Raw genomic sequence first — 57,671 nt, forward strand, 5'->3', positions numbered from 1 at the left:
TAGAAAAGCCCGTTACTAAAGTGACGGGCTTTTTGCTAAAACATTAATATTTAGCGAATTTTATCTCAGTTTAATTTCCTAACTAATAATGTTTTTTTGTCTGGTGACAATAGCGACGTAGTACCACCTGATCCCATTCCGAACTCAGAAGTGAAATGCGTTAGCGCCGATGGTAGTGTGGGAGTTCCCATGTGAGAGTAGGACATTACCAGACACCCTTTTTAAAGTATAAAAAGCCCTTGTCTTTCGACAAGGGCTTTTTTCGTTTACAGTATCCATTTTAAGATTAAGTGCTTATAAGTATGTCGTGGGAAAGTAAAATTTGTTGGGAGCTTGCTCAACAGCGTGCGAGTGTTATTCGATCTATTAGAGAGTTTTTTTATTCTCGTAATATCGTAGAAGTTGAAACGCCATTGTTGAGCCATGGTACAGTTACGGATGTTTATTTAGATAGTTTTTCCTGTCAGTACGACTTTGCTTCTAGATCTTCATCTAAAGATTTGTTTTTACAAACTTCGCCCGAATTCGCTATGAAAAGGTTACTCGCTTCTGGTTATCAATCTATTTATCAGATTTGCAAGGCTTTTAGACACGAAAGTCATGGTCGCTTTCATAACCCTGAATTTTCTATCTTAGAATGGTATCGAATCGATTTTGATCATTTTCAACTTGTGGATGAATTAGCTGATTTACTCAGCCTTACATTAAAGTGTGGTGAAGCGGAAAGGATGACCTACCAACAGGTATTTTTAAAATATTTAAAAGTTGACCCGCTAACCTGTACCAATGCATTACTGAAAGAGACTTTAAGTGATCATAAAGTGTTAGGAGATTGGATCGATACAGAGCAAGATAAAGACGTGTTATTACAAGTGTTGTTCTCAGAATGCATTGAAAACCAGTTAGGGAGCGATGTACCGTGCTTTATATATAATTATCCTGCCAGCCAATCTGCTTTAGCTAAACTATCTACAGATGATCCTAGAGTAGCAGAACGATTTGAATGTTATTATAAAGGCGTTGAGTTAGCGAATGGTTTTAATGAGTTAACCGATCCTCGTGAACAAATCAGTCGTTTCGAGACTGATAACGCAAAACGACATTCTCTCGGAAAAAAAGATAAACCTTTAGATCGTTTATTCCTTGCTGCTTTAGAACATGGTTTACCTGCCTGTGCAGGAGTAGCAGTTGGTATAGATAGATTATTGATGTTAGCACTTGATAAACCAGATATCGCATCGACAATGACATTTAATATCACCAATGCATAATTGTTTTGTGATACTGTATCAAATGTGATAATATATCAAAATTAGATTGATAGTAACTGAGCGGAATAGCGTGTTAGATAGAATTGGCATCACAGCAACATCTTTATGTGCCTTGCACTGTATACTGCTGCCTGTAATTTTACCGGCATTGCCTTTACTCGGTATTGGATTTCTAGCCGATCATACTTGGGAGCATATCTTTTTAATCGTGACTGCCATTCTAGGTTCAATTGCTATGTTTTCTGGCTTTAAGCGTTATCATAAAAAATTATACCCGTTTTATTTGTTAATGCTTGGTGTCGTAGTGTATTGGCAAAAACACGATTTTTCAGAAGCGGTACAACCATTGTTTATAATGATAGGAGCAACACTTATAGTTGCTGCTCATATTATTAATATTAAATTATGTAATAGTTGTAAACAATGTAATGAACATGAATGTAGCAAATAGTTAATTTTTGCTACATATTCAAATCTTTAAGTTTTCGAGTCAGAGTATTTCTTCCCCAACCTAACTTTTTAGCTGCTTCTTGTTTATGCCCTTTCGTATTGGCTAACGCGCATTTAATGAGTATCTCTTCAAAAATGGGTAACGCATGATCGATGATCCCTTGATTTCCAGCATTTAATTGCTCATTTGCCCATTGTTGTAATAAACCTTGCCAATTATTTTGGCTATCAGTGATTGTTGGAGTAGTTTCAGAAAGTTCACTAGGTAAATCATTAATATGTATTTCTTTGCCACTTGCCATAACCGTTAAGAAACGACAAATGTTTTCAAGTTGTCTAACATTACCCGGCCATTCACAATTTAATAAATACTCTAAAGTTGATTTTTCTAATGTTTTTGGCTCAACACTCAATTCTTGAGCAGCTTGTACTAAAAAGTGATTCGCAAGTTGAGCAATATCTTCTTTTCTTTCTCTCAAGCTAGGGATATGTATTCTAATAACATTGAGTCTGTGAAATAAGTCTTCACGAAAATCACCATTATTAACTCTATCCTCTAGGTTTTGGTGTGTTGCGGCAAGAATTCTCACATCAACTTTTATCGGTGAATGACCACCAACACGGTAAAATTGACCATCAGCTAAAACTCTTAAGAGTCTGGTTTGTATATCCAGCGGCATATCGCCTATTTCATCTAAAAATAAAGTGCCATTATGTGCTTGTTCAAAACGCCCGTGCCTTACGGTGTTTGCACCAGTAAATGCACCTTTTTCGTGTCCAAAGAGTTCAGACTCAATCAAATCCTTTGGTATAGCTGCCATATTTAAAGGAATAAAAGACTCTTTTGCTCGTGGACTATGTAAATGCAAAGCATGAGCAACGAGTTCTTTACCCGTACCGGATTCGCCATTGATTAACACACTAATGCTTGAACGAGATAGTCGGCCAATAGCTCTAAAGACTTCTTGCATGGCAGGGGCTTCGCCAATAATACCGACAGGTACCGAAGTAGTTTCTTGCGTTCGGGTTTTAGCTTTTAATTCTTGTGCATGGGTTAAGGCACGACGAGTTAGTGCTAGCGCTTCATCAATATCAAATGGTTTAGGTAAGTACTCAAATGCACCACCTTGGTATGCATTTACTGCGCTATCAAGATCAGAATGCGCGGTCATGATAATTACAGGTATATTAGGAAAACGATGATTAATATCGCTTAATAGCTCCATGCCATCGATATTGGGCATTCTTATATCAGAAATAATTATCTCTGGTTGCCCGTGATCTAGTGCGGTTAGAAGGTTTTCAGCACTATCAAATGATGCCGCACTAATACTTGCGTTTGACAATGCTTTTTCTAGCACCCAACGGATTGAGCTGTCATCGTCTACAATCCATACTTGTTCTGTGATCATGATTTTGTCGCTTCCGTAATTGGTAATATGATTATAAATTCAGTATGGCCTGGTTGGCTGATACAAGATAATTTGCCACTATGTTGATTAATTAATGTTTGCGAAATAGATAAGCCTAAACCTGTACCATTCGCACGACCCGACACCATAGGGTAAAACAAAGTATTTTGAATTTTTTCTGGAATACCTGGTCCGTTATCAATAATACTCAGCTGCATAGCAAGTTTTATTCGCTTACCGTTGATGGTTTTATTGCTGGTAGCCCGAGTTTTTAATGTGATTTTGCCATCTGGACCTAGTACTTGCAGCGCATTATTAACGATATTCAAGATTGCTTGTTGAAGTTTGTCAGGGTCAAAAGTAATGTCAGGGATAGAAGGGTCATAATCTTTGATTATAGTGACATTTTCAGGCTTATTAAAACTCGTTAATTGCGCAACTTTTTCAAGTACCACATGAATATTTTGATCAGAAACATTTGGCAATTGATTAGGACCTAATAATCGATCTACTAGATTTGTTAATCGGTCAGCTTGCTCAATGATCATTTGTGTATATTCTTGTTGCTCTGTTGCTAATTCTTTATTTAATAATTGAGCAGCACCGCGCAATCCACCTAATGGGTTTTTTATTTCATGCGCTAACCCTCTTATGAGATCTCTTGCTGATTCCCATTGGAGTTGTTGAAAAGCTTCTACACTAATTTGTTTTTGCTGATCGATTTGCTTGAATTCGAGAAGAATGTGTGGTGATTTATCAAAATCGACGGAAGATGCCGTGATTTCGACTGTAATTTTGCGCCGGTCAAAAAACTCCAAAATAACATCGCTATCACTAAACTCTTGTCCTGAGGTGAGTAATTGATTTAAGCGATTATCGTTAATCGGATTATTAAAGAATATAGACTTAAGCTGTTGATCCGCTAATTTATTAAAACTTTTAATTAAAAGCGCTTCAGCTGCGGGGTTAACATACTGAATACGTAATTCTTTATTTAGCACAATGACTGCCGTTACCATTTGATTAGGCAGGTTTTGCTGATAATAAAGCTTACTATGCTGATTATTACTTTCTGAATTAACCATAAATTCTCAACGCACTGTTTTGGTGCGATTTTAATTAAGTGTAGTCCGTTAAAGTGCTCAATGCACCTTTTTAATGCTTAATTAGCTCGAATTACTGAGGCTCTATGCATATAAAAGGTTACTGGTTCAGAAGATGCAATTACCTTGCCTTTATCGTTAATTAAATCCATTTTTAATTGATGTTCTCCACGTTCAACATTTCGTAAGACAAACATTGAGTGGGTTTGAGGTTTTTCGTAGGGCTGGTTATCAAGTTTCAATTGTATTTTTAACCCTTGTTTAAAAATAGGTTTAATACGACCAGACACATATACAGAACCAGTGTTATCTCTGATTGTTGCATTATTTGCTGGTTGAGATATTTCTACTTGATATTTTTCTTCGATGGTTTTGGGATTGATATCTAAAATTGAAGTGTCGATGGAGGAAGACATATTATTCGATTCTTTAACGTCTACTTCTTCTGCGCCAGGTTTGGGGCTATCAGAATACACTAAAACACCGTCGGCATTGCGCCAAACATAAATTTTAGTCGAAGTAGCTGATATTGGTAACGAAATCACAATTGTTAAAATCATGACAACGAATAATTTCAAATTAGTCAAATAAATCCCTTACTTAATCGATATACCCTTAATCTATCAAATTATATAATTTTCGCCACAAAAAAAGCTCACCAGAGTGAGCTTTTTAATCTTAATGACTTTTAAATGTAGATTAAACGCTATAATACATTGAAAATTCAACAGGGTGAGTTGATGTATTTAATAACTCACAATCTGCTCGTTTAAGCTCAATATATGCATCAATCATATCATCATCCATTACCCCACCAGCAGTTAAAAACTCGCGGTCTGCTTCTAATGCATCAAGAGCATCAGTTAATGAAGTAGCAACTTGTGGAATTGATAATGCTTCCTCAGCTGGAAGGTCATATAAATCTTTATCCATTGCATCACCAGGGTGAATTTTGTTTTTGATACCGTCAAGACCAGCCATTAACAAAGCAGAGAATGCTAAGTAAGGGTTTGCAGCTGGATCTGGGAAGCGTACTTCAATACGAGCAGCTTTTGGAGATGGTACTACTGGAATACGAATCGATGCAGAACGGTTAGCTGCTGAGTAAGCAAGCATAATTGGCGCTTCAAAGTGAGGCACTAAACGTTTGTATGAGTTAGTTGCTGGGTTAGTAAATGCATTTAATGCTTTAGCGTGTTTAATAATACCGCCAATGTAATAAAGCGCCATTTCAGATAATCCGCCGTACTTATCACCAGAGAATAAGTTTACACCGTCTTTTGCTAAAGATTGATGAACATGCATACCAGAACCGTTATCACCAACTAGTGGCTTCGGCATGAAAGTCGCTGTTTTACCATAGGCGTGTGCAACGTTATGAACAACATACTTGTAAATTTGAACTTCATCAGCTTTTAATACCATCGTATTAAAACGACATGCGATCTCATTTTGACCACAAGTGGCAACTTCATGGTGATGTGCTTCAACAACTAAGCCCATTTCTTCCATGACAGTACACATTGCAGAACGAATATCTTGTGAAGAATCTACTGGAGAAACAGGGAAGTAACCACCTTTAAGACCAGGACGATGGCCCATATTGCCTTCTTCATATTCAGTACCAGAATTCCAAACCGCTTCTTTATCATCAACTTTGAAGAAAGAACCACTGATATCTGTATGGAAACGGACGTCATCAAATAAGAAAAATTCAGGCTCTGGACCAATTAAAACTGTATCTGCAATGCCTGTTGAGCGTAAATATTCTTCTGCACGTTTCGCAACAGAACGAGGATCACGGCTATAACCTTGCATAGTATCTGGTTCGACGACATCACAACGAACATTTAATGTTACAGCATCTGTGAATGGGTCTAAAACTGCTGAAGCTGGATCAGGCATTAAAACCATGTCAGATTTGTTGATACCTTTCCAGCCTTGAATTGAAGAGCCGTCAAACATTTTACCATCTTCGAAGAAATCTTCATCTACTTGGTGATGAGGAATCGAAACGTGTTGTTCTTTACCTTTCGAATCAGTAAAACGTAAATCAACGAATTTTACATCGTTTTCTTTGATTAAATCTAATACTGCTTGTGACATTGAGTGTCTCCAGTGAAGTTATCGTAAATAATTAAATGCAAGGCATTATGTTTATGTTTCGTTATAAGCGATTATCATGCCAAGCATTAAATGACTAAAAAACAACTGGTTAGCTATTTTAAGGTTAATGGTAAGCACCATATTGGTGCGGTCAATGTTCTTTATTGGTGCATGAAAGTATTGTGGATCATATTGGGGTATTCTAGTTCATAGATTAAATAGGGGGCTAATATTTTAGTTGTCGCTATAGCGGCAATAATCCTGTATAATCCGCGCCCAATTATAGCCCTATGAGCAAAAGCCCGTGTTAGAGAAATTACGTAATGTAGCGATTATCGCCCACGTTGACCATGGTAAAACGACCTTGGTTGATAAACTATTAGATCAGTCAGGCACACTTGACGCAAGAAATGGTCTTGAAGAACGTGTCATGGATTCAAACGATATCGAAAAAGAACGTGGTATCACTATCCTTGCTAAAAATACTGCCATCAACTGGAACGATTATCGTGTAAATATCGTTGATACTCCTGGTCATGCTGATTTTGGTGGTGAAGTTGAGCGTGTGATGTCAATGGTTGACTCAGTGCTACTTATTGTTGATGCGCAAGAAGGCCCAATGCCGCAAACACGCTTTGTCACGAAAAAAGCTTTTGCACAAGGGTTAAAGCCAATTGTCGTTATTAACAAAATTGATAAGCCTGGTGCTCGTCCTGAATGGGTAATGGACCAAGTTTTTGATTTGTTCGATAATTTAGGTGCTAGCGATGATCAATTAGATTTCCAAGTGGTATATGCTTCAGCAATTAATGGCTGGGCTTCAATGGAAGAAGGTGAAGTTGGCACCGATATGACGCCACTTTTCCAAACGATTGTTGATCAAGTTCCACCACCAAATGCAGATCAAGATGGTGCGTTTCAAATGCAAATATCACAACTTGATTACAGTTCATATCTAGGTGTTATTGGTGTTGGACGTATTACTCGTGGCTCTGTAAAACCAAACCAACAAGTTACTGTTGAAGGCGCAAATGGTAAACTTCATAACGGTAAAGTGGGTAAAGTATTTGGTTATTTAGGCCTTGAACGTCATGAAACAGATATCGCACATGCTGGTGATATCATAGCGATTACGGGATTAGGTGAACTCAAGATTTCTGACACAATTTGTTGTCCAAATGAAGTTGATGCATTACCACCATTGTCTGTTGATGAACCAACAATCAACATGACATTCCAAGTAAATACTTCACCGTTTTCAGGTCAAGAAGGGAAGTATGTCACGTCGCGTAATATTAAAGATCGTTTAGATAAAGAGCTTGTACATAACGTAGCATTACGTGTTGAACAGTTAGACGATCCTGACAAATTTAAAGTTTCAGGCCGTGGTGAACTTCACTTAGGTATTTTAATAGAAAATATGCGTCGTGAAGGCTACGAATTAGCTGTTTCTCGTCCTGAAGTAATCATGCGTGAAGTTGATGGTCAAATAGAAGAACCTTATGAAACTGTTACTATTGATGTAGAAGAAGAGCATCAAGGTACCATCATGGAAAAAATGGGTGTTCGTAAAGCTGAACTAACAGATATGGCGCCTGATGGTAAAGGCCGTATCCGTATGGACTTTATCATGCCGAGTCGCGGTTTAATCGGTTTCCAAACTGAGTTTATGACTATTACTTCTGGTTCTGGCTTGATCTACCATACTTTCTTAAAATATGGTCCACATAAAGGCGGAGATATTGGTCAACGTTTAAATGGTGTAATGATTGCTAATGCCACAGGTAAGGCGTTAACTAACGCATTATTTAACTTACAATCTCGCGGTCGTATGTTAATTGGACATGGTTTAGATATTTATGAAGGTCAAATTATCGGTATTCATTCACGCGATAATGACTTAACAGTAAATGCGCTTAAAGGTAAACAATTAACAAACGTACGTTCATCAGGTACGGATGAAGCACAAACTTTAACGCCACCAATCATTATGTCGTTAGAACAAGCGTTAGAATTTATCGATAATGATGAGTTAGTAGAAGTTACACCAGATAGTATTCGTATACGTAAAAAATTCTTAAAAGAGTCTGATCGTAAACGTGAAGGTCGCGCAGCAAAATAAACTCGACTAATTTTATCTAATAAAATACCGCATTGTTCACTGAATAATGCGGTATTTTTGTATCGGTTAACCTATTGTTAACTTTGTAGGATAAACGTCATAACTTACATCTCATTTTGTAAGACATATCTTAAACTGCCATCAGAATTCGTACTGTTCTTCCTGTATAGTGACAAATAAAAATACTTTAACTTATTGTTAATCATCATATTTAAAACTACATATACAAACTGGTAACATTTGTTTTTCATTTTGATACATTCATAGTGACTAGCGCATTATCAAACGTTTGCTACAATTTATTATGAAGTAGCAAAACGCTGGTATGTTAATGACAGTAATGGAGTATTCGCGAAAGCGGGATAATATATGATGGAACAAAGCAAATTAAATAGATTAAATTCTTTGTTTGAAAAAATGGTTGCTGAAAGTGCAAATATCATTGAGAAACGAGAATTAAAAAGTTTGTATAACGAGTTCATCAATGATGGTCGCGAGCAACCTCGTTCGAGCACTTCATATCAGCAACCCCGTAAAGTCGCAATTAATTCATAACCATAATTATAAAAATTTAAGTATTTTTGCCAAAGGAATGAACGGTGTCACCCGAACAATTAATCACCTTACAAAAATTAAGCCGGCTCTTTGAAGAGGGTGCTGCCGGCCCAGACCAAATAAAACAACTTTCAGATCTTCTTGCTAAAGTTAATCAACATATTGATCCCATTAATGAGATTAATTTAGATCCTTTTAAGATTAAAAACCCTTACCAGTAAGCGATACTAAGATTTTAATGCGGTAATAAAAGCTTGTGAATCCTTAATCGATTGATTCATTTGCATAATTAAACGATCAATATCTTGTTTAATTACTTTATATTCACCTTTTAACGCGCCAATTGCTTTGGCATTAAGGTTATGTTTTAAATAAAGCATGTTGTCTTTTAGTGAAGCTAAAATGGGTGACATTCTATCTTCTGCTCTATGCATAGCTTTTATCACAGTTAAATAACGTTTTTCAGTTGTATTAAGTTGTCGTTCACTTTGTCTTTTTAGTGATTGATTGCTGTATTGCTCTATTTCATCACGCCATTCATCGAATAATGCTTCAGCAACATCTTCAATCGCATCAATGCGTGCTGAAACCTCTTCTGCTGCTTCTTGACTTGATTCAAAACTTTCTTTACTTAATTCATATTGAGTTTGTAATTCACCACCATCAAAAGCGATTAATTTAGAGAGTTGCTCCAAGGCGCTAATAAACTCTTCTTTCGCTTCCTCTTGAGAAGTAGTTGCTTCTTCAACTCTGTCAATTAAGATATCTCTTTTATGGGTACCTACTTTCTCCATTGCTGAGTAATAAGCTGATTGACAACCATTAAGCAAAAGCAAAGCAAATATTAGAATAATTGTTTTATAAAACATATTGGCTAATCCGAGGATTTATAACGAGCAGCATCAATGATGCACCATAAATAGACGATAGGAACTAAAATCCAACCAACTAATAACCAAACCAGTACCCACGAAATTGCCATCGCGATAAAGAAGAATATCGCCGCTAAAATTCTACCTTGAACGAGTTGGCCTAAGCCGGGAATAAAAAAACTACAAATAGCTGCTAATACGTTTCCACCTGAACCTTGACCTGACATAAAACACCTCTTTTTCTTAATAAAACATTATAGAATAAATCTTGTTAATCATAATATACTGTAAATACAGGAATATTAACTACTAATGATTATGGAATTTATTAACAAATTGTTAAATTCAGCTTTTTGGACAAAAACTGCTAAGTTTTTTTGGTTTTTTTTGCGCCGTATGAATGCCGAACAAGTCCATGTGACGGCGGGGTATTTATCATATGTAACCTTGATGTCATTGGTTCCCCTGATGGTTGTTATGTTGTCAGTTATGACGGCATTCCCTATTTTTTCAGATATTAAAGATATGATCGAAGGTTTTGTCTATCATAACTTTTTACCTGCTACAGGGGATGTAGTTAGAGAATATATTACGGGTTTTGTCGCAAATGCTTCTAAAATGTCAGCCATTGCAATTACTTTTTTATTTCTTTTTGCACTCATGTTGATTTCTGCAATTGATAAAAGTCTTAACAAATTATGGCGCATTGATAAAAAGCGTAAGATCGTAACTTCATTTTCAATGTACTGGATGGTATTAACATTAGGCCCTGTTCTTGTCGGTAGTAGTATAGCTGCCACTTCTTATATTGTTTCATTGATGTCGTTAGGTGATTACGATGTTTTAGGTGTTGCTAATGTTTTATTACGGCTTTTACCGATTATCGCCTCTATTTTTGCGTTTTTTATTTTATATATTGTCGTTCCTAATAAAGATGTGAGTTTTAAATTTGCTCTTTCAGGTGCCATTTTGGCGGGCGTTTTGTTTGAAATTGCGAAAAAAGGTTTTGCTTTTTATGTCACGCAGCTTCCTTCATATCAAGCAATATATGGGGCATTAGCGGGGATCCCTATTTTGTTTTTATGGGTATATTTGTCTTGGTTGGTTGTTCTGTTTGGCGCCTTGTTTACCGTATGTCTTGAAGATTTTTCACAGCAAAAGGACTAAATAATGTCTCGTGCTTTATACCCTAAAATAAAACATTATCATCACGAATGGCTTAAGGTAGATGATATTCATCAAATTTATCTAGAGCAATCAGGAAACCCTAATGGTATACCTGTTTTGTATTTGCATGGTGGTCCTGGCGGTGGTTCAAGTAATAATCATCGTCGATATTTTGATCCTGAAAAATACCGCATTATTATTTTTGATCAACGTGGTTGTGGACAGTCAAAGCCTTCACCGTCAATTGAAAACAATCACACAGACTTTTTGATTGAAGATATTGAAAAGATACGACAACACTTGTCTATTGATAAATGGTTGATTTCTGGTGGGTCATGGGGAACTACCTTAGCACTCATCTATGGTATTCGATATCCCCAAGTTGTGCTTGGTTTTATCTTAAGAGGCATTTTTTTAGGGACGAAAAAAGAATATGACTGGTTGTATCAGGTGGATGGCGCTGAACGTTTTTTTCCTGAATATTACCAAGATTTTATCAAACCTCTTGAAGGTAACTTTCAAGATAATTTACTTGAAGGTTATCAGCAAATATTTTCATCTGATAATGAAGTCGCTAAAATTGCTGCGTGTAAAGCATGGTATTTATGGGAATTAAGGCTTTCAACCATTGAACATCACCATATAGGCATGGCGCAAATAGAAGATAGTCATCAAGCTTTATGTATGGCACAGCTTTCTCATCATTACTTTTATCATCACTGCTTTATTGAAGAAAATTATATTCTTAATAATATTGCTATCATCAGTGATATACCTGCGATTATTATCCATGGAAGATATGACATGGTTTGCCCACTGAATACCGCGGCAAATTTAACCAAGCATTGGGTAAATGCCAGTTTACAAATTTTACCTCAAGCAGGGCATAGCGGCTTTGAGAGTCAAACAATCGATGCACTTTGTAAGGCAACCGATGTCATGGCGAACTTTTTACAAGAGACTAAAAGATGATTGCCTTACTCCAACGTGTCACAGAAGCTAGCGTCGAAGTTAATCAGCAAATAATCGGTGAAATAAATCATGGACTGTTAGTGTTATTAGCGATTGAGCCAGATGATAATGAAAAAAAAGCGGCAAGACTGGCTGAACGCGTTGCTGGTTATCGAGTGTTTGAAGATGAAAACGGTAAAATGAACCTAAATGTGAAGCAGGTGCAAGGAGACATTTTAGTGGTCTCGCAATTTACATTAGCTGCAGATACCACGAAAGGAATGAGACCTAGCTTTACTTCTGCTGCAGAGCCAAAATTTAGTGACAATTTGTATCAATATTTTTGTCAGCAATTAAGAAAGCAAGGCTTTAAAGTACCAACTGGTCGATTTGGTGCCGATATGAAAGTTCGATTGTTAAATGATGGACCAGTCACCTTTACTTTATCTATTTAATTCTTTATCTATTTACCATGCCGTGTTGCCAAAACCTAGCCAAACGAGTTAAGGCATAATGAGGGAGAACTGAGTTGATATCACTTAGTACGGCATCAATCGGCGTTAAGTGAATAATAATATTTTTGTAATAAGGAATATGAAAATAGCGCATCATACGGCTGCCTTTCAGCGAAGATAGATGTAATAACGCGATATTGAGATCATGTTCATTTAAATCAGGCAAGTTAATGGTTAACCAAGTATTTTTATCGATTTTATTTAAAACACGCTTTATTTGTTTAAGAAAGTATTGAGGGTTTTCATCTGTTTGATAAATATCATAAATAAGCCAATCACAGCGTTGCTGTTTCTTTTGCTTAGCTAACCACAGTTCAAAGGAAGAATGAGCTATGGGTTGTTGTATGTTTTGTGGATTAAAGAAGTTTTCAAAGCACTCAATCACTTGTGCATTATATTCGATGCTTAATATCTCACTGTTAGGTAAAATATTCGTTAAATAACGAACAAGGTTGCCACCACCTAAACCTAATTCAATAATTTTATTGGGTACGTGAAACAATAGAGGTAACATCATAAAATATTGATGTGGAATAGTCAGTTTACTAGGCACTCGCTTTAACATGATGCTTTGCACAACATCATCAAATAAAATCCAGCGATAATGTTCATTTTCAGCAACCGCTAAATTTTCGTTGCCTTGATGTAAATAAAGTAATTTACTTTGTTGTAATTGAGCGGCTAATTTCATTAAATATCAAATAATTATTAGAATGACAATACTATTACTATAAGCATAGACAATGATCACTTGCAGAGCACCTAAAACAAAAAAAGAGTTTGAACAATATTATTATTTACGTTGGTTGATATTACGTTCGCCATGGGGCAAAGAACGAGGTAGCGAATTAGATAACCTTGAAGATCAAGCAATTCATCGCGCTATATTCGATCGAAAAGGTAATGCAATAGCCGTTGGCCGATTACACTTTACCAAAGAAAACCAAGCTCAAATACGCTATATGGCGGTTGCAGATACAGCACAAGGGAGCGGAATGGGGAAATGCTTGCTTGACTCTTTAGAAGCAGAAGCGCAAAAACGTGGTGCGACATTGATTGAGCTAAATGCTCGAGAAGTTGCCTTAGCGTTTTATCAAAAATCAGGTTATCAAAATATGGGAAAAGCACATTTATTGTATGGTGATATTCAGCATTATGCTATGACGAAAAAGTTGAGTGTTTTATCAACTCATCGTAGCAAACAAGCGAAAAATTTAATGGACGTTTGGCATAAAACTATTCCTTTAAGTAAAGCAATGAATATCAGTATTGGCTATTACGATGGTTTAGAATTGGTCACTCATTGCGATCCTATGTTTAATAAAAACCTTCATAACACAATGTTTGCTGGCAGTATTTATACTCTTGCCACATTAACGGGGTGGGGTTGGGTGTATTTACTTTTACAAAACAGCCATTGCCATGGAGATATTGTTTTAGCCGAGGGAAATATTAAATATTTAGCGCCTATTAATGGTGTGTCATGTGCTAAAACAGAACAATTGCTCGTAGATGGGAGCACAGAGCACTTAGTCGAAAACGGTAAGGCGAAAATGACCATTTCAGTAAATGTTTATAGTGGTGATACAGTAGCAGCAAAATTTATTGGCAAGTATGTTGTGATCAACAAGGAAAAAAATCAATGTTAAGAATGCTATTGTGTGCGGGGTTATTTATTGTCGCCAGTTCAGTTGTCGCGCAGTCGTCGATTGAAAAAACAATAATCAATCAAACGCTTGAACGTTTTCATCTGGCTGCTGCAGAAGCAAATTATGAGGCATATTTTAATTTATTTGCGGAACAAGCGGTATTTTTAGGAACGGATGGAAATGAGCGTTGGACAAAAGAAGAATTTAAAAAATATGTCAAACCACATTTTAATCAAAAAATTGGCTGGCTATATGAATCGACACAAAGAAATATCACTATAGTTAACGATACTGACATCGCGTTTTTTGATGAACTGCTTTTTAATAAAAATTATGGTCAATGTCGAGGCACTGGGATATTACTTAAAGTTAATAATCACTGGAAAATTTTGCAGTATAATTTATCGATTCCAATTCCTAATGATCTATCTAAGCAAGTTGTTGGATTAATTCAAAAGACAAGTTAACCCTAATCATGAGTTTACTGTAATGAACGCTGAACAAGACCGTTATAAAAATGAGCAAGAAAGAGTTGGTATTATTGGTTGTGGTTGGTTAGGCAAAGCGCTTGTCACAGCGTTAGTTCAAGAAAAATATCAAGTCGTTGCAACCACTCAACACACTGAAAATCTCTCAGTAATACACGAATTGGGGGCGCAAGCTGAATTGCTTTCTTTGCCTATGAATCAGGTCAATAACAGTGTTCCAACGGTATTTCGTTGTCAAACTCTGATTATCTGTATTCCGCCTGGCATTAGAAAAGGTAAAAAAGACTATCCTGATCATATTGCTGCCATTATAAAACAGGCCGAAAGCTGTCATGTTGGAAAAGTGATCTTGATCAGTTCTACGGCTGTTTATGAAGGGATTGATGGTGATATAACTGAGTCGGCAAAATTAAACAATAATATTGAAAAGGTAAAACTGCTTAGCCAAGCTGAACAGCATGTACTCGATTTTTCAAACCAAGGAGTGGTGATCAGGGCAGCTGGTTTAGTTGGCCCTAAAAGGCATCCAGCTATTTTCTTTAAAAATAACAGAGTACTAACATCACCTAAAGCCTATGTTAATTTAGTTCATCAAGCGGACATGGTTGGCCAAATTCTGTTGATGATAAAAAACGATTCTATTCAAGGTGTATTTAATGCGGTTAGCGAAACCCATGTGACAAAGAAATATTTTTATACGGTTGCTGCTAAAGCGTTTAATGTTGCTCCGCCTCGTTTTGATACTCAAACCGAGGTAGCTGAGTCTAGGCGGAAAGTCCTGAGTGATAAAATACGGAATACTCTAGGCTACCAATATCAATATGATGACTTAATAGCTTGGCTAATAAATACTGAGCAAGATAAAAAATTGAATGACGGTTAGTTATTGTTAGGCGATATAAATTTATGCATTATTTTAAAAATAAACTTTTTCTGTTAGCGCTTTACCTTTTTATTCATATTTTAATACTCAATTTATTTTATGGTTCAAGTGAAGGGCTGAGTATTTATTGGCAAGAAAACTTCAATGTGAAGGCCATTGTCGTATATATATTGAGTATTTTAGTAACGGTTGGGTTTTATTCTGGCATCACTCGAGTAAGAGCGCTGTTTAGCGAAAAAGTTAAAACCCTATAATCCAGTGCTGAATAACTGAAGGACTCCCCAGAGCAAACAATGCTAAAAAGCCGGCGAGTGCCGGCTTTACTATTCTTAAAGTTTAAATCGTAGATGCCAATTTAGTGAAAATCAGCGTCAGGCAACTACAGCGATAAGTTATTTAAAATATTGTCTTCCACTAAGTTGGCTAATGTCACTTTAAGCTTAGGAGTGCGTGCCATTTCACGTTTAATCGCAAAGTTGGCTTCTTCGTTACGTGCCCAGCTTCGTCGTGCAATACCGTTGTTAACATCAAATAATAACATTGACTTTAAACGACGTTCAGCAGCTTTAGAGCCGTCAAGTAACATACCAAAACCACCGTTAGTGACTTCACCCCAACCAACACCGCCGCCGTTATGAATTGATACCCACGTTGCGCCCCGGAAACTATCGCCAATCACATTGTGAATAGCCATATCGGCAGTGAAACGACTACCATCATAAATGTTTGATGTTTCACGAAATGGTGAGTCCGTACCTGACACATCATGGTGATCTCGACCTAATACGACAGGACCAATTTCTCCTGCTGCAATCGCGTCGTTAAATGCGTTCGCTATTTCCATGCGACCTTGTGCATCAGCATAAAGAATACGAGCTTGAGAGCCTACTACCAACTTATTTTGTTTCGCATCTTCAATCCACGTAATGTTGTCTTGCATTTGTTGCTGAATTTCTTCAGGCGACTCTTGCATAATTTTTTTCAGTACTTGGGCTGCAATAGCATCTGTTTTATCTAAGTCTTCAGGTTTACCCGATGCACAAACCCAGCGGAATGGACCAAAACCATAATCAAAACACATAGGGCCTAAAATATCTTGCACATAGGATGGGTATTTAAAGTCAATGCCATTTTCAGCCATCACATTACCACCAGCGCGAGATGCTTCAAGTAAGAAGGCATTGCCGTAATCAAAGAAATAAGTCCCACGTGCTGTGTGCTTATTCACCGCATCAGCATGACGCTTTAAGCTCGCTTGTACTTTTTCTTTAAATACTTCTGGCTCTTCACGTATTAAACGGTTTGACTCTTCATAGCTAATATCAACCGGATAATAACCACCTGACCACGGGTTATGAAGAGATGTTTGATCAGAGCCTAAATGTACGTAAATATCTTGTTCATAAAAGCTTTCCCAGACATTTACAATGTTACCTATATAGGCAATTGAAACTACTTCATCATTGGCTTGCGCTTTTTTAACGCGGCGGATGAGCTCATCCATGTTATCAATTAATTCATCTACCCAACCTTGTTGATGACGTTTTGTGGCGGCATTGGCATTCACTTCAGCACAAACCGTGATACAGTTAGCAATGTTACCTGCTTTCGGTTGCGCGCCACTCATGCCGCCTAAGCCGGCAGTCAGGAAAATCTTGCCTTGTGGTTTTTCTCCTTTGTTTAACACTTTACGAAACGCGTTCATCACTGTAATGGTAGTGCCATGCACTATCCCTTGTGGGCCAATGTACATAAATGACCCTGCGGTCATTTGACCGTATTGCGTAACGCCTAAAGCATTATACTTTTCCCAGTCATCAGGCTTTGAGTAGTTAGGGATCATCATGCCATTTGTCACGACAACACGAGGGGCATCTTCACTGGATGGAAATAACCCCATCGGGTGACCAGAATAAATATGCAACGTTTGATCACTTTCCATTTCACTTAAATACTTCATCGCTAATAAGTATTGTGCCCAATTTTGGAAAACAGCACCGTTTCCACCGTAGGTAATTAATTCTTCAGGATGCTGAGCAACGGCTGGATCTAAATTATTATCAACCATTAACATAATGGCCGCCGCTTGCTGACATTTAGCCGGATAATCAGTTACGGAGCGTGCTTTTAAATGATAGCTTGGCTTGAAGCGGTACATATAAATACGGCCGAAATCTTTTAACTCCTGCGCAAACTCAGTTGCAAGTTCTTGATGCCATGCTTTTGGAAAATAACGTAACGCATTTCTAACCGCTAACTGTTTTTCTTCAACCGTTAAAATATCTTTGCGTTTTGGCGCACGGTTCGCATTTTCAGGGTAAGGCTTTGCTGGTGGCAATTCACTTGGGATACCTTGTTTAATTTCTTCTTTGAAAGTCATTGAATCAGTCATAGTTATATCCCTTTATTAATGGTTAAAGTTAACGATAAATGCTTGAGATTTTACTAAGGTGATCATGGCATCAATATCTGGCTTTAACAGTCTATCTTCTTCTAACTTAGTCACTTTTTCTCGAATTAATTGGTGGTTTTGTTCAATAATGTCTGAACATTTATTTGGCCGTCTAAACTCTATAGCCTGTGCTGCATACATTAATTCGATAGCGAGTATCTTCTCTAAATTACCTAATATTTGATTGAGTTTTCTACCGGAAATACTGCCCATAGAAACATGATCTTCTTGACCCATTGAGGTAGGGACACTATCGGCTGATGGTGGAAAACACAGTGACTTGTTTTCTGTTACTAAAGCAGCCGTTGCATATTGTGGGATCATCATCCCCGAGTTTAAACCGCCAGCCGTGGTTAATAGCCTCGGTAAACCGTGTAAACCTTCTAATAATAAATAACAACGACGATCAGAAATGTTTCCTAGCTCTGCAGCTGCAATAGATGCGTAATCAAGTACCATAGCAAGTGGTTGTCCATGGAAACTACCACCTGAGATAGCTTCTTCGCTACTAATAACGATTGGGTTATCGGTCACTGAATTCATTTCGATTTCAACTAATTCTTCTAAGTGATAATAGGCATTACGTGATGCACCATGCACTTGTGGAATACAACGAAGAGAATAGGGATCTTGTACTCGGTCACATTCTTCATGAGCCGACATGTTTTGTGAGTCTTTAAAAAAACTTCTCATACGTGCCGCAACTTCTAAATTACCTTTAAAAGCACGCGTTTGATGAAGCTCATCTCTAAAAGGGGATTCGCTACCTTGCATGCCTTCAATACTCATCGCGCCCGTCATATCTGCTAGGTCTAATAAGTAACGCATTTTTGTTAGCGCGGTAATGCCATGTGACAAAATAAATTGTGTACCGTTAATTAACGCTAAACCTTCTTTCGCATGTAATTCCATTGGCGCTAAGCCGTGCTCTTTTAATGCTTGCGCTGCAGGAACTGTTTTACCCGTTTGCCCGTCTTTATTATCCCAAAATTCACCTTCACCCAACAAAGGTAAAAATAAGTGAGATAACGGCGCTAAATCACCAGATGCACCCACTGAACCTTGCTCAGGTACAACTGGTATTAAATCAAGCTCGATAAAGGTTAACATTCTTTCAACCGTCTCTAAACGTATGCCTGAGAAGCCTTGACTTAACGCATGTACTTTAGTGATTAACATTAACTTAGAGATGGCTTTTGCTATGGGTTCACCGACACCAACAGCATGGGTTATTAGTAAGTTTTTCTGTAATAAATTTGTATCTTCAGGTGATATTTGCGTATCACATAACGGGCCAAAGCCAGTGTTAATACCATATACCGCTTTGTCTGAAGCGGCCATTTTTTCAACACGTTGTCTGCTTGTGTTAATTTTATCTAATGCTTCTTGGCAAAGTTCAGCCTTGATACTACCGTTAGCAATACCATTAACAATATCAAGATTTAAACGGTCAACACCATATTTAAACGTCATCTTATTGCTCCAAAATTAAAAAACTAAATGGCTACCTAAGCGGTACTTATTACCGGGAGCCGTTAATATCGCTAAGCTCACTACACCTTTACTCGACCAGGTGCGACGCTTAACTTGTAAACAAGGGGTTGTTGTTTCAATGTTCAAATGTGCACATGTCTCCTGATTGGCTAACACGGCTTCAACTTCATTGGTCGCCTCAGTTAACGGTGCTTCACTCGATAAATATTCATGAGGGGTAATCTCGGCAAAGTTTTGCTGTAAATAATCGGGCACTAATTTAGGGTTAACATAGCGTTGCTCTAATTGAATCGGCTCATTATTTTCAAAGTGTAAAACTTCAGAATAAAAAACACTCTCACCTTCTTTTAAACCTAACAAAATGGTTAATTCATGATTGACATCAACGGCGATTAATTCGATTTGTTGGGCGTGATGTTGATGACCTCTCTCTTGAATTTCATCTGCAATATTACGAATTTCTAAAAGTGATGATTGCGATTTAAAAGTGGCGACAAAAGTGCCTGCTCCTTGGGTTCTTACGAGTAAGCCTTGTTCCGTTAATTCTTGTAATGCTCGGCGTGCGGTCATTCTGCTGACTGAAAATTGCTCTGCTAAGACATTTTCAGAAGGCACTTTACTGTGTTGAAGCCATTCACCTGATTCGATCATTTTACAAATATGATCTTTAATGATGGTAAATTTTGCTGCTTTTACTTGCGTCATCGATAAGATTTCCAAAATTTATTATATAATGAGCGTATTACTACATTCTTGTATATACAATCTCACGATTATTTCTGCGTGTCAATAGTTGTATATACAACTATTGCGAATGTTTTCACTATCGGGTAAAGTGTCACTTATTACATTGAAATCTACCTGTTGCTCATAAAGCCTAGTCGCTTTTTCAACGATTAAAACTTTTGGATTATTTAACATGACTTCACCTTTGCGCTCACCTGTAAACTGGCAAACCCTTTTTGTTAATGTAAATTTAGCCACAATGTCTGAAGGTGCTGCCGGCTATGGCGTTATTGAACAAGGTGCTATCGCAATATCGGATGGTAAAATTGTTTGGTTAGGCAAAGAAATTGATTTACCTGCATACGATAAAGAAACCGTTGAAGTGATTGATGGTAACAACCAGTGGTTAACACCAGGGTTGATTGATTGCCATACCCATTTAATTTACGGGGGCGATCGGGCCAATGAATTTGAAATGCGTTTAGAAGGTAAAAGTTATGAAGAAATAGCCAATGCAGGCGGTGGTATAGTGTCAACGGTATCTGCTACCCGAAAAGCAAGTGAACAAACATTATATGATGCAGCGTTAAAACGTTTAACGGCACTTCATCAGCAAGGCGTTACTACGGTAGAAATTAAGTCAGGTTATGGACTTGATGTCGAAAACGAAGTCAAAATGTTAAATGTAGCAGGCATGCTTGCCAAGACAGTTCCCGTTACCATTAAACGTACATTTCTAGGCGCTCATGCGCTGCCGGTGGAATATAAGGACAAACCTGATGAGTATATTGACTTGGTTTGTAATGAAATGCTCCCTAAAATAGCTCAAGAAAAGTTAGCGGATGCCGTTGACGTTTTTTGTGAAGGGATCGGGTTTGATCTTGCTCAAACCGAACGTGTATTTGCTTGTGCTCGAAAATTTGGCTTGCCAGTAAAAGTCCATGCAGAGCAATTATCAAATTTAGGAGGCAGTGAATTAGCGGCGAAATATAACGCGCTTTCTTCAGATCATATCGAATTTCTTGATGAAGCAGGAATTTCTGCAATGAAAAAGGCAGAGATGACGGCCGTATTATTACCCGGCGCATTTTATTTCCTTAGAGAAACACAATTGCCACCGGTTGATTTATTAAGAAAACACCAAGTACCCATGGCAATTGCTACCGATGCTAACCCCGGCTCGTCGCCAATCAATAACTTACAATTAATGCTTAATATGGCGTGTACTTTTTTTCGATTAACACCGGCTGAGGCACTCTCTGGTATCACTTGTCATGGCGCTAAAGCGCTTGGTTTAGCTAACTCTAAAGGAAAATTAGCCGTAGGCTTTGATGCCGATATAGCTTGTTGGGATATAAAACAGCCTGCAGAATTATGTTATCAATTTGGAGTAAATCCCCTGGTCACATTGTATCAAGCAGGCAAAAGAGTCATATAATTAATGCGGTTGTATGCTTGATTGCTGTACAAAAGTTATCGTATTGATTAGTCTTAGCACAAGTAGTATTGCGGTATAAATGCTTTAAGGTTAATCATGCACAAACGTACTTTACGCTTTCGCGTTGTTATAAAACAGCTTTGGCTTGTCGTTTCTAGTTTTTTATTTGTGCCACATTTTGTGTTTGCCGCAAACCAACTTGAGAGCCTACCCACATACAGTTTTGCTGAATTTAATATTGCCTTTGTATTAGGTTTGAGCTTACCTTTATTGATTATTATGGCGCTTTTAAAACCTGTTCTTCGGGTGAAATGGCGTTTTCTAGCATTATTAACCTTGTCGTTATTAATGCAATTTTTTGCTTTTACGTCGTTGTCTCAATGGCAAACCCCAACGTTGCTAATTTCAGGCGCTGTTTTTGTGTTGTCGGCATTTTTATGGCTGCAAACGAGTCTTAGTCAGAATGTGATAACAAAAATCTTAACTTGGGTTATGGTGGGGGCTTGTGTTGCGTTTATCTGTAGTGTTTTCTGGCTGCGTGAAGTTGATGTTTTTCAACTCTGGTTAGTATTTATTGGGTCTCTAGTCCTTTTAACAGGATTTACGGCTTATCATTCTCGAGTAAACCAAACGGCTAACAGGCGAATGACAATTTTAATCATCTCCGTTGCCTTCTATGGTGTAGCTCTTTATTTATGGCTAAATGTTCAAGCGTCAATTGTTTGGGTACTTAGTTTGAGTGTGTTGAGTTATTTATTTGCTATTGTAAACGGTTGTTGGGGGATCGTTGAAGCGATACAACACCAATTAACAACATTAACAATTGAATCAGAACGAGAAAGTAATAAATTTGAGGCTAGTGTTGTTCCGTTAGACCCAATCACGAATTTACCGAGTTATCAGCAAAGCTTATTACGTTTAAAAAGAATTGTGAGTAATAAACCTGATAGTCAATTTGTAGCAATTGTATTTAAACCACTCAATTTTTATCAAGTAAATAAAGTACTAGGTCACCAAAATTCCGATATTTTATTATTACAACTCGCTTTTAATTTACAGCAGAGTGTTTGTGATGAACAATTATTAGTGAACTTTAATGATGAAAGCACGCCCGTGCGAATTTCTCGTCTGCAAGGCTTAGATTTTTTAATTGTACTTGATACCCGTTTATCAAATCACCCTGTGAAAATTGTCGTAGAAGATATTTGTCAAAAACTAGTAACAGCGGTTCCACAAGCCATGAGCTTTAAAAGTTTTTCATTGAACTTTGAATTAGCGTTTGGCGCCGCTATTTCTGATGATAAATTAGATTTTGAACAGTTAATTGCACACGCAAGTGATGCATTATTATCCGGTGAAAACCAAGATGAAAGGGTTAGTTATTTTAACCCTCAGGCTGCCGTATACACAGAACGCCATTTGGCAAAAATGGAAAAATTAAAACAAGATATTATTCATCAACGAATTAACTGGTTAGCTCAGCCACAAATCTCTTTATTAGATAAACAATTTAAAGGCTTTGAATTAACTATCGAATGGCAAGATAGCGATGGCGTACGTTTATCAACCGATGAGTTTAATGAAATAGCTGAGTTCAGTGGTGAAATTTATCAATTAACAAAACAAATGATCACACAAGCTTTTGAACTGTTATCGAATATGCATCGTTCGGGAATGCCAGCCTATGTAGCGATAAACTTATCGAGTAAAGATTTACTAGAAACCGAGCTTACTGACTTTATTGAGCAGCAAGCGAAAACAGTGTCGGTTTCAGTCGAGTATTTAATCATAGAACTAAGTGAGCAAGTATTACTCGACTCCGCCTTTAGAGCGCGGATGATGATTGATCAATTAAAAGCATTAGGGATTAAAATATCAATTGATAATTTTTCAGGTAGTTATGAAGCGTTAAGGTATCTTCGAAGAACGGCAATCCAACAAGTGAAAATTGATTGTGCCTTACTGAATAATCAACAAAATGATCAATCGGAGAAAACGATAGTGAATGCTCTGATAAATTTAATTCGTAAAATGGAAATACCAATTGTTGCTGTTGGCATCAATAATCGAGAAATTGAAAAATCTTATCTAGCGATAGGCGGAGATATTGCTCAAGGTCAATCGATTCATCAAGGACTGAGTGTTGATGATGCGCCAAAATGGCTGGCGCACTGGCAAAAACAACAGTGTAATTAAACCATAAGGGCAAATAGTTATTCTATATCTAAAGGTTCAGGAGAAAGAATAACTCCCGTGTTATCTGCGTAAACGTGGTCATCGGGTAAAAAAGTGACGCCAGCAAAATTAACGGCTAGGTCGCTTTCGCCATAAGCGGTATCTGTTGCTCCAACAGGAATAGAAACCAATCCTTGAATCCCTATGTCTACCTCTTCAAGCGCGTCAACATCACGGACACTACCGTAGCAAATTATTCCTTCCCAGTTATTACTGGCTGCAGTTTCAGCAATATTAATGTCGATTAAGGCACGTCGTGTAGAGCCTCCACCGTCAATAACAAGTACTTTACCTGTACCGTCGGTTTGTACTATCTGCTCAATAATGCCATTACTTTCAAAACACTTAATGGTAACAACTGTTCCGCCGAATGAACTACGACCACCATAATTACAAAAAATAGGCTCTAAAACGTCAACTAAATCTGCATAAATGTTGCACAACTCTGAAGTGTTATATTCCATTGTAGTTTCCTTAATTAACTTTAAATGAGAGTTATTTTTAATAAGAGTATACAGCGCCTATAGTTAGGTACAAGAGCCAGCGATGTTAAATTTAACCGTTATTACTTGTAATCTATAATGAAAGATTATTAAATGGTCGATAACGTAACCATAGGAAATAAAATTAATGGGAGTAGATAATAACTTTGCCTTAGGCTTCTTATTTTCTATAGAAACAGCCGTTTATAGCTTTCTAACCTATTTGCTTTATTCTTTCTATCAAGGCTTTGGTCGACGTTATGTAAAATACTGGACGTTAAGTTTAGCGTGCTTAAGTGTGCAGCATTTAGCGCTATCAATACAAAAATTCTTACCTCAATTTCATGAATTAACCCCAGTTCAAATTTTATTAACCTGTATCGTACAAGTGAACCAATACTTGTTTATTTGGTTATTCTTTATTGGTTTGTATTACACAAATAAAAATTTAAAATATTCCAATAGACTCGTTAAAAAAACCATAATCGTCCCAATTCTTTTGGGGATTTTTGTCTCATTGCTTTTTGCATTTGATGAGCAAGCGGTCTTTAATCGATTTTATCTGCGAGAAAGTTTAGCTGACTTTATCTTTGCAGGTATTTTTATGTTTATTTTCTTCTTTGTTTTTAATCTTAAAAAACTTCACTTTTCAGGCACTATTTTGCTCTTTTATAGTGCATTAATGTGTTTTCGCTATTTATTATTTTCATTTTTATCTGTTGGCTTTTTAACTGAGCCTTGGCTACAAGACCTTACCGCTATTTTGGTCTATTTTGATTTTGGCGCCAAAGTGACTTTAGGCTTTTTATTATTGGTTTGTATGCAAGGTGCAGAGCGAAGCGTTGCCGAAATAGCAATTAATCGAGCTCAATATTTAGATAAGCATGATTTACTCACTGGTGCCTTGAATCGTGAACAAGTCATTGAAAAGCTACCTATTGCTATAGAACAAGCGGTAAAAAACAATCAAAAGTTAGCTGTATACCTTATTGATATTAAGAGATTTAAATTTGTTAATGACACTTATGGTTTAAAGGTAGGTGATTTGATTTTAGGACAAATTGCCGTTCGATTATCTGAAAGCATTTTATTGCCGTTAGTTGTTGGGCGTTTAAGCGGTGATTCTTTTGTTTTTGCCATTGAAATTATTGAAGATAGCCAACAGCAAAAAGCGGCCCAACATTTACATGATTTAATTTCCCGGCCGTATTTGGTTAACCAACAAGAAATACCTTTACAATGTAGTGTCGGATATTGTTTATCACCACAAGACAGTAGTGAAGCAGAAGATCTGTTAAAAAAAGCCAATTTAGCTTTGTTTCATGCTGAAAGTCAGAATATTCCGAGCGTTAAATACGAAAGTGGCATGCAATCGCATGGTCGTCATTTATTAGCGGTTGAAAAAGAAATTCGCCAAGGTTTACAAAACAATGAATTTATTTTGTATTTTCAGCCGCAACTTAATTTATTAACCAATCGCATTGAAGGGGTTGAAGCGCTCGTTCGATGGCAGCATCCAGAAAAGGGACTCTTATCACCGGATAAATTTCTACCGGATTTTGATGCGTTAGGAATGAATGGTGAGCTTGATAATTATGTATTAGATCTTGCCTGTAAAACCAATGCGCAATGGTATAAGCAATATAAGCGACGAGTAGCTATTGCTGTGAATATGACCGCGGTAGAATTTCAAGATCCCAAACTTATCTCAAAAATTCAAACCCTATTGTTTAAGTATGATGTTCCTTCAAGCTATTTAGAACTGGAAATCACAGAAAATGTCGTGATTACCGATATCAGTGTTGCAATGGACACCATCGTGGTATTGCAAAACATGGGCATTAAAGTTTCTATTGATGATTTTGGTACAGGTTATTCTTCTTTGGCTTACTTAAGGCAATTACCGATTGATAAAATTAAGATCGATCGCAGTTTTATTACTGAGTTTTCAACCAATGATTCTGATTTAACGATCGTAAATTCGATGATCAAATTATCACATGGTTTAGGAAAAAGGGTGTTAGCCGAAGGGGTAGAAACCTTAGAGCAATTAAACTTATTAAGGAAGTTAGGTTGTGACGCCGTTCAAGGATATTTTATTAATCGACCCCTGCCGCCCGAAAAAATTGCTAATTATTTAACACGTAAAAAGTAAGTAGATTAGATTAATAACTAATAATTAATAACTTAGAAAATTTCTTTATTTTTTAAATTGTGTCTATACTTTCTAAAGCCGACTTTTTTAACTATTTCTGTTTGGTAATGAATTATGCTTATAAAACACAAACTTGCCTTAAATACTTCTATTTTGGTGGTGGCAATAGTCTTTTTGTTGATTATCTTGAACTACTCATCCGGTTCACTACAAAATGATTTGGATACTGCACGGACTATAGGAGCTGTTGAAAGTGACGTATTAAACCTTAGGCGTGATGAAAAAGATTTCCTATCCCGAAAAGATTTAAAATACGTAGCATCCTTTAAAAAGAATGTCGCAGGTTTAAAATCAAATTTAAATCATCTAGAAAAAACCTTTGAAAGTAGCTCCTCGAATACCAACCAAATAAAAAGTCTATTAAAAGTTATTAGTGATTATGAAAAAACTTTTCTGGAATTGGTTGAAATCCAAAAGGAGATAGGATTAACACCCACCGATGGTTTATATGGCAGTTTAAGAAGTGCGGTACATGATGCGGAAGAAATTTTAGGTAAGAGTAATTACCAACTGTTGAGCGGAATGTTGCAACTACGCCGTAATGAAAAAGATTTTATACTGCGTTTGGATGAAAAATATTTAACCCGTTGGCAGGGAAATGCCGACGCGTTAATAAACGATATTAGAGGCAGTAACCTAGATTCATCGACTCAAAATTCATTGTTAGATAGTATGAACGTTTACCGAAGTGCCTTTGAGAACTTAGTTGCCGGCCAAGTAAAGCTTGGCTTAACAGCATCTGAAGGGCAATTGGGTAAAATGAGAAAAACAATTCATCAAGTGGATGATTATACCACGCAGTTAGTTGCACAAACTAAACAAGACGTAAAAGATCATATATCTTCTATCGCTACGATTTCGTACAGTGCATCATTTATTATTCTGGTATTAGCAATTAGTGCCGCGGTTTGGACCAGTAGAGATATTTTAAATAGTATTAATAAACTCAAAGATACTATGATTGATATCTCGAATAAGAAAGACTTATCCATTGCGATTTCAACGGAAGGCAATGACGAACTCGCAGAAATGGCGGGCGTGTTTAACCAAATGATCGGGAGTTTTAGAAACTTAATTGTTCAAGTAAACCAATCGGTTGATACGGTAAACATTGCTACGCGTAACCTTTCTGAAAATATTCATAAAGCGAACGAAGGTGTTGATTCTCAAATTCAACAAACTGATTTAGTAGCTACTGCGGTAACTGAAATGGTGGCTACGGTAGATGAAATTGCCAGTAATACTCATGAGGCGGCAAATAAAGCTGAAACAACTCACCAAAATGCTGAAAAAGGCAAGTCAGGTGTAGAAAGTACGATTACTCAAATTGATCAGTTATCTAATACTTTATTAGAGTCTGAAAATATTGTACAAGAATTAGCGAAAGACAGTGACACTATAGGCTCAGTACTCGATGTTATTCGAGGGATTGCAGAACAAACAAACTTACTTGCCCTCAACGCCGCCATTGAAGCTGCACGAGCTGGTGAGCAAGGGAGAGGCTTTGCTGTAGTAGCTGATGAAGTTAGAACTTTGGCCAGTAGAACGCAAGATTCAACACAAGAAATTGAGAGCATTATTGGTTCATTACAATCAAGAACGAAAGATATTGTCTCTCATATGGCGGCCTGTCGTACCCAAGGTCAAGAAAGTGCCGATCAAGCAAGCTCAGCCGGTGAAATGTTAGAAGAAATAACGTTAGATGTTTCTACTATTATGGAAATGAATACTGCGATTGCTACCGCGATACAAGAACAAAGCACGGTGGCATCTGAGGTGAATCAACATGTTGTGATGATCAGGGATGTTGCGGAAAGTTCTGGTGAATCAGCTATCCAAAACGGCCAAATGAGTGAAGAGCTTTCACAGCAAGCAGATGTGTTAAATAATGAAGTAAATCAGTTTAAAGTATAAGTATCACTCGTTATCATTTTTGTATCATTGATAGCGCTTTAACTGACAACGATTCAAAAATAAAGGCGCTTTTTAGCGCCTTTATTGTAAAAAATGATAGTGATAAATACTGTGCATTTACTCACCATTCACTTTTAACTCGTCATGTTGTTGAGTGCACGGTATTTAACTAAAGAATAAAACGACTTAAATCTTCGTTTTTCACAACATCATTCAGTGTGTCTTGTACGTGTTTTTCATCAATGACGATCACTTCGCCACTTCGATCATTCGCTGTATAAGAAATTTCTTCGGTAAGTTTTTCCATCATGGTATGTAATCGACGGGCACCAATGTTTTCAGTGGTTTCATTTACTTGCCAAGCGGCCTTTGCGATTGCTTTGATACCATCCTCACTAAAAGAAATATCAACACCTTCAGTTGCCATTAAGGCAATATATTGTTCAGTTAACGAAGCATTCGGTTCGGTAAGAATACGTACAAAATCATCGCTGGTTAATGCTTGAAGTTCAACGCGAATAGGTAAACGGCCTTGCAATTCAGGGATCAAATCAGAAGGTTTTGCCATTTGAAAGGCACCTGAAGCGATAAATAAAATATGATCTGTTTTTACCATGCCGTGTTTCGTACTAACGGTTGAGCCTTCTACTAATGGTAATAGATCACGTTGTACACCTTCGCGAGATACATCTGGACCTGAGCTATCGCCACGCTTACAAATTTTGTCTATCTCATCAATAAATACAATGCCATTTTGTTCAACTGCTTCGAGAGCTTTGATTTTTATGTCTTCTTGATTAACAATTTTTGCGGCTTCTTCTTCTTGTAATGCTTTGAAAGCGTCTTTTATTTTCAATTTACGTTTATTGGTTTTTTCACTCGACATGCTTTGAAACATGTTTTGCAGCTGCGAGGTCATGTCTTCCATACCTGGAGGCGCCATAATTTCTACGCCAACTTGTGGTGCGGCTAAGTCTAACTCTATTTCTTTATCGTCTAATTTACCTTCACGTAATTTTTTACGGAAAATTTGGCGAGTGCTACTGTTATCGGAGCTTTCTTCATTACCAAAGTTATCACGCGGATTAGGAATTAATACATCTAAAATTCGTTCTTCTGCGGCTTCTTCGGCAAGGTGCTTTACCCGCGCCATTTCTTGCTCTTTGGTCATTTTAAATGCCATATCAGCAAGATCACGAATAATGGTTTCTACTTCTTTCCCTACGTAACCGACTTCAGTAAACTTCGTTGCTTCCACCTTGATAAACGGAGCGTTGGCAAGCTTAGCTAAACGGCGGGCTATTTCAGTTTTACCAACACCCGTTGGTCCGATCATTAATATATTTTTCGGAGTAACTTCTGTACGCAGCTCTTCATTTAATTGCATGCGGCGCCAGCGATTACGTAACGCTATAGCTACAGCACGTTTTGCATCCGCTTGGCCTACTATGTGGCTATCTAGTTCGTGAACAATTTCACGTGGTGTCATGTTCGACATATTTATTTCCTTACTGCTGGGAGTAATACTTTTGCTTTATCGTGTTGAAATAAAGACGATAAAATATATTGTTGAGTTAAAGTTCATCGATTGTTTGAGAATGGTTGGTAAACACGCAAATGTCACCAGCAATTTTTAATGACTTTTCGACAATTTCCTTGGCGGAAAGCTCAGTATTTTCTAGTAATGCTGTAGCTGCTGATTGAGCGAAATTACCGCCACTGCCGATAGCGATTAAGTCATGCTCAGGTTGAACAACGTCGCCATTCCCCGTAATGATCAACGAGGCTGTTTCATCCGCCACGGCTAATAAGGCTTCTAATTTACGTAATGCACGATCACTGCGCCAGTCTTTTGCTAATTCAACGGCTGCTTTGGTTAAATGTCCTTGATGTTGTTCAAGTTTACTTTCAAAGCGTTCAAAAAGGGTAAAAGCATCGGCGGTGCCGCCAGCAAAACCAGCTAGTACTTTGTCGTTATATAAACGGCGTACTTTTTTGGCGTTACCTTTCATTACCGTATTACCAAGAGAAACCTGGCCATCGCCACCAATAGCTACTTTGCCATTACGTCTTACAGATACAATAGTAGTCACATCAAACCTCAAAAAATTTAGGCTGATACGGGCGTATCAGCTATATCAATGTAAATTAAATAAGGGTCTGTCGTTAATTTTTCAAGGATGCGTGGAAATTATTTCCATAACCATATTTGGCAAGTGCTGATATTGTTACTACTTAATTTGTGTTTATCTTTTTCTGCATTACGTTTTTTTTCGTATGGGCCTAAAAAAACTTTATGCCATGTGCCGCTTGAGCCTTTGGCAGCACTAATTTGAGCCGATAAACCTGAAAAAGCGATATTGGCTTTCATTACTTCTGCTTGTTTTCGGGTTCTAAACGAGCCACATTGCATTTTATATGGACCTTTTTCGACAACTGCATATTCACCAACTTCAACCTCTTTCGATTTTAGTTGTTCCATATATTGCCATTTTTCTTTAGGGGGCGTTGGTAACTGACTGGCATTTTCTTCATGTTGCGATTGCTCAATTTGCTCGGCAACTGTGGGCGTTTCAATATCTTTTATTGACCATAATAAGTAAGCAAAAGCCGGTAAAGCGATAAGTAACACTAAGGCAATTAGTTTAATTTTTAATGAAAGACCTACTGCAACTTCCGCGTGCTTTGGTTGGTATGGATTACTTTTTTTCTTAGGAGTGCGCGAACGCGATACGTAATCTTGATGAGCCATTATTGCTTATTTATCTATGTTAGAGCGAAAACTTCGGTTATTTTAGCGAATTGGTTTGAAATTAACAGGGAATATTTGTCTTTATTATGGAAAAGCGCACAAGCTACTTTTTTCTTTACACTTTCTTATTTTTATTCCTCACCAACTGAGATCTATTGGGTCGATATCAATTGTCCACCGCACTTTGTTAAGCCATTCGTTTTGCTGACTTTGCGCGATCATTTGTCTAATTGCAGTATGTAGTTCTGGTCGAGATTTCGCTTGTAAAATTAAATGAAAACGATATTTTCCCGCTTTCTTTTCCATGGCTGCTGGCATCGGGCCCGCTATTTCACAGGATGATATTGGGGTTTGAGCTAATTGGCGTAAAAACTTTTCAGGATAAGAAGGGTAATTTGCTTCGGCTCGAAACAGGGCTTGATAACCAAACGGAGGCAAATATGCCATTTTACGCTCTGTTAAGCTTTGTTGGGCAAAATGGCGATAACCATTATTGACTAAATCTTGTAATAACGGGTGTTGTGGATATTGTGTTTGTACTATCACTTTACCAGGTTTACTCGCTCGCCCAGCTCGCCCTGCAACTTGTACTAATAATTGCGCCATGTGTTCACTGGCTCGATAATCAAAACTAAATAATGCACCGTCAATATCTAACATGGCAACTAAGGTGACATCAGGGAAATGATGTCCTTTGGCAAGCATTTGCGTACCAATTAAAATTTGATGTTCTTTATCGGTTATCGCTTGCAAACGTTTGGCTAATTCTCCTTTTTTACGGGTACTGTCTCGGTCGATACGCACGGTACTATATTGGTTAAATGTTTCTGTTAAATATTCTTCTACTTGCTCTGTCCCTTGACCAACGGGTTTTATGCGTACACTGCCACAATCTGGACATTGTTGAGGAATACGTTTTTGGCTAGTGCAATGATGACAAATCAATAAACCTTGCGAACGGTGCAGGGTATAAGGTTTGTTACATCGATGACAATCAGCAACCCAGTGGCATTCATTACAATTGATAGCTGGCGCGAATCCTCGACGATTTAAAAAAACCAGTACTTGTTCGCCTCTGTTAAGCGTGGTGTTGATTAATTGCTTAAGTGGCTTTGAAAGGCCAAATTCTAAGGGTTGATTAGCAACATCAATCAGCGATATTTTCGCTTCTACACTTTTACCCGCTCGTTTGGTTAATTGATGATAATGATATTTATTGGTTAACGCATTTTGTAACGACTCAAAACTAGGGGTTGCACTGCCTAAAACAATCGGAATATTTAATTGTTTAGCCCGTAAAATAGCGATGTCTCTGCCATGATAGCGAAAGCTGTCTTGTTGTTTAAATGAGCCGTCATGTTCTTCATCAACAATAATTAAGCCAAGTTTTGGCAATGGACTAAAAACCGCTGAACGAGTACCAATGACAATCGCTGCACAGTTTTGCAGAGCACTTTGCCACGTATCAAAGCGTTCTTTGTCATTTAATCCTGAATGGTGCAAAAAAATAGGGACATTAAAGCGCTGTTCAAATCGATTTAATGTTTGCGGTGTTAAACCTATTTCAGGGACGAGAACGAGTACTTGCTGATTGTTGGCAAGGACTTTTTCCATGGCCTGTAAATACACTTCGGTTTTACCGCTGCCGGTGACACCATCGACTAGATGACAACTGTATTGTTCCGTTGATTGGTCAATGGCCGAGACAATGACCGCTTGTTCCGCCGATAAATTCAGTTTGTCACTTTCATTTAAATATTCAGTTTGCCAGTGATAAACTTCAATTGGCTTTTCTAATGCGCTAATAAATTGTTTTTCTTCTAAGCTTTTCAATTGTGCTTTGGTATAACCTAAGGTACGAATTTCAGGCCATGTTAATTTATGATGGTTTTCAATGAGTCTTAATAATTGAATTTGTTTTTTTGCGCGGCCTTGTTTAAATGTCTTTATTTTTGTTGGTTCGCAACTTTCATTGAATTGCCAATAATGACAAACCGGTTTTTTTGGTGGCTCTGTTTTTCTCAGTAACACGGGCAGCGCTTGCTGAAAAACATCGCCAATTGGGTGATGATAGTAGCGCGCGGCAAGAGTGAGTAATTTGAGTAACGGTGCAGGTAAGTGAGTATCTGAGTCAATACGGCTGATAATCGCTTTTAATTTGTCTTTTTCTAAAGGGGTGTCATCGTCCACTGAAATGACAATACCAATGACTTGTCGGTGACTAAAAGGCACGATAACGCGCTCACCAACTAAGCTCTTATCATTAAGTAATGCGTTTGGCACAAGATAAGTGAATAACTGACGCATAGGGACAGGAATGGCAACTTGTATATAAATATCCTGCAGCAAAATGTTCGTCATCTTTTTGTCATTTACGTTGTGGTTATTTTGAATGTTTAGTGATGGCTTGCCAAGCAAAGAGTGTCGATAACACCGATAATTAGTTAAAAAGCGGTAAACGGTTATTTTTTTATCAGTTTTCCTTGCAGTGGTTAAGGCGATCCTTTATTATTCGCCACCATTATTTTTAACTCGTATGGTGCTTAGCAGTCAATAAATACTGACTAAGTGGCGATACGGCCTATACAGAGGTTACCCATGAAAGAAGGCATCCACCCAAATTACGCGGAGTTCAAGGCAACTTGTTCTTGTGGTCACGTAATCACTACTCGTTCTACAGTAGGTAAAGATTTACACTTAGACGTATGTTCAGAATGTCACCCATTCTACACTGGTAAGCAAAAAGCTGCTGAGACTGGTGGTCGTGTTGATAAATTCAATAAACGTTTTGGTGCATTGTCTAAGAAGTAATCTTAGTCAGTTAGCAAAATGTTTAAAAAAGCGCCGACGGGCGCTTTTTTTATGTCTATGGTTTTAAATCAAACGTTGTTCTGGCTAGGTTAACGTGACTTGTAAATTATCTATCAACCTTGCTTTGCCACAATGAGCTGCTGCTAGTATGACTAACTCATGATCGTCTTCACTAGCAGGTTGTAAAGTTCGAGCATGACAAATGTGAATATAGTCAGTTTTTAAGCCCGCATTATCGATATAACTGGCGGCTTTTTTTGCCAAACCGATAAAATCATTATCTTGCTTAATTTGTTCCGCTAACCATTGAATATTTTGACTTAATGCGGGCGCTACTTTTAATTCCTCTTCGGTTAAGTAACCATTGCGAGAGCTTAAAGCCAGGCCACTTGTTTCACGCATCGTTTCAACCGGAACAATTTTTATTGGCATTGATAAGTCTTCAACCATGGTTTGAATCACTTGTACTTGTTGATAATCTTTTAAACCAAAACAAGCGACATCCGGCTGTACTAAGTTGAATAACTTACAAACGACAGTAGCAACCCCTCGAAAATGCCCAGGTCTGCTTTCGCCACAGTAACCTTCGGAAACATTAGGCACTTCAACATAACTTTGTTTATCAAGTCCTTTCGGGTAAATAATTTCGGATGTGGGCGTAAAAAGTAAGTCGGTATTTGCAGACGCTAATTTCTGTTGATCGTCGGCCATGGTACGTGGATAACTATCAATATCTTCATTTGCTCCAAACTGCATAGGGTTGACAAAAATACTCGCAACCACTTTGTCAGCGTGTTTATGTGCTTCTGTGACCAATGAAATATGACCGTCATGAAGGTTACCCATGGTCGGGACAAATGCGACGGTAAGGCCTTGTTGATGCCAGGTTTTTACGGTCTCGCGAAGTTCACTTATTTCACTGACTGTTTTCATATGTATTACCTTTACGGTTTAGCAAAATCGAGGTTTTTAGCTTGGATGATAAATAGATAATCAGGTGCAATGCTTATTTAAAAATATGCTCATCGCCAGGGAAATTCCCTTTACTAACTTCTGAAATATAAAGCTCGATTGCTTTTTTAATATCGCCAGTATCAATTAAGAAATTACGTGAAAATTTAGGCATATAGCTACACGAAATACCTAATGCATCGTGCATAACAAGAATTTGCCCGTCAGTATCTTTACCGGCACCAATACCAATAGTGGGGATGGTTATCGCCTGTGAAATTGCTTTCCCTAGACCCGCGGGAATACATTCTAGTACTAAAAGTTGCGCACCCGCAGCTTCTAAAGCTTTAGCATGTGCAATCATTTCAAGAGCTTTATCTTCATCTCGACCTTGCACTTTAAAGCCACCAAACACATTAACTGACTGTGGTGTTAAACCTAAATGGGCACAAACTGGAATTCCGCGCTCAACCAACCCTTGAATTGTTTCCGCTAACCAAAGGCCACCTTCTATTTTAACCATGCTTGCACCTGCTTGCATCAGTTTCGCTGCATTGGTAAAAGCTTGTTCTTTAGTGGCATAACTCATAAATGGCATATCGCTGATAATAAGCGCTTCTTCGACTCCACGTTTAACACTCTGCGTATGATAGGCCATATGTTCGATGTCAACAGGTAGAGTATCGTCTTGTCCTTGCAATACCATGCCTAGTGAATCGCCAATTAAAATGGCGTGAATACCTGCTTGGTCAAATAACTTAGCGAAACTTGCATCATAAGCGGTAATGGTTGATATTTTTTCACCATTTTGCTTCATTTTTTGTAAGGTTGCTGTGGTAATTTTTGCCATGATTTTTCCAGAGTTGTAAACGTTAGCTAATGTTTAGTTGGGCTTTATTTTAACGTATTGAGTCTAATTGGCTATGAATTTTTAAATCATTTGTGGCGATGTTTTTCGCAAGAGTTGAAATACTCGTGCCATCAGGCATGACAAGTGTTTCAGCAATTTCGGCTAAAGGAATGATCACAAATTCTCGTACTTTCATGCCATAATGAGGCACCGTTAACCGTTCGTTATTAATGGTTTTATCACCAAATAGAAGAATGTCAAGGTCTAAAATACGCGCGCCCCAACGGTTTTCTTTTCGAACTCGACCTGCTTTATTTTCAATTGCTTGTAAATGGTCAAGCAAGACTAAAGCAGGCAATTGTGTTTCAACGGCCATTACGGCATTCATATAATCAGGTTGGTCTTGTGGTCCCATAGGACGACTATAATATAAAGAAGATATTTTAATGCAGTGGGTGTTTGGGATCGTCTTTATTTGCTCAATTGCTAGATGAATTTGAGCTTTAGGATCAGATAAATTACTGCCAAGTCCGATATACGCTAAGGTCATTATTCACTACTTTTAGCGGCTTGATTTCTAGGTTTACGACGTTTACGGGGTGTTCGTCGTTGGGTTGCACCTGACTTTACAATACTTTTTATCATAAGCTGTTGTGTTTCATGATTGTTTTGCTGAAAGTCAGTCCACCATTTAGCTAATTCTGCTAGGTGAGTATTTTCAGCGGTCGCTTCAATTTCACTGCGCAACAATAAAAAGTCGTATCCGGCTCTAAATTTGGGATGTTCGAATGCTTTATAAGCTTGTTTGCCGACTCGCTTGTTAAGCTTATCTTGTAATATCCAGATATCTTTCATTACGGCTTGAAACCGTTTGGGTATCGCAATACTACGTTGTTGTTCAGACATTATTTCGCCTAAGGCATTAAAAAATGCATCTTGCGGCGTCAATTGCGTTTTTGCATGTAATTGAGAAATGTGTTTTTGTAATGGATACCATAAAAAAGCAGCAAATAAAAAGGCAGGGGTAACACGCTTGTTATTATTGATGCGGTCATCTGTATTCTTTAAAGCTTGTTCAATAAATGCTAGTAAATAAGGCTCTTCATTGTTATTTAGTGCTTGATCAACAATCGGGAAAAAATAACGAAAAAGTTGATACTCGCGTAATAAATGAAAGTTACTGTAAGCTTTGCCAGAAAGAAATAATTTTAAAAACTCTTCAAACATTCTTGCTGGTGGAATATTTTCAAGTAATGGCGCTAGTGCTTTAATGGGGCGACGAGTTTCTTCGCTAATGTCCATATCAAGTTTGGTGGCAAAGCGAATCGCACGTAACATTCTTACAGGATCTTCGCGGTAACGTGTTTCAGGATCACCAATTAAGCGAATTTTTTTCGCATTAATATCACTGATCCCGTTAGCAAAGTCATAAATTTTGAAGTCGGCTGATGAATAATACAAGGCGTTGATAGTGAAATCTCGACGCTCAGCATCTTCATCAATAGAGCCATAAATATTGTCGCGCAACAACATGCCATGCTCACTTTGTTTAGAGGTTTTTTGGCAATCTTGTTGTTTTTGAGGAGCACTTTCATGGTGTCCTCTGAAAGTGGCAACTTCAATAATTTCTCGGCCAAAAACAATATGTGCTAAACGAAAGCGTCTTCCAATTAATCGGCAATTTCTGAATAAAGCTTTTATTTGTTCAGGTGTGGCATTGGTTGCGATATCAAAATCTTTTGGAGCTAAACCAAGTAAAATGTCGCGAACGCCCCCGCCGACAAGGTAAGCTTCATAGCCCGCTTTATTTAAACGATACAAAACCTTTAAGGCGCTAGCACTGATCAAACTACGAGAAACGGGGTGTTGATCTCGGGTAAAAATTTGTGGGGAGTGGTTGATATTTTTAGGTGACGTTTTATTTTTTTTCTTACCTAAAACTTTTTTGCACAAATTGATCACGCTTTTAATGGTAACTGCCTATAGAAATGAAGGATAACGGCGCAATAATATAACAGTGAAGCTAAAAAGAGAATGAAAAAACGGCATCTTAACCATTTTATTGCTTAGTTTAATTGGATTTCTTGTTTTTTAGGAACAGAATCAAGCTGCCAATGTGTAATTGCCCACTGAATGATTTCATCTACAGGTAAATGCTTCAAATCATTCGGTGGTTGTTGACCTAAATATTGTAACGCGGCAAATAGGGCGGGTTGCGGCTTGTGATTATCTATCGCGGGTGCTTTATTTTGCTTGCTCAGTTTGTAGCCTTGCTCAGTAACGGCCAGCGGAATATGACCGAATACAGGTGCTTTTATATTTTCACTCAGGTGATTATTATCTTGTTTTGACTGAAACAAATGACTAAATGCTTTATCAGACAAAAGTTGATAAAAGCTTAATTGACGTGCGGTGGGCTCGAGTAGGTCGCAACCGCGAATTACGTGGCTAATATTTTGGTATATATCATCAGCGACTACGGCAAGTTGATAAGCAAATAAACCGTCTTTTCTTCGGATTATAAAATCTTCTTTTGCCAGGGCCTTATTACATTGTACTTGCCCTTGGATGAGATCGGAATATTGATCAATTTGAACTTGGTTAATAACCCTAATGGCATTTTGATTATTATCTAGATTTAAGTGACGACAATGTCCTTGATAAATACCACCATTGGCTTTGATTTTCGCTCGAGTACATTGACAATAATAACAATGGTGCTCTGCAAAGAGCTGTTCAATAATATGTTGATAGTAATCAGTCTGGGTGCTTTGAAAAAGAATATCTTCGTCCCAGTGTAAACCGAACGCGTCTAATGTTTTTAAAATATGGGCGCTGGCGCCTTGTTTTTCTCGCGGGGGATCAATATCTTCAATCCTAACGAGCCAAGTACCATTGTTTTTTTTTGCCTCTAAATAACTCGCAAGGGCGGTAATTAACGAGCCAAAATGAAGGTGACCAGAAGGGGAAGGAGCAAAGCGACCACGGTATTGAACGAGTGGTCGCATCATGTCACTAGCCGTCATCTATAATGATGGTTAACCAGCTAACTGACGTTCTTTAATTTCAGCTAAGGTTTTACATTCAATACATAAATCTGCTGTTGGTCTTGCTTCTAAACGGCGAATACCGATTTCGATACCGCAAGTTTTACAAAAACCAAAATCATCTTCTTCGATTAACTGTAAAGTTTTTTCAATTTTCTTGATAAGTTTACGTTCCCGATCTCGAGTACGTAATTCAAGGCTGAACTCTTCTTCTTGTGCAGCACGATCAACGGGGTCTGGGAAATTTGCTGCCTCGTCTTGCATATGAGTCACCGTACGGTCAACTTCTTCACGAAGTTGTACACGCCAAGCATCAAGAATTTTCTTAAAATGCTCTGATTGCTCAGCGTTCATGTATTCTTCACCAGCTTTTTCTACGTAAGGTTCTACACCTGCTAAAGCTAATATGCCTAATGCTTTTTTGTTGTTTGGCATGCTTATTCTCCTAATGCTGCGTACATCAAATAACGCGTAAATTCTATTATTTGATTGCATGTGCCAATTATAATAGATCTTAATTATCAGAACTATATTGTGTTGCGGTGTTTAAAATTCAAGAAAAAATTAAAAATAAATATTAATCAAATTAAATCAAAGGGTTAGCTGATAGGCTTATCCTGTATTGATGTCTACCTTACCCGCAAGCCCACTTTTTTATCAAGTTTTGCTATACCGCGTCAATGTTTTACTGAGATTATTTCACGCTTAAAGGGTTTTCAAGCGTTATATTGATGCCTTCGAGCTTATTGTCAAAATGGGCTTGATAAGCGATAACTTCAACGCCTTTTTGTCTTGCTAACTGCAAAAGATGAGCATATTTTTCATCTATATGGGCTGCCGCTTTTACGGAACTTATACCTGAATGAAGCACGGCAAAAAATAAAACTGCACGATTGCCCTGCTCAACAACTTCAATTAATTCACGTAAATGTTTTTGGCCTCGTTCAGTTTTAGCATCAGGGAAGTATCCTTGCTGTTTTTCGAGCAAGGTGACGCTTTTGACTTCAATAAAGGTTGCTTTGCCTTGTTCGTCAATGAGGTGAAAATCAACTTTACTAGCTTCATTGCCATATTTTACTTCACGTTTTAAATCCGTGAAATTTTTAAATTCGCTAATTTTTTGATTAATTAATGCTTCTTCCACGAGCTGATTTGCTCGAATGGTATTAACACAAATCCAATGTTGTTCCTTTGTTTGAGATAACTCCCAACTAAAGGGGTATTTACGTTTTTTATTCTCTGAAACACTATAATAAACCGTATCACCAGAAGTGGCACAACCGGTCATAGCGCCTGTGTTTGCCACATGAATGGTTGTTTCTGTACCGTCTTCAAGCGATACATCCGCGAGAAAGCGTTTATAACGTTTAATTAACGTAGCTTTTTGAGCATGAATTTGCATGATTTAAAGTAAGCGAGTTGATTTTTTATTATGTTACGTTAAGACAAGTTAAATCGCGAATTACTTTCTTTTTCGCAAGGTGAGTTTGAAATAGCGATAAATTTATCAAAGCCAGTAGTCTGCTGTATCACTAAAGCAAAGAAAGCGGTTATAGATGTTTTTTATAAGTGTTAAATTGCTTATATAGTTGTCACTTACGTAAACAACCTCTAGGCTTAAATATGTAAAACTAGGTAAAGTTTTCAAGATAGACTAGTCTCTTTAAGTGGCTGAATAAAATAAAAATAGGGAAGATACATGTTTGGATTAACGAAAGAAAATTTAAAAAGCAGCGCTCTTTTTATCCTCTATATAATGTTGCTACCATGCTTTTCATGGAGTACTAATGCTACTGAGTTAGTTTCCCCCTCAAGTTTAATTATAAAAGCTAAAGGCATGTTAGATGTACGAAATGCCAAAATAGTGTCTCCCGCAACATTAATCATTAAAAATGGCAACATAGAATCTATCAACCCAGACGTTCTCCCTAAAAATCTAGCGATAATAGATTTGAGTAGTCAAATATTATTGCCCGGTCTAATTGATACGCACACGCATATTACCAGTGATTATTTTACGGGTGATGACTGGACTACCGCAATAGCAAAACAAACAGCTGCTGATTGGGCATTACAGGGCGTTAAATTTTCTCGCGATGTGCTTGATGCTGGCTTTACAACCATTCGTGATTTAGGGGCTCAACCTGGTTTTCCTGATGTGGCATTAATGAAAGCGATAAATGCGGGATATGTCGACGGTCCTGATATTTGGCCGGCTGGACACGCTATTTCAATGACGGGCGGACATTGTGATTGGACAGGTTATGCGCCAGGCATTGCCGAATTAGGGCCAAAATCTGGGATAGCAGATGGCGTTGTTGAAGTCATGAAAGCTGTTCGATATTAAGCTAAATATGGCGTCAAAGTAATAAAGGTTTGTGCCACTGGCGGAGTTTTTTCATTTTCACAAAATGCCGAGATTGGTGCACAGCAATATACCTTGGATGAATTGAAAGTCATCGTTCGAGAGGCACATAAATTAGGGTTGAAAGTCGCCGCTCACGCACATGGAACCAAAGGTATAAATGCAGCCGTTATCGCTGGCGTCGATTCAATCGAGCATGGCTCTATTTTGACTGAAAAATCAATCAAACTTATGAAAGAGCGAGGCACATATTTGGTCCCTCAAACTTATCTAAATGAATTTGAGTTACCTCCTGAAACCCCTGCGGCAACAGTAGCCAAAAGTAACTATCTCAAACCTCTAGTAGTAAATAGCTTAACACTTGCCTATAAAGGCGGGGTTAAGATGGCTTTTGGTTCAGATAATGGCGTTTTTCCGCATGTAAATACTGCACTCGAGTTCGAGTCTTTAATACGTCATGGTATTACAGCGGCAGATGCACTGCGTATGGCAACAATTTTTGCTGCTGATCTATTAGGTGTGGAGGACAGAGGTGAGCTTGGGTCAGGAAAGCGAGCCGATATTATCGCCGTTCAGAGCAATCCTCTTGAGAATATTAGCGCGATGAAGAGTGTGACATTCGTGATGAAACAAGGCGTAGTTTATAAACAATAAAGTGGACTTTCATTGAAGGAAAGTAGCGTTTTAGGCTCATTTTAACGTTATTAATGACATCATACTCGGTCAATTAAATCGTCTAAACGCCATTAAATTGAGTTCAAAGTCAGCTTTGAACTCATGCCTCTTAGCCATCTGCAGAAGTTTTATTTTTATATTTTAGTAAATGCTTTATGATCTTGTATTAAGAGTGAGCAAAAGGTATTTTATACAAAATTTACATCTTTTTGAAATAAACTGAAAGTAAGTTAAACAGGCTGTCGGAATAACATTTTGGCATTCGACACAGTCTTAAATTGATACCTTTATATGACTCAACCAACATACACAGTAGAGCTAAAAAATAATATCGTTGTGGCGAAAATTTCAGGCGACTGGAATATACACGCTGACATTGGTTATTTAACACTACTCGATGAAACTATCTCTCGGGTAAGAAATGATCGATGGGCTTTATTTGCTGATCTTCGCGGTTGGCGAGTTTCTGAGGAAGTGATTAATTTCAAACACAATCGAATAATCCAGTTAGCGAGAAAAAACCAGCAAATAGAATGTTGGCTAGTAGATGATATAGACCAAGGAAAACACATACAGCATCATATTGATAATGCAGGTGTTCCTTTACATAAATTTAACCACAGAGAAGACGCAGAAAAATTGCTCGTTGAGAACGAGTTTTACCTTTAAATAAATTCAAACTGAACTAATTACTATACCGCCTTCAAGGTTCGCTTCCTCTCAAAAGTGTTACTTATCGCTTTTAGTTTATTGAGCAGCGTCAATTGAAAAGTTTGGCCATCTTAGGCTAAATCTAATGACCCACCGATATTGCGTTTTTTATCCTTTATTATTTGCAACTTGAATTGTTTGATTAAAAAAATTCTCAGTAGTGTAGAATTAGCTAAAGCCTAATTGAGAGAAATTATAGTTATGAATTCAACGTGTCAGATATCACTAATTAATCAACCGATACTTGCCGATTGGCAGCGTGAAAAGTTAGTTCAAATTCACGAAGGTAAAGTTTATATTTATCTTCCCGTATCCGATAAATTTCCTTTACAAAGCATTCAAAAAGCTGCGCGTAGTATCGAAAAAATGGGCGTAGACACTGCTACCTTGGTTGGTGAGTTATGGAGGGAAGATACGCAATGGGCATTTGCTTTAGGCTTTACCTGTGCTGAAAAATTAACATCGGTTGAGTTTACCGGTGAAAAATCATGTGTTGATTCTTTAAATAACAAATTGGCTGTTTTTGGATGGGCACGAGATTTAACTAACCAAACGCCAACGCAATTACCTCCTGAAAGCTTGGCGAAATCGGCTATTGATTATATCACGGCACAAGCTCCTGATAAGGTTACCGCTAAGGTGATAGCAGGAGAAGCATTAGAAAAAGAGGGTTGGGTTGGTATTTATAACGTAGGTAAAGGGAGTATTCATCCGCCTTGTTTGCTTGAATTAGATTTTAATCCGAGTAAAGATGAGAAGACACCTGTTTCAACTTGTTTAGTCGGCAAAGGCATTACCTTTGATAGCGGTGGTTACAGCATCAAATCGAATGCAGGCATGTTTAATATGAAAGCAGATATGGGTGGTGCGGCGGTTGTTGCTGGAGCATTGGCTCTAGCGATTCGTCAAGGACTGAATCAACGCGTTAAGCTAATTTTATGTTGTGCGGAAAATATGATCTCCAGTCATGCCTATAAGCTGAGTGATATTTTAACCTATAAAAATGGGGTGACTTGTGAAGTCGCTAATACGGACGCCGAAGGCCGTATTGTTTTAGCCGATGGACTATTATTAGCGGCAGAAAGTGAGCCTGCAATGATCATTGATGCAGCAACCTTGACCGGTGCATCAGTCATGGCAACAGGAGGCGATTATTCAGCCTTGTTTTCACTCGACCAAAAGTTAGCTGAGCAAGCTAAGCTTACTGCAAAAGCGGTAAACGAACCTTTATGGCAACTACCTTTAGAGATTTGGCATCAAGAAAAATGTCCGTCAGAATTTGCTGATACGGCAAATAGTCGACCTATTCCTGGCGGTGGCCCAGGAGGGGCAAGTAATGCCGCAGGTTTTTTATCGCGTTTTGTCCCCAATGACGGAAAGGGTTGGCTACACTTTGATTTATCAGCGGCTTATAACGGTAACAGTAATGGGCTATGGGCAGCAGGAGCCACAGGGTTAGGTATTGCGACAATAGCGAACTTACTAACGAGTGAGCCATCTAAATAAGCGATACTCATTATTAACAAAAAAGAGCGCAAATCGCGCTCTTTTTAGTTTATTTATCATCTTCAACCTTGTTTTTACATGGCACTTGATTGTTCGACAACAAAGCTTTCTAACCAATTACGGGCACTATAAATATCACTAAAGACATGAAAAGTGAGATTGCAGCCTTGGTATATTCGACGTAATTGCATTTGTTGCAGGTCGGCAGAGCTACTTTCTAAAATCACGGTAGCATTGGCGATCATGCCTTTTTTCATTCGATATTTTGTGACTTCAATTAAGGCTTGTTCTGCTTCTGGTGAGAACACGCTATTTCCATAAAAAGTCACTAATAATCCCCATGTTTTTCCTGAAAATTTTTCACATGCATCGTACATGTCTTGAATGTAAAGATCGGCAGTTAGTTCATTGAAGGGGCCATGGGCATCTACGACTAAAATGTTATCTTGTGGTTGTATAGTGTAATTGCCATGTTCTGCAAATTGCATGTGTTATCTCCTGCCGTTTTAGGGATAATACAGATAGCAATTTTTTCAGTGCCTGCCAAGTAAGCAGATTTATCAAAAGAAGCAAATTTTTAAACGCTTAATAATCAGGGAGTTATTTTTGTACTATCGAGCAAGAATAGCAGGTCGTTTTAAACTGGATTTTACAAGGGGAAATAATATCTGCGGTTACTTCCAACCAAGTTTTTCTTCAAAATCGCTATCTAACGTTTTAGCAAAATGTTTTGCTTCGATAGCGGCTTCTTCTAATAACTTATCTTCCTCAGTTTCTGGAATATAGGGATCCACTTTTACGGGGTAACCCGTTTCGTCTGTTGCTAAAAAGGTGATAAAACAACGATTGGTAATAATAATGTTGTCTTCTTTTGGGTAGCCAGCCCGAACCACTACATATATGTGCATGCTTGTTTTACCCGTATGTACGATACGTGCAGTCACAGTGATCATTTGACCAACTAAAATAGGGCGAATAAACCGAATACCATTTGCAGAAATAGTCACACAATAGCGTTTACTCCATTGAGCTGCGCAAGCATATGATGCTTGATCAATCCATTTCATCACCATGCCACCGTGCACTTTTCCACCAAAATTTACATCGGTTGGCTCCGCAAGAAATCTAAACTCAACAATATTACTATTTTTCATGGTTTAACCTTAGAGGGGTTTTGCTTGATTATAGTAAAAATCAAAAGGTTAGCTAATTTAATAGGTAGGAAAATAAAAAGGCTTCAATAAATGAAGCCTTGATTGTTGATTTTGATTGTTTAACGCGCTTATGGTTGGCTTATTTCCCACACACTTACTGAGCCTGAGATTTCATTACCAACAATTAACATAGCATTTGATGTCGCCGTGGCAGGAATAAAAGACATGCCTTCTGGGGCTAAATCGCCAGTAATTTCTGCTTCTTCAGTCGTTCCTCGGTTGATAAAATAATCAACAAAGCTTACGTTAAATGGGTTAGTAATGTCGTAAATCATGATACCTGACATTCTTTCTAAACCAATAAACGCATAGGTATTTTCACCAATTTTTCCAATGGTAAGCGCTTCAGGCTCAGCACCTTTTGCATCAGAACGAGTATCTCCTTCGTTAGTATCTTCGTCGTTATTAAAAGCTTGTCCGTGAATGGCCGCGGTTATTTTGCCAACGTCATCACCTGAATCAAAAACGATATTGCCATTTTGATCCCAAATTGAAAACGAGCGCGCACCGTACGTGTATAGTTGGTCATAATCACCATCGCCATCGATATCCCCTTTGACCATAGAGACTTTTAGTCTACCAATATCATCGTCGTCATTATTTACCTGTGAAAAAGCAATAGGATCTAAAGGTAAATCTTCAACGCGGCTTTCATCGATATAGGCAAGACAACCGTTATCTTCATCATAATCAAGGCCGCCTTTTGCAGTACAATCAGCTTCAGAGCTTGCGTCAAAGAAATATTCTCGGCCATCTCCTTCATTAGCACTGATAATAAAATTCGCATCTTGCCATGTGAACGTTGCAATAGTGTCTGGTTGATACATGCCATATAAATTTTGATAGGTTTTGAAATTGATACCACCATCTTTATCTGATGCATCTATTTGATAATTAGACCAGTCCTTAAACCCTAAGCCTTTTACTTCTTCTAATGTATTGGTGGCTAAATTAACAATTGCGATTGCGTTATTTTCTTGAATTGAAACAAATGCTGTTTGGCTGTCTGATGAAATAGCCACGTATTCAGGCTCAAGATCCATCGCAACGGTAGTATTAATTAATTGGCCATTGATTGTTCTACCTGAGGGATTAGCGAACATAACGCCTTGTGAAATAAGTTCCGCTTTTTTATCATTAAATGCAGTAAAATCAAGGTTTATTGCCGTATCTGAAATAACACCATCGTTAATATCGATTATAGAGATGCTACCTTCAGGATCTATCGTATAATCGCCACTTGGCTCACCTTCATTGGCAACAACTACTTTAGTACCATCTTTTGAAAATGTTACCATATCGGGTAGATGACCCACTTGTACATTTTTGATAAAGCTTGGTGTTGCACCAGAAATATCATAAAAGGCGATAAAGCCTAAATCGCCTGTTTCTTCAGCCGCCATCGCAACAGCCATCATATTTAGGGTATTTGAGATAGCGACACTATTAGCATCACCCGCAGTGTTAACTGATAAATCTAATTGCATGACTGACGTCATATTTGTGTTAGTAACGACACCTTCACTGTCTTTGGTCAAAGCCGCAGGGTCAATATTGTTTAAGTCTAAGACATCAACCGTGGCTTTCTCCCCTGAACTATTAATGGCGTAAATCCAACCAGTTGATTGTTGATATTGTACTATTTCAGCGGCACCTTCAGGTGACTCAACATTTAATACGGCACGAGCCACAAGTGACGACGTTAAAGAGTTCGTGGCGTTTTTACCGTCTTCGCCAGCAACCCCTTGTTCGCCTTGCGTTCCCTGTTCGCCGGTTAAACCTGTTGAACCAGTTGCACCGTCTTTGCCATCATCACCATCACAAGCAGTGAGAGACACAAGTAATAAACCTGCTAAAGATATATTTTTAAGTGTTATCATTATTTTACCATTAAGTGAGTCGAATTATTTTTCAATACTTTATGGCATGTTTGTGACAAAAATTTTGCGCAGAGATGACAGTATAGTGACGTATCGATGACAACAATTAGTCATTTCGTTATGCGTTAATACACCGTTTAAATAAGTAGAACGACATTACTGTCTCGTTAAATGTATGGAACTTCTGCTATAAGCCCTTAAAATAAAAGTATGAAACAGATAAAGTAAATTTACATGCCAACGCCTTTACCTATTGATAACCTCAAAGCTAAATTTCTGAGTAGTTTGAAATTACATCGCACATTGATTTTATCCGCCGAACCTGGAGCGGGTAAGTCCACTCGACTACCGTTATGGTTATTAGCAGAGCAATCTGAATTGCCGGAGTTGTCACAACGTAAAATCTATTTACTACAACCAAGGCGTGTTGCGGCAAAAAATATTGCGACCTATTTAGCTAGTCAATTAGGAGAAACCGTTGGAAAACGTGTCGGTTATCGGCTCCGTAATGAAAGTAAGGTGTCTGATTATACTCGTTTAGAAGTGATCACCGAAGGCGTCTTCGTGCAAATTATGCAAGCGGATCCTGAATTAACCAATACGTCATTAGTGATCTTTGATGAATTTCATGAGCGTTCATTGCAAGCGGATCTAGCATTTGCTCTAGCTCGCGATATTCAACAGGGGTTACGAGAAGATTTAACTTTATTGTTAATGTCAGCAACGTTAGCTAGTGATGAATTAGCAAATGCTTTACCTGATGCCGTCTGTTTACATACCCAAGGTCGCAGTTTTCCCGTTACTCTTGAATATCAGCCAATTAAAAATAATCAGCCTTGGCGAGAACAAATACTTGCAGTGATCTTGCAAACACTGAAAATGCATGATGGCTCAATGTTAGTTTTTTTGCCAGGTAGCGGCGATATCCGTTACCTTGCTTCGGCATTAAATAAGAGAGCGAATGATACGTTAATCATTTGTCCGCTTTATGGTGACCTTAGCCTTGTTGAACAACAACAAGCGATTAAACCATGCCAAGCCAATGTTAGGAAAATTGTCCTCACCACTAATATAGCTGAAACAAGCTTAACCATTGAAGGCATTAATATTGTTATCGACTCTGGTCTTGAAAAAGTAGCCCTTTATGATGAAAGCACGTTAACCAATAAATTAACACAGCGAAATATCGCTAAATCTTCTGCGATACAACGAATGGGCAGGGCAGGACGATTATCGTCGGGTCACTGTATTCGATTATTTGATGAAGAAGAGTTTCATCGACGAGCAATGCAAAATGGTCTCGCTATTCATCAAGCGGATATTTTGCCTGTTGTGATTGAAGCCGCACGTTGGCAAGTCAGCCGTTTAAAAGACATGCCATTTTTAGATCTTCCCAATGAAATAATGGAGGAGCAAGCTTGGCAAACATTAAAAAATATTGACGTTGTCGACGACAAAAGGCAGTTAACCCGTCATGGACAACAAGTTGTTAACTTATCCTGTCATGCACGGTTTGCGCATATGATTATTCAAGCAAAGTCGCTTGAAAAAAAATATCACTGTCAAGGACTGGCTTATCTCGCTTGTATCTTAGCGGCATTATTAGAAGAGCGAGATGTTTTTTCAATTGAGCAAGCGCGCGACAATAGCGATATTGTGCAACGGGTACGTTTTATTCTTTCAAAAACTCAAAATTATAAAGCGCGGCAAATAATGCGACAAGCCAATAAACTCGCTGAAAACATATCAATTGAATTAGGCAATTCGCAGCAAATAGAAAAGTTACCGCTTGATAATCTAGGTTTACTGGTTTATTTAGCGTACCCAGAAAGGTTATTAAAAAGAAGAAATGATCAGGGGGATTACTTAGCCAGTAATGGTAAAGGCATTAAATTAGCATTTGCTGATGCGTTAAACAACGAAGAGTATTTAGTGGCTGCCCATGTCACTCAGTTTCAGCAGCAACTGCAATTACGTATTGCTGCTATTGTTGATATTGAACAGCTTCTAGCCTGGTCTTTGGTAAAAACTAGCATGCACGAACATCTTACGTTTGATGAAAAGTCAGGACGAATTTTGGCGGTGAATCAGCAGAAAATAGGTGCCATTCTTCTTAAAGAAAAACCAGATAAATCGCTAATTAGTGGAGAAAAAATTTTTGCTTTATGGCAAGCGCAATTACGCAAAAATGGCCTGTCTTTATTAAACTGGCAATCTGAAGATAAAAACTTATGGTTACGATGGCAATGGCTTAACTTAACGTTTAGTGAATTGAAACTTCCTGACGTAAGTGAGCGTTCACTTATTGAAAGGTCGTCGTTATGGTTACAACCTTTCATTAGCGATATAACCCATCGTGCTCAAATTGCAAAGTTGAATGTCTCAGAAATGCTATTAACTTTGCTTGATTATCAACAGCAACAACAATTGAATACCTATGCTCCGAGTTATTACGTGGGTCCAACGGGAAGAAAATGTGCCATCCGTTATAGCCTTGAACAAGCGCCAATTGTTTCTTTACCAATGCAAGAAGTTTATGGTTTAAAAATAACGCCAACGGTTGGCGGAAACAGTGCTAAGGTAAATTTAACTTTTGAACTGCTTTCTCCTGCACAAAGGCCTATTCAAGTGACTGCTGATTTAGCAGGCTTTTGGCAAGGGAGTTATAAAGCAGTACAAAAAGACATGAAGGCTCAATACCCGAAGCATTACTGGCCTGATGATCCTGCTAGTGCTCAACCAACAAACAAAACCAAAAGGCATATGAAAGCGCCTTAACGTGGTTTACAATGGTTTTTTTAGCTTATTTAACGTATTAAAATTTTATGACTTTACTTATCACCTATTTAGCGATTGCCATTGGTGTTTCATTTTTATGTTCCATTCTAGAAGCGGTTTTATTATCGGTTACGCCGAGTTTTGTTGAAAAAACGCTAAAACAACGACCGTTAGGTGGCAAGGTGCTCAAAACGGTTAAAAAAAATATTGATAAGTCTATTTCAAGTATTTTGATTTTAAACACTTTTGCTCACACTATGGGGGCTGCTGGGGTAGGTGCACAAGCGATAAGAGTGTTTGGCGAAGAAAAAGAAACCTTAATTGCATTCTTACTAACGTTAGCCATTTTATATCTATCAGAAATCATTCCAAAAACCATTGGCGCTAAGTTCTGGCGTAAATTAGCGATTCCTTCTGCCTATATCATCAGCTTTTTAGTGAAAGTTGTTTATCCGTTGGTATGGTTCTCATCTTTGGTAACTCGGTTATTTAATAACGGTAAATCGGATGTTGTGAGTCGTGATGAAATCAGAGCTTTCGCTGCGTTAGGGCATAAAGATGGCTCTTTATATCATCAAGAAAATCAGTTGGTTGAAAATATTTTAACTTTGCGAGAAATGAAAGTTATCAATATTTTAACGCCTCGAAGTGTTGTACATGCGCTTGATCAACAAACGTCTGTGACTGATGCTTTGGCTGCTGAGAAAACCGCAAATTTTACCCGTATTCCTGTTTTTGACCAAACGGTTGATAATATTGTTGGTGTGGTATTAAAAGCCCATTTATTTCAAATAGAATTGCAAGGAAAGGGAGAGCAACCTATACAATCAATTATGTTGCCAATCCATCGGGTGTCAGAAAACTTACCCGTATTATTGTTACTCGATATTTTTATTAAACGTAATGATCATATTTTTCTTGTTGAAGACCAATTTGGTCAAACCGCTGGTCTAGTGACACTTGAAGATGCAATAGAAACCTTACTTGGGCGTGAAATCGTCGATGAAAGTGATCAAGTCGTTGATATGCAGAAGTTAGCGAAAGCACAATTTCGACAACGTTTAAAATCTAATAATGTAAAAGTGTCTGAAGAGCATTCATCAGAAAAAGAATAACGAGGCATTGGTGTCAGAAAAACAGAAAACGCCTACAGAAGGTAATAAAAAACAAGCGTCTAAATTAAAGTGGGCGCTTGTATTGTCCGCAAAACTTACCTTCATTTTACTCATTTTATTAGCATTTTATACCTTGTATCTTGATGCGAAAGTGGTTGAAAAGTTTGAAGGACAACGCTGGCAAGTTCCGGTACAAGTGTTTGGCAAGGTCGAACGTTTTCACTTAGGCGATGAAATTAATTTAACTCGCTTGAAAGATAACTTGTTACTTACGGGATATCGACATACTAATGCGGTTAAAAAGCCGGGCGATTTTGCCATTTCTAAAAAACGCATCATTATATATCGTCGTGCTTTTGACTTTGGCGCAGGTGTTGAAGCGCCTGATATCGTCACTATCGATGTCAAATTAAAAGGTCAAATTCAAGAAGTAAGTCAATTATATCTTGATAATCAAACTACTAATTATGTTGAAATTGAACCTTATTTAATGGGGCGAATCATCCCCGAAAATAAAGAAGATCGCGTGTTGATCCCTTTGCAATCGGTTCCCGAAAAACTACTCGATACTTTGTTAATTGTTGAAGACAGAGACTTTTATTTTCATGCTGGTATTTCCCCGCTGGGTATTTTACGAGCACTTTATAATAATTTAAAAGCGGGAAGAACCGTGCAAGGGGGGAGTACTTTAACGCAGCAATTAGTCAAGAATATGTATCTAACGCGCGATAAAACACTGTGGCGAAAAGTGAATGAAGCTATCATGTCGCTGTTGTTAGAGTATCGATACAGTAAAGATCAATTACTCGAAGCTTATATAAATGAAGTTTACTTAGGACAGCATTTTGCCAATGGTATATATGGCTTTGGTTTGGCTGCAGAATTTTATTTTGGCGAAAATATCGCGCAACTTAGCAATGCACAAATGGCGACGTTAATAGGGGTGATAAAAGGACCGAGTTATTATGATCCTTGGCGCTATCCTGAGCGCACTAAAAAACGACGAGATTTAGTGCTGAAGTTGATGTTTAAAGAAGAATATATGTCGAAAGAGGATTACTTATTAGCGTTAGAAACACCTCTTGAAATTAGAACGTCACGTCGATTGGCACCCAAAAAACAGAAATTTCCCGCTTATTTGCAATTAGTTAAAAAAGAATTATCTGAGTTGCTTTCACCAGCTTTACAACAATCGGGCATACGAGTTTTTACCACCTTTTCAGTGTCTGAACAAATCGCTTTAGAAAAAACAGTTAATAAACAATTGATTGAACTAGCGAAGAAAAATGAACACGATCTGCAAGTCGCTATGATATTAACCGATATTAAAAGCGGTGAAATTAAAGCACTCGTTGGGGATAAAAAAAGTGGCTACGCTGGATTTAATCGTGCATTAAATGCTAAGCGACCGATTGGCTCTTTAATTAAACCCGCTATTTATCTTGCCGCATTAGAGCGTTATCAACAATATCAGTTAGGCACATTACTCGATGATAAAGCATTAAGTTTTGATTTAAACGACGGTGAAGTCTGGCGACCTAAAAATTATGATGGAGAGTATCGTGGCAAAGTCTCTATTTTTACAAGTTTAGTTAAATCATTAAATATACCTACGATTAATTTGGGGATGGCATTAGGTTTAGATAATGTCGCTGATATTATTCATTTATTAGGGTATAGCGATGATATTACTTTAAGACCTTCGTTATTACTTGGGTCGATTAATATGTCGCCTTATCAAGTAAATCAGCTATATTTGCCTATCGCTAATCAAGGTGAGCATGTGCAAAGCCATGTAGTTGAGTCAGTCATTTCAGCGCAGGGTGAAACGCTCTTTCAACATGTGGTTGAATCTACTCCATATTTTTCTGTACAAGCGAGTTATTTAACCGATTTTATGTTAACGCAAGTCACACAACAGGGCACCGCAAGATCGCTCAGTTGGCGATTAAAAAATAAAGTAGTCGCCGGTAAAACCGGAACGACTAATGATCAACGTGATAGTTGGTTTGTTGGTTATGATGCAAAACATATGGTCACAACATGGTTAGGACGAGATGACAATAAAGCGACTGATTTTACTGGCAGTAGTGGTGCACTGACCTTATTTGCCGAATATTTACAGCAAATTGGTGTCGTGAACAAACAAATAGCACAGCCAACAGGTGTCAAACTTGTAGCATTTGACCAAGCAACTGGGCACGCCTTAGAAGTTGCGTGTAACAATGCCATTCTCTATCCCGCTATTTACGAAGGCTTAAAATTAAGCGATTCATGCAAGCAGCATAAAACAGAACAAACTAAAGAGCCTTCGTGGTTTGAAAAACTATTTGGCGGGTAAAATAACCCGCCATGCGATTATTTATTATAATAAATAATAATCATTTGCATCTGTCATGTTGAGTTTGCATGAGCTTTCAAAATAAATAGATTTTTGCTGAGGTAACTGCCTTATTTACCTTGTAAAAAATAGGGGTTTTCTTTATGATCAGAAAAATTTTTTGTCGTTAGTTTCATTTGAACAAAAAAGAACCGGTGTGTGTGTGGCACTGATTTAGTTTTCGTAAACAACGAACATGTTTAAATAAAATAATAATTGGAGATGTTGGATGAGCAATACGCCCGTGAATAACGGCCGTCGACGCTTTTTAACTGCTGCTACTTCGGTAGTTGGTGGTGTTGGTGTTGTCGGTGTGGCAGTGCCTTTCATTGGATCTTGGAACCCAAGTGCGCGTGCGAAAGCTGCCGGGGCTCCCGTAGAAATCAATGTAGGTAAATTACAGCCTGGTCAATTAATTCGTGCTGAATGGCGCGGTAAACCCGTCTATGTGATACGTCGTACGGAAGAAACGTTAAACGCTTTAGCCAATCACGAAGATCAATTACGTGATCCACAATCTGCGGAACCTCAACAGCCTGAATATGCAGCCAATGCATACCGTTCTATCAAACCTGAATATATGGTGGCGCTAGGTGTATGTACTCACTTGGGTTGTGCTCCAACATATCATCAAGGTACTTTTGAAGAACAAGTTGAAGGTGTTAAAGACGGTTTCTTCTGCCCATGTCATGGTTCAAAATTTGATATGGCTGGTCGTGTATTCCAAGGTGTTCCTGCTCCTACTAACTTAGTAGTGCCAGAGCATTCATTCCCAACTGAAACCACCGTCTTAATTGGTGTTGGTCAAGGAGAAGCGTAATGTTTGCAAATTTTATGGCTTGGATTGACAAGCGTTTACCCGTAACAGATTGTTGGAATAAGCATTTAGCACAATATCCAGCACCTAAAAACTTTAACTTTTGGTATTTCTTTGGCTCGTTAGCCATGTTGGTTTTAGTCAACCAAATTTTAACGGGTATTTGGTTAACCATGAACTATGAGCCTTCAGGCGAAGGCGCTTTTGCATCAATCGAATACATCATGCGTGATGTTGATTACGGTTGGTTGTTACGTTATATGCATTCAACAGGGGCTTCGGCATTCTTTATTGTTGTATATATGCATATGTTCCGCGGCATGATGTATGGTTCTTATCAAAAACCACGTGAATTATTGTGGATTTTTGGCATGTTAATCTTCTTAGTATTGATGGCTGAAGCCTTTATGGGTTACTTATTACCTTGGGGTAATATGAGTTATTGGGGAGCACAAGTCATTATATCGCTCTTTGGTGCTATCCCTGTCATTGGTGAAGAATTAACGATATGGATCAAAGGTGACTATGTAATCTCTGGTGCCACACTTAACCGTTTCTTTGCATTACATGTAGTTGCGCTTCCACTGGTATTGGTTGTGTTAGTTTTCTTACATATTTTAGCCTTACATGAAGTGGGTTCTAATAACCCTGAAGGGACTGATATTAAGAAACCTAAAGGTAGTGTTAAACCGGAAGAACTTAGTAAGTTTAAATTCCATAAACATTATTCTGATAAATACGATATTGTCGACGCGATACCGTTCCATCCATACTATTCGGTTAAAGATATTATGGGTGTGGTTGGTTTCTTAATATTATTCTGTTGGGTGATGTTCTTTGCTCCAGAAGGTGGTGGTTACTTTATTGAGGCGCCAAACTTTGAACCTGCAAATGGTTTGAAAACGCCAGAGCATATTGTTCCAGTATGGTATTTTGGACCTTTCTTTACCATTTTACGTGTTATTCCTGACAAATTACTAGGGATGATCACCATGTTCGCAGCGATCGGTATGTTATTCGCCTTACCATGGTTTGATCGTGGTGCCGTTAAAGCACTTAAGTATCGTAGTAAAGTACATTTCTTAAACCTAACTCAGTTTGCTATTTGTTTTATCGTGTTAGGTATTTTAGGTACTATGCCGGCAACTGATTTAGCTAATTTAATCGGTCGAATTGCCACTTTTGGATATTTTGGATTTTTCGTAGCACTTTGGTTCTACAGTAAAAATGAAAAAACTAAGCCAGTACCAGAGAGGGTTTCAGGATAATGAAAAAGTTACTTATTACAATTTTAGCTTTAGTTCCTTTGATGGCTTCTGCTGCTGGTCCTAGCATGGCTTTGGACAAAGCAAATAACGATTTATCTGATAAAGAGTCACTAAAACGTGGTTTTGAGTCATACTTAAATTATTGTTTAGGTTGTCACCAGTTACAATATCAACGATACAACCGTACTTTCGCCGATTTAGGAATCGATGAAAAAGAAGGTGTTGAAAAATGGATGCCAACCGGTGAAAAACCTGGTGATCATATTACTAACACTATGCCAGCAAAAGAAGCTGCAGCATGGTTTGGTACTGCGCCACCAGATTTAACCTTAGAAGCTCGTTTTAGAAGTCCTGATTATATTTATACTTATTTACGTACGTTTTACGAAGATAGTAACCGTCCGTTCGGTGTAAATAACAAAGTCTTCAAAGATGTTGGTATGCCACATGTATTACAAGACCTTCAAGGGGTAAGAACAATAGATGAGCATGGTGAGTTATCTTCAGCAAAAGGCGGTAGTATGACTGCTGAAGAATATGACGCTTTTGTTCGTGACCTTGTTAATTTTCTTGAATATGTTGGTGAGCCAAATAAACTGGAACGTGAAGCACTTGGTTACTGGGTAATTGGTTTCCTATTGATCTTGTTTATTCTTTCTTACTTACTGAAAAAAGAGTATTGGAGAGATGTACACTAATTTTAAATTAGTGTCATAATTTTTTCTGGGGGCATTTGCCCCCATTGTTAGTTTTTTAATCGTAGAATTTTGGAGGCAAAATGGCCGTAGCTGCAAACAAACGCTCAGTGATGAATTTATATTCTCATGCAGATGATATGTATAGCCACCAAACACGTATTGTGTTGGCGGAGAAAGGCGTTGGTGTAGATATTCACTTGGTTGATATGGCGAATTTGCCAGAAGATTTAATTGACTTAAATCCATATGGAACAGTACCAACATTAATTGATCGTGAATTAGCATTATATGAAGCATCAATTATCATTGAATATTTGGATGAGCGTTTTCCTCATCCGCCATTGATGCCGGTATACCCTGTTTCTCGTGGACGTAGTCGTTTAATGATGCATCGTGTTGAGCAAGACTGGTATAGCTTAGCTAAGATCATTTTGAATGGTCCAGCAGATAAAGCAGATAAAGCACGACAAGAATTAAAAGAAAGCTTATTAAGTGTTGCGCCTATTTTAAACGAAGCGCCTTACTTTATGAGTGAAGAATTTAGTTTAGTTGATTGTTATTTAGCACCGTTATTATGGCGTTTACCGGTATTAGGAATTGAGTTAGATGGACAAGGGTCTAAAGAACTTAAAACTTATATGCTTAAATTATTTGAACGTGAGTCATTCCAAGCCTCTTTGACAGAAGCCGAACGTGAATTACGTTTTGGAAATCCGGTTTAATCTCGATGTCTGACGAAATGACATCATCAAAGCCCTATATAGTTAGGGCTTTTTATGACTGGATATCTGATAATCAGCTCACGCCTTATATAGTAGTTGATGTAAATGTTTATGGTGTTTTAGTGCCAATGTCATATGTCAATGACGGTCAAATTACCTTAAATATCTCATCATCTGCCGTGGGAGCAATATCAATGGCTGGCGAACAAATTGCCTTTAGTGCGCGGTTTGGTGGCAAGCTTGAAAATATTGTGGTGCCCTTTGGCGCCGTTGCTGCGATTTTTGCGAAAGAAAATGGTGCCGGCACTACGTTAGCGATAGAGCATCCTGAGGTTGAAGAGTTACCCGAAGAAACAACTCCAGCGCCTTTATCAACGGTAAGCTCCGATGATGATGACAAAGCTCTAGCACCGAAAAGTGCCAGTAAAAGTCGAGCGAGCTTAAAAGTAGTTAAATAAAAAATCCACCTAAGTAAATTAGGTGGATTTTTTTTATGTTCTGCTCATTCTGAGCCACCATGTTGTAAATACCAAGATTCCTTTAATCTAAATATTCAAACATTTTAAATACTTTATTCACACCACTGATATTTCGAGCAACTTCAACGGCAGCATTGGCTTCACTGTTTTTA

Annotated in this window: 53 protein-coding genes, 1 rRNA gene and 1 pseudogene (1 of these 55 running past the window's edge); 29 read left to right on the top strand and 26 right to left on the bottom strand. The window is 37.9% G+C overall.

The window, feature by feature from the left end:
* Nucleotides 1-99 precede the first annotated feature (99 nt).
* From rrf to ABXH06_RS02980, 3 genes are all read left to right on the top strand, one after another.
* A 5S ribosomal RNA gene (gene rrf, locus ABXH06_RS02970) occupies nt 100-214 on the top strand.
* A gap of 88 nt (nt 215-302) precedes the next feature.
* Nucleotides 303-1,271, top strand: coding sequence for an elongation factor P--(R)-beta-lysine ligase (gene epmA, locus ABXH06_RS02975; protein WP_353517247.1), 969 nt, complete (start codon nt 303-305; stop codon nt 1,269-1,271).
* A 70-nt stretch (nt 1,272-1,341) separates the two neighbouring features.
* Nucleotides 1,342-1,722, top strand: coding sequence for a MerC domain-containing protein (locus tag ABXH06_RS02980; RefSeq protein WP_353517248.1), 381 nt, complete (start codon nt 1,342-1,344; stop codon nt 1,720-1,722).
* Nucleotides 1,723-1,732: 10 nt separating this feature from the next.
* Here ABXH06_RS02980 and glnG read toward each other — a convergent pair whose 3' ends face one another.
* The 4 genes from glnG to glnA form a co-directional block, all read right to left on the bottom strand.
* Nucleotides 1,733-3,133, bottom strand: a complete 1,401-nt coding sequence (glnG, locus tag ABXH06_RS02985) for a nitrogen regulation protein NR(I) (protein ID WP_311584472.1) — start codon at nt 3,131-3,133, stop codon at nt 1,733-1,735.
* Complete coding sequence (gene glnL, locus ABXH06_RS02990) at nt 3,130-4,218, bottom strand: nitrogen regulation protein NR(II) (RefSeq protein ID WP_353517249.1); 1,089 nt, start codon at nt 4,216-4,218, stop codon at nt 3,130-3,132. The genes glnG and glnL overlap by 4 nt, the downstream gene beginning before the upstream one ends.
* Nucleotides 4,219-4,295: 77 nt before the next feature.
* The gene (locus ABXH06_RS02995) at nt 4,296-4,823 is read right to left on the bottom strand and encodes a DUF4124 domain-containing protein (protein ID WP_353517250.1); all 528 of its coding nucleotides are present in this window, start codon (nt 4,821-4,823) and stop codon (nt 4,296-4,298) included.
* Between the two features lie 112 nt (nt 4,824-4,935).
* Nucleotides 4,936-6,342, bottom strand: a complete 1,407-nt coding sequence (glnA, locus tag ABXH06_RS03000; protein ID WP_311584462.1) for a glutamate--ammonia ligase — start codon at nt 6,340-6,342, stop codon at nt 4,936-4,938.
* A 304-nt stretch (nt 6,343-6,646) separates the two neighbouring features.
* Between glnA and typA the strand changes: the two genes are divergently transcribed.
* The 3 genes from typA (at nt 6,647) to ABXH06_RS03015 (ending at nt 9,240) form a co-directional block, all read left to right on the top strand.
* On the top strand, nt 6,647-8,464 hold the full coding sequence (gene typA / locus ABXH06_RS03005) for a translational GTPase TypA (RefSeq protein ID WP_311584459.1): 1,818 nt from the start codon (nt 6,647-6,649) through the stop codon (nt 8,462-8,464).
* Nucleotides 8,465-8,833: 369 nt separating this feature from the next.
* Nucleotides 8,834-9,019 carry a hypothetical protein gene (locus tag ABXH06_RS03010; protein WP_311584456.1) on the top strand — a complete coding sequence of 62 codons (186 nt, stop codon included), beginning with the start codon at nt 8,834-8,836 and terminating at the stop codon, nt 9,017-9,019.
* 44 nt (nt 9,020-9,063) lie between these two features.
* On the top strand, nt 9,064-9,240 hold the full coding sequence (locus ABXH06_RS03015; protein WP_353517251.1) for a hypothetical protein: 177 nt from the start codon (nt 9,064-9,066) through the stop codon (nt 9,238-9,240).
* A 6-nt stretch (nt 9,241-9,246) separates the two neighbouring features.
* On the opposite strand, the gene ABXH06_RS03020 is transcribed toward ABXH06_RS03015, so the two are convergent.
* Nucleotides 9,247-9,888, bottom strand: coding sequence for a DUF2959 domain-containing protein (locus tag ABXH06_RS03020; protein ID WP_353517252.1), 642 nt, complete (start codon nt 9,886-9,888; stop codon nt 9,247-9,249).
* 5 nt (nt 9,889-9,893) lie between these two features.
* Nucleotides 9,894-10,118, bottom strand: a complete 225-nt coding sequence (locus ABXH06_RS03025) for a hypothetical protein (RefSeq protein WP_311584448.1) — start codon at nt 10,116-10,118, stop codon at nt 9,894-9,896.
* A 91-nt stretch (nt 10,119-10,209) separates the two neighbouring features.
* On the opposite strand from ABXH06_RS03025, the gene ABXH06_RS03030 reads away from it, so the two are divergent.
* The 3 genes from ABXH06_RS03030 to dtd are packed head-to-tail and all read left to right on the top strand — an operon-like array spanning nt 10,210 to nt 12,464.
* A complete protein-coding gene (locus ABXH06_RS03030; protein ID WP_353517253.1) occupies nt 10,210-11,058 on the top strand; it encodes a virulence factor BrkB family protein in 849 nt (282 codons plus the stop codon).
* A gap of 3 nt (nt 11,059-11,061) precedes the next feature.
* On the top strand, nt 11,062-12,030 hold the full coding sequence (pip, locus tag ABXH06_RS03035) for a prolyl aminopeptidase (protein ID WP_353517254.1): 969 nt from the start codon (nt 11,062-11,064) through the stop codon (nt 12,028-12,030).
* The gene (gene dtd / locus ABXH06_RS03040) at nt 12,027-12,464 is read left to right on the top strand and encodes a D-aminoacyl-tRNA deacylase (protein ID WP_353517255.1); all 438 of its coding nucleotides are present in this window, start codon (nt 12,027-12,029) and stop codon (nt 12,462-12,464) included. The genes pip and dtd overlap by 4 nt, the downstream gene beginning before the upstream one ends.
* 4 nt (nt 12,465-12,468) lie before the next feature.
* Here the strand turns inward: dtd and ABXH06_RS03045 are convergent, their stop codons facing one another.
* Nucleotides 12,469-13,215, bottom strand: a complete 747-nt coding sequence (locus ABXH06_RS03045) for a polyamine aminopropyltransferase (protein ID WP_353517256.1) — start codon at nt 13,213-13,215, stop codon at nt 12,469-12,471.
* A 52-nt stretch (nt 13,216-13,267) separates the two neighbouring features.
* Here ABXH06_RS03045 and ABXH06_RS03050 point away from each other — a divergent pair, with 52 nt between their 5' ends.
* From ABXH06_RS03050 to ABXH06_RS03065, 4 genes are read left to right on the top strand one after another with little or no spacing between them, the layout of a single operon-like run.
* The gene (locus ABXH06_RS03050; protein ID WP_353517257.1) at nt 13,268-14,173 is read left to right on the top strand and encodes a bifunctional GNAT family N-acetyltransferase/hotdog fold thioesterase; all 906 of its coding nucleotides are present in this window, start codon (nt 13,268-13,270) and stop codon (nt 14,171-14,173) included.
* Nucleotides 14,167-14,640: a nuclear transport factor 2 family protein gene (locus tag ABXH06_RS03055; protein ID WP_311584431.1), complete on the top strand. Its 474-nt coding sequence runs from the start codon at nt 14,167-14,169 to the stop codon at nt 14,638-14,640. Before ABXH06_RS03050 ends, ABXH06_RS03055 begins: the two co-directional genes overlap by 7 nt.
* 22 nt (nt 14,641-14,662) lie before the next feature.
* On the top strand, nt 14,663-15,544 hold the full coding sequence (locus tag ABXH06_RS03060) for an NAD(P)-binding domain-containing protein (protein WP_353517258.1): 882 nt from the start codon (nt 14,663-14,665) through the stop codon (nt 15,542-15,544).
* A 23-nt stretch (nt 15,545-15,567) separates the two neighbouring features.
* On the top strand, nt 15,568-15,798 hold the full coding sequence (locus ABXH06_RS03065; RefSeq protein WP_311584426.1) for a hypothetical protein: 231 nt from the start codon (nt 15,568-15,570) through the stop codon (nt 15,796-15,798).
* Between the two features lie 125 nt (nt 15,799-15,923).
* Here ABXH06_RS03065 and hutU read toward each other — a convergent pair whose 3' ends face one another.
* Genes hutU through hutC form a run of 3 tightly spaced genes read right to left on the bottom strand, consistent with a single transcriptional unit; the run spans nt 15,924 to nt 20,195 of the window.
* The gene (gene hutU / locus ABXH06_RS03070) at nt 15,924-17,936 is read right to left on the bottom strand and encodes a urocanate hydratase (RefSeq protein WP_353517259.1); all 2,013 of its coding nucleotides are present in this window, start codon (nt 17,934-17,936) and stop codon (nt 15,924-15,926) included.
* A 15-nt stretch (nt 17,937-17,951) separates the two neighbouring features.
* A complete protein-coding gene (gene hutH, locus ABXH06_RS03075) occupies nt 17,952-19,469 on the bottom strand; it encodes a histidine ammonia-lyase (RefSeq protein ID WP_353517260.1) in 1,518 nt (505 codons plus the stop codon).
* A 15-nt stretch (nt 19,470-19,484) separates the two neighbouring features.
* Nucleotides 19,485-20,195, bottom strand: a complete 711-nt coding sequence (gene hutC / locus ABXH06_RS03080; RefSeq protein ID WP_311584417.1) for a histidine utilization transcriptional repressor HutC — start codon at nt 20,193-20,195, stop codon at nt 19,485-19,487.
* Nucleotides 20,196-20,409: 214 nt separating this feature from the next.
* Here hutC and hutI point away from each other — a divergent pair, with 214 nt between their 5' ends.
* Nucleotides 20,410-21,654, top strand: coding sequence for an imidazolonepropionase (gene hutI, locus ABXH06_RS03085; RefSeq protein ID WP_353517261.1), 1,245 nt, complete (start codon nt 20,410-20,412; stop codon nt 21,652-21,654).
* Between the two features lie 96 nt (nt 21,655-21,750).
* Nucleotides 21,751-23,850, top strand: a complete 2,100-nt coding sequence (locus ABXH06_RS03090) for an EAL domain-containing protein (RefSeq protein WP_353517262.1) — start codon at nt 21,751-21,753, stop codon at nt 23,848-23,850.
* A 17-nt stretch (nt 23,851-23,867) separates the two neighbouring features.
* Here the strand turns inward: ABXH06_RS03090 and rraA are convergent, their stop codons facing one another.
* Nucleotides 23,868-24,353 (bottom strand): ribonuclease E activity regulator RraA, encoded by a 486-nt coding sequence (rraA, locus tag ABXH06_RS03095; RefSeq protein ID WP_311584408.1) that lies wholly within the window; start codon nt 24,351-24,353, stop codon nt 23,868-23,870.
* Nucleotides 24,354-24,519: 166 nt separating this feature from the next.
* On the opposite strand from rraA, the gene ABXH06_RS03100 reads away from it, so the two are divergent.
* Nucleotides 24,520-26,526, top strand: a complete 2,007-nt coding sequence (locus ABXH06_RS03100) for a putative bifunctional diguanylate cyclase/phosphodiesterase (protein ID WP_353517263.1) — start codon at nt 24,520-24,522, stop codon at nt 26,524-26,526.
* A gap of 114 nt (nt 26,527-26,640) precedes the next feature.
* Complete coding sequence (locus ABXH06_RS03105) at nt 26,641-28,500, top strand: methyl-accepting chemotaxis protein (protein ID WP_353517264.1); 1,860 nt, start codon at nt 26,641-26,643, stop codon at nt 28,498-28,500.
* A 169-nt stretch (nt 28,501-28,669) separates the two neighbouring features.
* Here ABXH06_RS03105 and hslU read toward each other — a convergent pair whose 3' ends face one another.
* From hslU to priA, 4 genes are all read right to left on the bottom strand, one after another.
* On the bottom strand, nt 28,670-29,998 hold the full coding sequence (hslU, locus tag ABXH06_RS03110; RefSeq protein ID WP_311584398.1) for an ATP-dependent protease ATPase subunit HslU: 1,329 nt from the start codon (nt 29,996-29,998) through the stop codon (nt 28,670-28,672).
* A 76-nt stretch (nt 29,999-30,074) separates the two neighbouring features.
* Nucleotides 30,075-30,593 carry an ATP-dependent protease subunit HslV gene (gene hslV, locus ABXH06_RS03115; protein WP_311584395.1) on the bottom strand — a complete coding sequence of 173 codons (519 nt, stop codon included), beginning with the start codon at nt 30,591-30,593 and terminating at the stop codon, nt 30,075-30,077.
* A 98-nt stretch (nt 30,594-30,691) separates the two neighbouring features.
* The gene (locus tag ABXH06_RS03120; protein WP_311584392.1) at nt 30,692-31,252 is read right to left on the bottom strand and encodes an SPOR domain-containing protein; all 561 of its coding nucleotides are present in this window, start codon (nt 31,250-31,252) and stop codon (nt 30,692-30,694) included.
* A gap of 138 nt (nt 31,253-31,390) precedes the next feature.
* Nucleotides 31,391-33,613 (bottom strand): primosomal protein N', encoded by a 2,223-nt coding sequence (priA, locus tag ABXH06_RS03125; protein ID WP_353517266.1) that lies wholly within the window; start codon nt 33,611-33,613, stop codon nt 31,391-31,393.
* A 237-nt stretch (nt 33,614-33,850) separates the two neighbouring features.
* Here priA and rpmE point away from each other — a divergent pair, with 237 nt between their 5' ends.
* A complete protein-coding gene (gene rpmE / locus ABXH06_RS03130) occupies nt 33,851-34,063 on the top strand; it encodes a 50S ribosomal protein L31 (protein WP_311584387.1) in 213 nt (70 codons plus the stop codon).
* An 84-nt stretch (nt 34,064-34,147) separates the two neighbouring features.
* Here rpmE and panC read toward each other — a convergent pair whose 3' ends face one another.
* The 7 genes from panC to sfsA all read right to left on the bottom strand — a co-directional run bounded on the left by panC (nt 34,148) and on the right by sfsA (nt 40,313).
* Nucleotides 34,148-34,996, bottom strand: a complete 849-nt coding sequence (gene panC / locus ABXH06_RS03135; protein WP_353517267.1) for a pantoate--beta-alanine ligase — start codon at nt 34,994-34,996, stop codon at nt 34,148-34,150.
* Nucleotides 34,997-35,069: 73 nt separating this feature from the next.
* Nucleotides 35,070-35,864 carry a 3-methyl-2-oxobutanoate hydroxymethyltransferase gene (gene panB / locus ABXH06_RS03140; protein ID WP_311584382.1) on the bottom strand — a complete coding sequence of 265 codons (795 nt, stop codon included), beginning with the start codon at nt 35,862-35,864 and terminating at the stop codon, nt 35,070-35,072.
* 49 nt (nt 35,865-35,913) lie between these two features.
* Nucleotides 35,914-36,414 carry a 2-amino-4-hydroxy-6-hydroxymethyldihydropteridine diphosphokinase gene (folK, locus tag ABXH06_RS03145; protein ID WP_311584379.1) on the bottom strand — a complete coding sequence of 167 codons (501 nt, stop codon included), beginning with the start codon at nt 36,412-36,414 and terminating at the stop codon, nt 35,914-35,916.
* Nucleotides 36,414-37,817, bottom strand: a complete 1,404-nt coding sequence (pcnB, locus tag ABXH06_RS03150) for a polynucleotide adenylyltransferase PcnB (RefSeq protein ID WP_311584376.1) — start codon at nt 37,815-37,817, stop codon at nt 36,414-36,416. Before pcnB ends, folK begins: the two co-directional genes overlap by 1 nt.
* 113 nt (nt 37,818-37,930) lie before the next feature.
* On the bottom strand, nt 37,931-38,875 hold the full coding sequence (gene gluQRS, locus ABXH06_RS03155) for a tRNA glutamyl-Q(34) synthetase GluQRS (protein WP_353517268.1): 945 nt from the start codon (nt 38,873-38,875) through the stop codon (nt 37,931-37,933).
* Between the two features lie 27 nt (nt 38,876-38,902).
* Nucleotides 38,903-39,346 (bottom strand): RNA polymerase-binding protein DksA, encoded by a 444-nt coding sequence (gene dksA / locus ABXH06_RS03160; RefSeq protein ID WP_311584371.1) that lies wholly within the window; start codon nt 39,344-39,346, stop codon nt 38,903-38,905.
* Between the two features lie 259 nt (nt 39,347-39,605).
* A complete protein-coding gene (gene sfsA / locus ABXH06_RS03165; protein ID WP_353517269.1) occupies nt 39,606-40,313 on the bottom strand; it encodes a DNA/RNA nuclease SfsA in 708 nt (235 codons plus the stop codon).
* Between the two features lie 435 nt (nt 40,314-40,748).
* Between sfsA and ABXH06_RS03170 the strand changes: the two are divergent.
* The 3 genes and pseudogenes from ABXH06_RS03170 to pepB all read left to right on the top strand — a co-directional run bounded on the left by ABXH06_RS03170 (nt 40,749) and on the right by pepB (nt 44,168).
* Nucleotides 40,749-41,930, top strand: a pseudogene (locus tag ABXH06_RS03170) (metal-dependent hydrolase family protein).
* Between the two features lie 312 nt (nt 41,931-42,242).
* Nucleotides 42,243-42,620 (top strand): hypothetical protein, encoded by a 378-nt coding sequence (locus ABXH06_RS03175; protein ID WP_353517270.1) that lies wholly within the window; start codon nt 42,243-42,245, stop codon nt 42,618-42,620.
* 243 nt (nt 42,621-42,863) lie between these two features.
* A complete protein-coding gene (pepB, locus tag ABXH06_RS03180; protein WP_353517271.1) occupies nt 42,864-44,168 on the top strand; it encodes an aminopeptidase PepB in 1,305 nt (434 codons plus the stop codon).
* Nucleotides 44,169-44,242: 74 nt separating this feature from the next.
* Here the strand turns inward: pepB and ABXH06_RS03185 are convergent, their stop codons facing one another.
* From ABXH06_RS03185 to ABXH06_RS03195, 3 genes are all read right to left on the bottom strand, one after another.
* Nucleotides 44,243-44,656: a hypothetical protein gene (locus ABXH06_RS03185; RefSeq protein WP_353517272.1), complete on the bottom strand. Its 414-nt coding sequence runs from the start codon at nt 44,654-44,656 to the stop codon at nt 44,243-44,245.
* A gap of 186 nt (nt 44,657-44,842) precedes the next feature.
* A complete protein-coding gene (locus tag ABXH06_RS03190; protein WP_311584353.1) occupies nt 44,843-45,322 on the bottom strand; it encodes an acyl-CoA thioesterase in 480 nt (159 codons plus the stop codon).
* Nucleotides 45,323-45,450: 128 nt separating this feature from the next.
* Entirely contained in the window at nt 45,451-47,262 is a 1,812-nt protein-coding gene (locus ABXH06_RS03195) for a choice-of-anchor I family protein (RefSeq protein ID WP_353517273.1), read from the bottom strand.
* A gap of 234 nt (nt 47,263-47,496) precedes the next feature.
* Between ABXH06_RS03195 and hrpB the strand changes: the two genes are divergently transcribed.
* The 8 genes from hrpB (at nt 47,497) to ABXH06_RS03235 (ending at nt 57,498) form a co-directional block, all read left to right on the top strand.
* Nucleotides 47,497-50,040, top strand: coding sequence for an ATP-dependent helicase HrpB (gene hrpB, locus ABXH06_RS03200; RefSeq protein WP_353517274.1), 2,544 nt, complete (start codon nt 47,497-47,499; stop codon nt 50,038-50,040).
* A 47-nt stretch (nt 50,041-50,087) separates the two neighbouring features.
* The gene (locus ABXH06_RS03205; RefSeq protein ID WP_353517275.1) at nt 50,088-51,155 is read left to right on the top strand and encodes a CNNM domain-containing protein; all 1,068 of its coding nucleotides are present in this window, start codon (nt 50,088-50,090) and stop codon (nt 51,153-51,155) included.
* 10 nt (nt 51,156-51,165) lie between these two features.
* Nucleotides 51,166-53,496, top strand: a complete 2,331-nt coding sequence (gene mrcB, locus ABXH06_RS03210; protein WP_353517276.1) for a penicillin-binding protein 1B — start codon at nt 51,166-51,168, stop codon at nt 53,494-53,496.
* A 268-nt stretch (nt 53,497-53,764) separates the two neighbouring features.
* Complete coding sequence (gene petA, locus ABXH06_RS03215) at nt 53,765-54,355, top strand: ubiquinol-cytochrome c reductase iron-sulfur subunit (protein WP_311584340.1); 591 nt, start codon at nt 53,765-53,767, stop codon at nt 54,353-54,355.
* Nucleotides 54,355-55,620, top strand: coding sequence for a cytochrome b (locus ABXH06_RS03220; RefSeq protein ID WP_311584337.1), 1,266 nt, complete (start codon nt 54,355-54,357; stop codon nt 55,618-55,620). Before petA ends, ABXH06_RS03220 begins: the two co-directional genes overlap by 1 nt.
* Nucleotides 55,617-56,318, top strand: coding sequence for a cytochrome c1 (locus ABXH06_RS03225; RefSeq protein ID WP_311584481.1), 702 nt, complete (start codon nt 55,617-55,619; stop codon nt 56,316-56,318). Before ABXH06_RS03220 ends, ABXH06_RS03225 begins: the two co-directional genes overlap by 4 nt.
* An 80-nt stretch (nt 56,319-56,398) precedes the next feature.
* On the top strand, nt 56,399-57,040 hold the full coding sequence (sspA, locus tag ABXH06_RS03230; RefSeq protein WP_311584335.1) for a stringent starvation protein SspA: 642 nt from the start codon (nt 56,399-56,401) through the stop codon (nt 57,038-57,040).
* Nucleotides 57,041-57,045: 5 nt separating this feature from the next.
* Nucleotides 57,046-57,498, top strand: coding sequence for a ClpXP protease specificity-enhancing factor (locus ABXH06_RS03235; RefSeq protein ID WP_311584332.1), 453 nt, complete (start codon nt 57,046-57,048; stop codon nt 57,496-57,498).
* A gap of 82 nt (nt 57,499-57,580) precedes the next feature.
* On the opposite strand, the gene dolP is transcribed toward ABXH06_RS03235, so the two are convergent.
* Nucleotides 57,581-57,671, bottom strand: partial view of a division/outer membrane stress-associated lipid-binding lipoprotein gene (dolP, locus tag ABXH06_RS03240; protein ID WP_311584329.1) — the end only. Its footprint extends 482 nt past the window's final position; the window shows 91 of its 573 coding nt (coding positions 483-573); its start codon lies off the right edge, out of view; the stop codon is at nt 57,581-57,583.

Origin of the sequence: Thalassotalea sp. SU-HH00458 (assembly GCF_040362795.1) — a bacterium.
Classification (GTDB): domain Bacteria; phylum Pseudomonadota; class Gammaproteobacteria; order Enterobacterales; family Alteromonadaceae; genus Thalassotalea_H; species Thalassotalea_H castellviae.

Excerpts from the sequence above, each read along its gene's own strand:
- hslU (WP_311584398.1), bottom strand. The coding sequence starts at position 29,998 with ATGTCGAACATGACACCACGTGAAATTGTTCACGAACTAGATAGCCAC.
- ABXH06_RS03090 (WP_353517262.1), top strand. The coding sequence starts at position 21,751 with ATGCACAAACGTACTTTACGCTTTCGCGTTGTTATAAAACAGCTTTGG.
- petA (WP_311584340.1), top strand. The coding sequence starts at position 53,765 with ATGAGCAATACGCCCGTGAATAACGGCCGTCGACGCTTTTTAACTGCT.
- ABXH06_RS03010 (WP_311584456.1), top strand. The coding sequence starts at position 8,834 with ATGATGGAACAAAGCAAATTAAATAGATTAAATTCTTTGTTTGAAAAA.
- glnL (WP_353517249.1), bottom strand. The coding sequence starts at position 4,218 with ATGGTTAATTCAGAAAGTAATAATCAGCATAGTAAGCTTTATTATCAG.
- ABXH06_RS03020 (WP_353517252.1), bottom strand. The coding sequence starts at position 9,888 with ATGTTTTATAAAACAATTATTCTAATATTTGCTTTGCTTTTGCTTAAT.
- ABXH06_RS03030 (WP_353517253.1), top strand. The coding sequence starts at position 10,210 with ATGGAATTTATTAACAAATTGTTAAATTCAGCTTTTTGGACAAAAACT.
- ABXH06_RS03205 (WP_353517275.1), top strand. The coding sequence starts at position 50,088 with ATGACTTTACTTATCACCTATTTAGCGATTGCCATTGGTGTTTCATTT.
- sfsA (WP_353517269.1), bottom strand. The coding sequence starts at position 40,313 with ATGCAAATTCATGCTCAAAAAGCTACGTTAATTAAACGTTATAAACGC.
- ABXH06_RS03045 (WP_353517256.1), bottom strand. The coding sequence starts at position 13,215 with ATGAAATTAGCCGCTCAATTACAACAAAGTAAATTACTTTATTTACAT.
- ABXH06_RS03065 (WP_311584426.1), top strand. The coding sequence starts at position 15,568 with ATGCATTATTTTAAAAATAAACTTTTTCTGTTAGCGCTTTACCTTTTT.
- pepB (WP_353517271.1), top strand. The coding sequence starts at position 42,864 with ATGAATTCAACGTGTCAGATATCACTAATTAATCAACCGATACTTGCC.
- dtd (WP_353517255.1), top strand. The coding sequence starts at position 12,027 with ATGATTGCCTTACTCCAACGTGTCACAGAAGCTAGCGTCGAAGTTAAT.
- rraA (WP_311584408.1), bottom strand. The coding sequence starts at position 24,353 with ATGGAATATAACACTTCAGAGTTGTGCAACATTTATGCAGATTTAGTT.
- ABXH06_RS03220 (WP_311584337.1), top strand. The coding sequence starts at position 54,355 with ATGTTTGCAAATTTTATGGCTTGGATTGACAAGCGTTTACCCGTAACA.
- ABXH06_RS03195 (WP_353517273.1), bottom strand. The coding sequence starts at position 47,262 with ATGATAACACTTAAAAATATATCTTTAGCAGGTTTATTACTTGTGTCT.
- gluQRS (WP_353517268.1), bottom strand. The coding sequence starts at position 38,875 with ATGATGCGACCACTCGTTCAATACCGTGGTCGCTTTGCTCCTTCCCCT.
- glnG (WP_311584472.1), bottom strand. The coding sequence starts at position 3,133 with ATGATCACAGAACAAGTATGGATTGTAGACGATGACAGCTCAATCCGT.
- hutI (WP_353517261.1), top strand. The coding sequence starts at position 20,410 with ATGACTTCACCTTTGCGCTCACCTGTAAACTGGCAAACCCTTTTTGTT.
- ABXH06_RS03175 (WP_353517270.1), top strand. The coding sequence starts at position 42,243 with ATGACTCAACCAACATACACAGTAGAGCTAAAAAATAATATCGTTGTG.
- ABXH06_RS03025 (WP_311584448.1), bottom strand. The coding sequence starts at position 10,118 with ATGTCAGGTCAAGGTTCAGGTGGAAACGTATTAGCAGCTATTTGTAGT.
- hrpB (WP_353517274.1), top strand. The coding sequence starts at position 47,497 with ATGCCAACGCCTTTACCTATTGATAACCTCAAAGCTAAATTTCTGAGT.
- ABXH06_RS03105 (WP_353517264.1), top strand. The coding sequence starts at position 26,641 with ATGCTTATAAAACACAAACTTGCCTTAAATACTTCTATTTTGGTGGTG.
- ABXH06_RS03050 (WP_353517257.1), top strand. The coding sequence starts at position 13,268 with ATGATCACTTGCAGAGCACCTAAAACAAAAAAAGAGTTTGAACAATAT.
- ABXH06_RS03055 (WP_311584431.1), top strand. The coding sequence starts at position 14,167 with ATGTTAAGAATGCTATTGTGTGCGGGGTTATTTATTGTCGCCAGTTCA.
- ABXH06_RS03120 (WP_311584392.1), bottom strand. The coding sequence starts at position 31,252 with ATGGCTCATCAAGATTACGTATCGCGTTCGCGCACTCCTAAGAAAAAA.
- priA (WP_353517266.1), bottom strand. The coding sequence starts at position 33,613 with ATGACGAACATTTTGCTGCAGGATATTTATATACAAGTTGCCATTCCT.
- dksA (WP_311584371.1), bottom strand. The coding sequence starts at position 39,346 with ATGCCAAACAACAAAAAAGCATTAGGCATATTAGCTTTAGCAGGTGTA.
- ABXH06_RS03100 (WP_353517263.1), top strand. The coding sequence starts at position 24,520 with ATGGGAGTAGATAATAACTTTGCCTTAGGCTTCTTATTTTCTATAGAA.
- hutU (WP_353517259.1), bottom strand. The coding sequence starts at position 17,936 with ATGACTGATTCAATGACTTTCAAAGAAGAAATTAAACAAGGTATCCCA.
- hutH (WP_353517260.1), bottom strand. The coding sequence starts at position 19,469 with ATGACGTTTAAATATGGTGTTGACCGTTTAAATCTTGATATTGTTAAT.
- rpmE (WP_311584387.1), top strand. The coding sequence starts at position 33,851 with ATGAAAGAAGGCATCCACCCAAATTACGCGGAGTTCAAGGCAACTTGT.
- sspA (WP_311584335.1), top strand. The coding sequence starts at position 56,399 with ATGGCCGTAGCTGCAAACAAACGCTCAGTGATGAATTTATATTCTCAT.
- hutC (WP_311584417.1), bottom strand. The coding sequence starts at position 20,195 with ATGACGCAAGTAAAAGCAGCAAAATTTACCATCATTAAAGATCATATT.
- pip (WP_353517254.1), top strand. The coding sequence starts at position 11,062 with ATGTCTCGTGCTTTATACCCTAAAATAAAACATTATCATCACGAATGG.
- folK (WP_311584379.1), bottom strand. The coding sequence starts at position 36,414 with ATGACCTTAGCGTATATCGGACTTGGCAGTAATTTATCTGATCCTAAA.
- ABXH06_RS03190 (WP_311584353.1), bottom strand. The coding sequence starts at position 45,322 with ATGAAAAATAGTAATATTGTTGAGTTTAGATTTCTTGCGGAGCCAACC.
- panB (WP_311584382.1), bottom strand. The coding sequence starts at position 35,864 with ATGGCAAAAATTACCACAGCAACCTTACAAAAAATGAAGCAAAATGGT.
- ABXH06_RS03185 (WP_353517272.1), bottom strand. The coding sequence starts at position 44,656 with ATGCAATTTGCAGAACATGGCAATTACACTATACAACCACAAGATAAC.
- glnA (WP_311584462.1), bottom strand. The coding sequence starts at position 6,342 with ATGTCACAAGCAGTATTAGATTTAATCAAAGAAAACGATGTAAAATTC.
- epmA (WP_353517247.1), top strand. The coding sequence starts at position 303 with ATGTCGTGGGAAAGTAAAATTTGTTGGGAGCTTGCTCAACAGCGTGCG.
- ABXH06_RS03060 (WP_353517258.1), top strand. The coding sequence starts at position 14,663 with ATGAACGCTGAACAAGACCGTTATAAAAATGAGCAAGAAAGAGTTGGT.
- panC (WP_353517267.1), bottom strand. The coding sequence starts at position 34,996 with ATGAAAACAGTCAGTGAAATAAGTGAACTTCGCGAGACCGTAAAAACC.
- ABXH06_RS03235 (WP_311584332.1), top strand. The coding sequence starts at position 57,046 with ATGTCTGACGAAATGACATCATCAAAGCCCTATATAGTTAGGGCTTTT.